Genomic DNA, 55,139 nt, shown 5'->3' on the forward strand with positions numbered 1-55,139 from the left:
ATCCACCGCATCCTCTATACCCCGGTCTACGACCCGGAATACGAGCGCATCGCCGACTGGCTGACCGGCGTGGGCGAGCGCCCTTCCGTCGAAGGGTTGATGGAGGGGCTGACCGAGGCGGCGCTGGACCGGGCCAAGGCCTTCTACGACCAGCATGCCTCAATCCCCGGCGCCCTGGCCGCGGCCGGCCTGCGCGGCTCGGACTTCATCCGCGGCTGGAAGCGGCGCGAGGACGGGCTGGACATCGGGCTGGTCGACGAGGCCTCGATGCTGGACGAGCGCCAGTTCGAAGACCTGCGCGAGATCTTTCCCCTTCTGATCCTGTTCGGCGATCCGGCGCAGCTGGCCCCGGTCGGGCAATCGGGCGAGATGGTCTTTGATCGGCTCGCGGCCTCGCAGCGGCTGATGCTGAGCCGCATCCACCGCCAGGAGGGCGACAGCCCGATCCTGGACCTCGCCCATGCGCTGGCCGATCCCAGGCTGGAGTTCGACGCCTTCGAACGCATGATCCGCGAGGCCGCCGCCCGCGATCCGCGCGTGACCTGGGCCGAGCGGGTCGAATCCGACCTGATGGCGCAAAGCCCGGTCCTGGTCTGGCGCAACATCACCCGCATCAAGCTGATCCAGGCCTTTCGCTCGGCCTATGGCGCGCCGGGCGATGCGCTGCTGCCGGGCGAGCCCCTGATCTGCGACGGGCTGGAACTGCCCTTGAAGCACCGCAAGAAGCGCATCGACCTGGAGGCGCGCGGGCTGATCAAGGGGGCGCAGGTGGTCTATCTGGGACCGGGGCGCAAGCCCGGCTTCTCGCGCCTGCATGTCGTGGGCGCCGAGGAGCCACGGCTTTCCGCCGCCAGCATCGTCAAGATCGAGATCCCGGATGTCGAGGAGCCCTTCATCCCCTTTGCCGCCCGCATGGGCGCGACCTTCCTGCATGGCGCGGCGGTGACGATCCACAAGGCGCAGGGCAGCCAATGGCCCGACGTGCAGGTCTTTGCCCCCGACATCGCCGCCGCCGCCTGGTCGGGCCGCTCGGAAGCCGGCATCGCGCTGTGGAAGCGGCTGGCCTATGTCGCCATCACCCGCGCGCAGGAGCGGCTGCATTGGGTGGTGAAATCGCGCCTCGCCCGGCCCTCGGCGCCGCTGGGCATCGAGCACCTTGAGGCGCCGGCCGCGGTGCTGGAACTGGCCGCCGAGCCCGAGGCCTAGGCGCGCCGCGACAGCTTGCGCGCCGCCGTGTTCGGGCGCAGCTGGATCATGCGCAACTCCAGCGCCTCGGCCAGCGCCTCGCGCGGGATGCCGGTTTCCTGCGACAGCCGCAGCAGGCCGAAATGCACCCGCGCCAGTTCCTGGTAGTAGCGGGTGAAACTGTAGTTGATCGAGGCCCCGGCAAGCGCGCCCAGCACCGGCACGGCCTGCGCCGCCAGCTTCTGCGCCAGCGAGGCGGACAGCCGCGGCGCCACCCGCGCGATCAGCGCCTGCACGGTCTGGCCTGTAATGGTCATCCGCGCGGCCAGCAGCCCCAGGTCGGTGCCGTCGTCATCCGAAAGCGGCCCGGCCGAGGCAAAGACATGCAGCGCCTCGCGCCGGGCCTCGTCCGAGACCGGGTCGAAGCCATGCTCGGCGGCGATGTCCATGATCGCGCGCAAGAGCAGCGTTACCGTCACCGGCAGCTCCAGCGCCGCGCCGCCGATCCCGGCCAGCCCGCCCACCGCGCCCGAGGTGGTCGAGAGCAGGCGGTTGAACAGGTCGCCCCGGTCCCGCAGCACCCCGCGCGACCGCGAGGCGGCGTCGAAGGCGCGGTTCAGCGCCGCCAGCGTAAGCCGGTCCATGCGCCCGCGCACCGGGGCCGGAAGGCGTTCCAGCAACCCCTCGGCCTTGCCGCCGATGGCGGTCAGCAGTTCCATCGCCACGCCGCCCGCCTGGAGATAGCGCCGCGCCAGCCGGTCGATCGCCGCATGCACGGTCGGGTCGTCGATCGGCGGCAGGACGGTTTGGCGGACGGGGATCTGGCTTTGTTCGGTCATCCTGTGGATACCCTGCGATGTCATGGCTGTGCTAGAACTGGGCACTGGCAAAGGAACCCGCAACCCGTGCCGCGGGTTCCTGTGGCGAATCGGCAGCCCGCCGCCGGAAGGACGGGACGCAAGAACGACGCAAGAACAAGGACAAGGAAGACCGCCATGAACATCCGCCGCACGATCCCGGCCCTGACCCTGACCGCCGCGCTGATGCTGGGGCCCGCCGCCCTGGCGCAGGAAAGCGGGACGCAGGAGACGGGAACGCAAGACACGGGCGCGCAAGCGACGGTCGAGCAACCGGCAGAGCAGGCGACCGCCCAGGCCGCGGCGCCCGAGACGGGGCTGACGCTGGCCGATCTGGGCAAGGACCAGGGCCTGACCGCGGCGGTCGAGAAGATGGCCGAGGGCCACCAGATGCCCGAATGGCTGCGCGAGGGCGCGGTGATCTCGCCCAGCCAGAAGGTCGCCTTCGGCGGCCGGGAATACCTGGCCATGACCGCCTGCAAGCAGCACGACTGCGGCGAAAACCAGTTCGCGGTGCTTTACGCGCCCGCCGGCGGCACGGCCTATGGCGTGCTTTCGGTGCGCGATGGCGAGGGGGCGGAGCTGCTGACCTGGCTCGGCATGGCCGGCGGGCCCGAGACCATCGACGGCCGCACCATCCTTTATGCCGCGCTGACCGGCAGCCTGGCCAATCACCCGCAGGATTTCCTCTATGCCGAGTGATCGGGCGGCGCGACCTGGGTGCAGCCCTCGCGGCGCATCTCGCGCTGGCCGGGCGCGGATTCGCCGGTCTCGCGCTCGACCAGGCCGGTGACGCCCGCCCAGGCGCCGGGCACCAGCTCCAGCCCCAGCACGCGGTCGGGGTTGGTGGGCGGCGGCATCTCGACATCTTCGAGCTTCCAGAAGCCAAAGCGTTGATAATAGGGCAGATCGCCGACCAGCATCACCCGCTGCCAGCCCATCTCGGCCGCGCGGGTCAGGCTTTCGCGCATCAGAAGCGCGCCCAGCCCCTCGCCCTGCGTCGTCGGATGCACGGCGACCGGGCCCAGCAGCAGCACCGGCCGCCCGGCCACGCGCACCGGCCAATAGCGGATCGCGCCCATCAGCGCGCCGAAATCGTCGCGCAGCATCAGGCACAGCGGCCCGACCGGCGCCACCCCCTCGCGCAGCCGATAGGAAGACAGCGCCGTGCGCCCCGGCGCAAAGCACAGGTCCAGAAGCGCCTCGACCTCGGGCGCGTCGGCGGGGGTTTCGGGGCAAAGTTCGTACATCCTGCCTCCGGTGCTGGGGTCGGGATTCGGGTGGTCTGGGCGCGGCGCAGGGACCGCGTAACATGCAGGCGCGGCCGCGAAAACCGCCTGCGGGACCGGGGCGGCAAAATTCGCCGGACTGTCGCAAGGGCGGGCGGGGGCGGGCGGGCAAGGCGGCAAGAACGCTTGACGCGCCGCGCGCATGGGGTCACTTCTGGGCCCCGCATCACTGAGCGACCAGCGAGGCACGCCATGTTCTACCGACCCCAGGACGGCCACGGGCTGCCGCACAATCCGCTGAACGCCATCGTCGCGCCGCGGCCGATCGGCTGGATCTCGACCCGCGGGCGGCAGGGCGACAACCTGGCGCCCTATTCCTTCTTCAACCTGACCGCCTATGTGCCGCCGCAGGTCATGTTCGCCTCGACCGCGGCCAAGCCGGACCGGAACGGGACCAAGGACAGCGTGGCCCAGATCGCCGAGTCGCGCGTCTTCTGCGTCAACATCGCCGACGGGCCGCTGAAGGACCAGGTCAACGCCAGTTCCGCCGCCCTGCCCGCCGGGGTGAACGAATTCCAGGCCGCCGGCATCGAGCCCGCCGAATGCGAGAGCATCGACTGCCCGCGCGTGGCCGGCGCCGCCGCGGCGCTGGAATGCCGCGCGACCCGCATCCTGCGGCTGGCGGGCGAGGCGAACTACATGGTGCTGGGCGTCGTCACCGGCATCCACCTGCGCGAGGATTGCCTGAAGGACGGCCGCTTCGACCTGCGCGCCACCGGCTGGCTGTCGCGCATGGGCTACAAGGACTACACCATCACCACCCAGACCTTCGAGATGGAGCGCCCCTGATGGAGAACCGGCCCGAAAAGCGCCGCCGCGACACCCGGACGGTGCGCGACTATATCCGCACCATCGTCGATTTCCCGCATGAGGGCATCCTGTTTCGCGACGTGACCACGCTTTTTGCCGATGCGCGCGGCTTTCGCATGGCGGTGGACCAGCTTCTGGCCGCCTATGCCGGCGAGGCCATCGACAAGGTGGTCGGGCTCGAGGCGCGCGGCTTCATCCTGGGCGGCGCGGTGGCGCATCAGCTTTCCGTGGGCTTCGTGCCGATCCGCAAGAAGGGCAAGCTGCCCGGCGCCGTCATCAGCCAGGCCTATGCGCTGGAATATGGCGAGGCGGTGATGGAGATCCACGACGACGCGCTTCGCCCCGGCGAACGGGTGCTGATCGTGGACGACCTGCTGGCCACCGGCGGCACCGCGGCGGCCGGGATCTCGCTTTGCGAGCGGCTGGGAGCCGAGGTCGTGGGCTGCGCCTTCGTGATCGAGCTGCCCGAGCTGGGCGGGCGGGCGCTGCTGGAGGGGCTGGGCCACGAGGTCCATGCCCTGACCAGCTTCGAGGGCGCCTGATCCCTTGCGAGGCGCCCCTGCCGGGGTTAGGTGAAGCCCATGGACAAGAAACCGCCCCTGATCCTTTACCTGGCCGCGCCGCGCGGCTTTTGCGCCGGCGTCGACCGCGCCATCAAGATCGTCGAGATGGCGCTGCAGAAATGGGGCGCGCCGGTCTATGTCCGCCACGAGATCGTGCATAACAAGTTCGTCGTCGACAGCCTGCGCGACAAGGGCGCGGTCTTCGTCGAGGAGCTGGACGAATGCCCGGACGACCGGCCGGTGATCTTTTCCGCCCATGGCGTGCCCAAGGCGGTGCCGGCCGAGGCGCGGCGGCGCGAGATGGTCTTCGTCGACGCCACCTGCCCCCTGGTCAGCAAGGTCCATGTCGAGGCCGAGCGCCACCACGCCGAGGGCCTGCAGATGGTGATGATCGGCCATGCCGGCCACCCCGAGGTGCTGGGCACCATGGGGCAATTGCCCGAGGGCGAGGTGCTGCTGGTCGAGACGGTCGAGGACGTGGCCGGGATCGAGCCGCGCGATCCTTCGCGGCTGGCCTTCATCACCCAGACCACGCTGTCGGTCGACGACACCGCCGCCATCGTGGCCGCCTTGCAGGCCCGGTTTCCCGGCATCAGGGGGCCGGCCAAGGAGGACATCTGCTATGCGACGACCAACCGGCAGGCCTCGGTCAAGGCCATCGCCGGGCAGATCGACGCGCTTCTGGTGATCGGGGCGCCGAACAGTTCCAACTCGCGCCGGCTGGTCGAGGTGGGCAGCGCCGCCGGCTGCGCCTATTCCCAGCTGGTGATGCGCGCCGACCAGATCGACTGGCGCGCCATCGAAGGCGCGCGGGCGGTGGGCGTGACCGCCGGTGCCTCGGCCCCCGAGGTGCTGGTGGACGAGGTGGTCGCGGCCTTTCGCGAACGCTACGACGTGACGGTCGAGATGGTCGAGACGGCGCGCGAGAATGTCGAGTTCAAGGTGCCGCGGGTCTTGCGCGAGGCCTGAGCCGGGCTTGCCGGGCGGTGCCGTCGCGGGGGGCGCTGCCCCCGGCCCTGCGGGCCTCCCCCGGAGTATTTTGGGAACGAAGAAAGGGTCGGGATGAAGCTCTGGTCGATGCCGTCATCCGGCAACAGTTACAAGGTTCGGCTGGCCCTGGCGCTGCTGGGGCGCGATTGCGAGATCGTGGATGTCGAATATCTGACCGAGGCGCTGGCGGCGGCCAAGGCGACGGGGCGGCTGCCCTTTGGCAAGGCGCCGGTGCTGGAGCTGGACGACGGGCGGCTGTTGCCGGAATCGAACGCGATCCTGTGCTGGCTGGGCGAGGGCACGCGCTTCGTGCCGCAGGACGCCTTCGAGCGCGCCGCCATGCTGGGCTGGATGTTCTGGGAGCAGAACCAGCACGAGGGCGTGATCGCCGTGCGCGCGGCCTTGCAGGTCTATCCGCAGCGCCGCGCTCAGGCGACGCCCGAGCGCATGGCCGAACTGCTGGAGCGCGGCCATGCGCTGCTCCAGGTGATGGAGGACCGGCTGGCCGGGCATGACTGGCTGGTGGGCGATGCCGTCAGCCTCGCCGATATCTGCCTTTACGGCTATACCCATACGGCCGGCAGCCTGGGCGGGTTCGACATGGCGCGGTTCCCCGGCATCGGGCGCTGGCTTGGCCGCATCGCCGCCCTGCCCGGCTACAAGGGACTGGAGGCGTGAGCGCGCTGTTCGCCTGGACCGACGGCGCCTGCAGCGGCAATCCCGGCCCCGGCGGCTGGGGGGTGCTGATGCGGGCCATGGAAGGCGAGACGGTGCTGAAGGAGCGCGAGCTGTCGGGCGGCGAGGCCGAGACCACCAACAACCGCATGGAGTTGATGGCGGCGATCTCGGCCTTGGAGGCGCTGACCCGGCCGAGCGAGATCACCGTGACCACCGACAGCGCCTATGTGAAGAACGGCGTCACGCAATGGATCCACGGCTGGAAGAAGAACGGCTGGCGCACCGCCGACCGCAAGCCGGTGAAGAATGCCGAGCTGTGGCAGCGGCTTGACGCGGCGCAGGCACGCCACAAGGTGCGCTGGGAATGGATCAAGGGCCATGCTGGCCATCCCGAGAACGAGCGCGCCGATGCGCTGGCGCGGGCGGGCATGGCGCCCTTCAAGCCGGCCAGGGCCGCGGGATGAGCGTCGAGGCGCTGGTCCCGCTTCTGGATTATGCCAGCGTGCTGGTCTTTGCCCTGACCGGCGCGCTGGTGGCGAGCCGCGGGCAGCTGGACGTCGTCGGCTTCATCTTCTTCGCCACGCTGACCGGGATCGGCGGCGGCACCCTGCGCGACCTGGTCTTGGGCCGGGCGCCGGTGTTCTGGGTCGGGCGGCCCGAGCTGCTGCTGCTGACCGCCGGCGCGGCGATCGTGGTGTTCTTCACCGCGCATCGGCTGGAGAGCCGCTATCGCGCCATCCTGTGGCTGGATGCCTTTGCCCTGGCCGTGGCGGTGCCGGCCGGGGTCGGCGTGGCGCTGGAGGCGGGGGTGAGCCCCGTCGTCACCGTGCTGATGGGGGTGATGACCGGCACCTTCGGCGGGCTGATGCGCGACGTGGTCGGGAATGAGGTGCCCCTGGTGCTGAAGCAGGGCGAGCTTTACGTCACCGCCGCCTTTGGCGGGGCGGTGGCGGCGCTGCTGTTGCTGGCGTTGGGTGCCGGGCGCGGCTGGGCGCTGATCGGCTGCGCGGCGGTGGTGCTGCTGCTGCGCGCCGGGGGCCTGGGCTTCGGCTGGCGGCTGCCGGTCTACAAGGCGCGGCCACCGCGGATGTGACCGGCCTCAGCGGTCGGACCAGATTGCCATCTCGGTGCCGCCCGGCTCGCGGAACTGGAAGCGGCGGCCGCCGGGAAAGGCGAAGATCGGCCGGGTGATCGCGGCCCCCGCCTCGGTCACGCGGGCCAGCGCAGCTTCGAGGTCGTCGGTGCGCAGGATCACCAGCGGCGGCGCCGGGGAACCGGCGGCGATGCCGCCCGCCAGGCCGGCATCGGCGAGTTCCTGGTAGTCGGGACCGTAGTCGTTGAAACGCCAGCCGAAGGCTTGGCCGAAGAAGGCTTTCGTGGCCGGCAGGTCGGGCGAGCTGAATTCGAGATAGTCGATCTTCATCGGGAAGCCCTTTCGGATGTTCCCGTTTTGTTTACACCTGCGCGCGGCCTAGCGCAAGACCGGGGGGCCGGGACGGCGTTCGCGCAGATCCTCGACCCCCATGCGCAGCCCGGCGCCGATGCGATGCGCAAGCGCCGACCAGGCTTTGGCCGTCTCGGGCGGCAGGGTGCGGCGCAGGGTTTCGTCGAAAAGCATCAGCCAGGGCGCGAAATGCTGCGCCTTCACGTCGCCCGTGCGCATGTGGACCTGCATCGGATTGCCGTCATAGCCGCGCTCGTAAAGGATGGCATTGCGCCAGAAGCGGGCGATCTTGGCCTCATGCTCGGGCCAGTCGGCGACATGGGCGGCGAAGACCGGGCCCAGCACCTCGTGCCGGCGCACCGCGGCGTAGAAGGTGGCGACGACGCGGTCGATCTGTTCGGGTGTGACGTCGAAACGGGGCGGGATCATGCGCCGGATATGGACCCCTGCGGCCCGCGCTGCAAGCCTGTCACGGATCGCGCGTGCCCGAAAGCGGCGGGATCATGGTGCCGGCGACCAGATGCGTCAGCCCGCGCCGCAGCAGCGGCAGGGTCGAAAGCGGCGCCAGGACCAGGTCGCGCAACCAGGGCAGGCTGCGGCTGCCCGACTGATACATCGGCGTGAAGGCCGCGCTCATCGCCTGGTAGATGCGCACATGCCAGCGGCGCATGGCGGCGTAATCCGGCAGGGCTTCCGCCAGCGGGCGGCGCAGCGCATGGGCCAGCGCAAAGGCGTCGAGCAGCGCCATGTTCGCCCCCTGCCCCAGCTGCGGGCTGGCGCGATGGGCGGCATCGCCGATATGGACCAGGCCCGGCGCAAAGGGCCGGCGCAGGGTGCCGTGGCTGTAGCGCGCCGGCGTCATCTGCGCATGGTCGCGGATGGTTTCCAGGAAGGGCGCCATCTGCGGCCAGAGCACGGCGACCTGGGCGCGCCAATCCGCGACCGGGGTCTGCGGCCAACGGTCCAGCTCGGCCAGCGGCATGGACCAGAAGACGGCCGCGCGCGGCGTCGGGTCGCCGGGCAGGCAGCCGATCGGCAGCACGCCGGCCATGCGGCTGGCGGCGCGGTAGCGCTGGCGCAGCTGGTCGCGGGGGAAATCCGTCTCGGGCCAGGGCACCGTGCCCCAGATCGCGCCATAGCCCAGCGGCCGCGCCCGTAGCGGCGACAACCGCGAGCCGGCACCGCTGGCATCGACGACAAGGTCGAAGGGGCCGAAATCGCGCCCATCCGCCAGCGCAAGGCGCCGTCCCGCCCCGTCCGGCGGCGCCGCGGCGATCTCGGCCCCGGTCACCACCGGCAGGCCGAGCGCGGCGACCCGGTCCCAGAGCAGCCCGAACAGCGTGGCGCGATGGATGCCGCGGCCCGGCGCGGCGGCGGGATAGGAGACGTCCAGCACCTTGCGGCCCCGCGCCTCGTGCCCGAGCATCCGGGCGATGGGGCTGGAGAGGCGGCGGGTCTCCTCGCCCGCGCCGATCCGGTCCAGCACGGCCAGCCCGACCGGCTGGACCACCAGGCCCGAGCCCAGCGGGCGCGGCGCGGCAAAGCGCTCGAACAGGGTGACGGCATGGCCCTCGCGGGCCAGAAGCGCGGCAGAGGCCAGGCCGCCGATCCCGGCGCCGGCGATGGCGATCCTGTAGCTCATGGCCGCTTGCTGCCCGAGCCGGGCCGCGGGTGCAAGCCGCGCTTGCAGGGTTCGGGGCGGTTTCCTATAACCCGCGCATGTTCAGCAGGGCGCGGATATTCCGAATTATTCGCCCGGCGGCGTAGGGAGCCCTCGCCGCCGGGTCATGCATGCCTGCCCTGCCACCGAAGGATTCCCGCCAGATGAGCGACACCACGACCGAGACCCAGGCCGCGACCGATTACCGCGACACCGTCTTCCTGCCCCAGACCGATTTCCCGATGCGCGCCGGCCTGCCGCAGCGCGAGCCCGAATGGCTGGCCCGCTGGGAGCGCATCGGCATCTACGACCGGCTGCGCGAGAGGGCGGCGGGGCGCGCGCCCTTCATCCTGCACGACGGCCCGCCCTATGCGAACGGCAACCTGCATATCGGCCACGCGCTGAACAAGACCATCAAGGACATCATCGTGCGCAGCCACCAGATGATGGGCCGCGATGCGCGCTACGTGCCGGGCTGGGACTGCCACGGCCTGCCGATCGAATGGAAGATCGAGGAGAAATACCGCAAGGAAGGCCGCGACAAGGACGCGGTCGACGTGGTCGAGTTCCGCCAGGAATGCCGCCGCTTTGCCGAGCATTGGGTCGATGTCCAGCGCGAGGAGTTCAAGCGGCTGGGCATCACCGGCAAATGGGACGATCCCTACCTGACCATGGACCATCACGCCGAGGCGGTGATCGCGGCCGAGTTCATGAAGCTGCTGATGAACGGCTCGCTCTACCAGGGCTCGAAGCCGGTGATGTGGTCGCCGGTCGAAAAGACCGCGCTGGCCGAGGCCGAGGTCGAGTATCACGACCATACCAGCCACACCATCTGGGTGCGGTTCCCGGTGGAATCGTCGCAGGGTATTTGGGCAACGGAGAAACCCGCCAGCGTGGTGATCTGGACCACCACCCCCTGGACCATTCCGCAGAACCGGGCGGTGGCCTATAATCCGGGCGTCGCCTACGGGCTTTATCGCGTGGGCGCGGTGGCCGAGAATGCGACGGCGAAAAGCGGCGAGTTGCTGGTGCTGGCCGATGCGCTGGCCGAAAGCGTGCGCGCTGCGGCCAAGGTCGAGGAATGGGAGCGGGTCCGCGACGTGACCGCGGCCGACCTGGAGGGGCTGGTGCTGGCCCATCCCCTGCGCGGCGTCGAGGGCGGTGCGGGCGAATGGGACTATGACGTGCCCATGCTGCCGGGCGAGCATGTGACCGAGGATGCCGGCACCGGCTTCGTCCATACCGCCCCCAGCCATGGCGACGACGACTATCAGCTTGGGCTGCGCTTCAAGCTGCCGATGACCTATAACGTCGAGCCGGACGGCTCCTATCGCGCCGACCTGCCGCTGTTCGGCGGCCAGGCGATCATCGGTGCGGACGGCAAGGAAGGCCCGGCCAATGTCAGCGTCATCAAGCAGCTGGCCTGGGCCGGCGCGCTGCTGGCCAAGGGCAAGATCAAGCATTCCTATCCGCACAGCTGGCGGTCCAAGGCGCCGCTGATCTATCGCAACACGCCGCAATGGTTCGCGGCCATCGACCATGCGCTGGCCGACGGCATGGGCGAATATGGCGACACCATCCGCACGCGGGCGCTGACCTCGATCGACAGGCTAGTGAAATGGTGGCCGCAATCGGGCCGCAACCGCATCCATGCCATGGTCGAGAACCGGCCCGACTGGGTGCTGTCGCGCCAGCGCGCCTGGGGCGTGCCGCTGACCTGTTTCGTGAAGAAGGGCGCAAAGCCCGGCGACCCGGAGTTCCTGCTGCGCGACCAGCGGGTGAACGACCGCGTCATCGAAGCCTTCGAACGGGACGGCGCCGATGCCTGGTATCGCCCCGGCTTTGCCGCCGAGGTGCTGGAGGGCGTGGCCGATCCGGCGGATTACGATCAGGTGATGGACGTGCTGGACGTCTGGTTCGACAGCGGCTCGACCCATGCCTTCGTGCTGCGCGACCGCGCCGACGGGGCGCCGGACGGCATCGCCGACGTCTACCTGGAAGGCACCGACCAGCATCGCGGCTGGTTCCAGTCCTCGCTCTTGCAGGCCTGCGCGACCAGGGGCCGGGCGCCCTATCGCAACGTGGTCACGCACGGCTTCACGCTGGACGAGAAGGGCATGAAGATGTCCAAGTCGCTCGGCAATACCATCGTGCCGGCCGAGGTCATCAAGCAATACGGCGCCGACATCCTGCGGCTCTGGGTGGCGCAGACCGACTATACCGCCGACCAGCGCATCGGCCCCGAGATCCTCAAGGGCACCGCCGACAGCTATCGCCGGCTGCGCAACACGCTGCGCTTCGTCCTGGGCAACCTGGCCGGATTCGACGAGGCCGAGCGGGTCGAGGCGGCCGAGATGCCGGAACTGGAGCAATGGGTGCTGCACCGGCTGGCGCAGATCGACCAGCAGCTGCGCAAGGGCTATGACGGCTTCGATTTCCAGGGCGTGTTCCAGACCGTGTTCCAGTTCGCCACCGTGGACCTCTCGGCCTTCTATTTCGACATCCGCAAGGACGCGCTTTATTGCGACGCGCCCGATGCGCTGCGCCGGCGGGCGGCGCGCACGGTGCTGGACCTGCTGTTCCACCGGCTCGTCACCTGGCTGGCGCCGATCCTGCCCTTCACCATGGAGGATGTCTGGCTGAGCCGTTTCCCCTCCGAGGATGACAGCGTGCATCTGCGGGACTTCCCCGTCACCCCGGCGGAGTGGCTGAACGCATCGCTGGCGGCGAAATGGGACACCATCCGCCGCATCCGCCGCACCGTGACCGCCGCGCTGGAGATCAAGCGCACGGACAAGGTGATCGGCGCCAGCCTGGAAGCCGCGCCGGTGGTGCATGTCGAGGAGCCCGAGGATCTGAAGGCGCTGAAATCGGTGGATTTCGCCGATATCTGCATCACCTCGGACCTGAGCCTGACCGCCGATCCGGCGCCGGGCGAGGCGTTCCGGCTGTCGGACGTGCCCGGCATCGGCGTGGTCTTCGAGGCCGCGGAGGGCGAGAAATGCCAGCGCTGCTGGAAGATCCTGCCCGATGTCGGCAGCCACCGCCATCCGGGCACCTGCGCCCGCTGCGATGCGGTGCTGGCCAAGGGGTGACGGTCCCGCCGATGGTTCCCGGCAGCGCCCTGCCGGCCGGGAACCGTCGCTCGCGGCTAGCGCAGCCAGAGGCCGGCCTTCTTCAGGATTTGCCGCGTGCGGCCTTCGTTCAGCGGCATGCGGCGGTCGAACATGGGGCGGATGCGGTCCCGGCCGGTTCCCTCCAGCACGATCTGCCGCGAGGGCGCCCATGCCTCGGCCAGCGGGGCCAGCCGCGGATCGCGCAGCAGCGTCTCGACCGTCTCGACGGCAAGGTCGCTTTCCCTGGCATAAAGCAGCGGCAGGTCGCGATAGTGACAGGTCACGTCGCCGTCGAGCCCGGCGAGGCCGGGGCCCGGCCGCCCGCCGCCAAGCGCGTGGATCACCAGCGGAAGCGCCACCTGGTCCAGCAGCACGTCCAGCTTCTGGCTGGCCAGCGCCTCGCCGGGATCCTCGCGGATCGCCAGCGCCCAGTCCAGGAAGCGGCGGCCGAATTCCTGCGGGTCGGCGCCGAAGAACCAGCCGGCGTTGAAATACAGGTAACGCTCCCAATGCTCGTCGGGCTGGCTGGTGTCCAGCGAGCTTTCGTAATCCAGCCCGAAACGGTCATAGAGCGACTTCCAGATCGCGCCATAGCCCGGACCGTAAAGCGGCGGCTCGGGCCATGTCGCGCTGCGGCGCATCGAGGCCGAGGGGCGCGAGAAGTCGAAGGGCAGCCGGTCCAGCGGCCCGGTCACCAGCGTATCGCTGTCGAAGAAGACGAAGGGCTCGCCGGGCGGCAGCACCGACAGCGCCTCGATCTTGTTGCCGAAGGGATAGCTGGCGCCGAAATGCCGGGCGGTAAAGGGCAGGATCTCGGCCCCGAAATCCAGCAGCGCCAGGCGGATCGGGGCCGGTATCTTGGTCCGCTCGCCGCTCCAGGCGCCCTCGGCGGCGGGCTCTGCGACGATCAGCCGGCCGCGCCAGTCGGGGGCGTGGTGGCGCAGGCTGGCGGCGAACAGCGCCGCCTCCATGCTCAGGCGGATGTCCTGGCCGATCAGCAGGATATTGAAGGGGCCGGCCTGCACCGGCGCGGGGGCCTTGGCCGCGGCTTTGCCCTTGGCCTTTGCCTTTGCCCTGGTTCCGGCCTTGGCCTTGGCTGCCGGCTTTTTGCGCTGTTCTGCGCGTTCGGCATGGCGCGACTGGCGCTGCGCTTCGCGCTCGGCACGGTTGGCGGCCTGCTGAGCGGCCCGCTTGGTCGTCGGGGGCGTGTCCGCCCGGTCCTTGTCTTTGTTCTTGCCCACGTTACACATACCCATCTTGCGAATCTTTACCGCGACGGGTTTAGCAACAGGAGGGGGTTTCGTTCCAGAGGCGAATTCGTCTTTTCCCACTCAACCACCATGCGATGCGGTGGGGAAAGAATAGGGAACGGAAACACCCTTGAATTGCATCAAATGCGGAAATTCGTCGGAAACCTCACCAAAAAGGCAGGTTCCCGCTCAACGGCTTTCATTGCAGGGTGACTTCAGCCGTTGAACGATTTCCACTTTTACAGGTACGGCAAGACCGGGTGAGACGTGGGCACCGTGCTCATCCGGTCGCTCTTTATTCGAATTTGACATTCTACCCGAGACTTGTCGATCATTTCGATAAAACCATGGCGCTTTTCCGCCGATGCTCTTGTGCTGGTTTATTGAATCGCGCGCCCTGCAACCGCACCGGCCAAGGATTTTTCGCGCCCCTCGGCCGGGATCCGGTACCGCCTTGCAGTTGAAATGACGGAATTTGGCTCGCCCATCGTCGGCCGGCAGTCCCTACCCGTTGCCCAAGGCGAGTTTCCGCCATTTCCCGGCCGGACATTTTCCCTTTCCAGATCAGCCCGTTTTCCCGGAATCCGGCGGCGGCACAGCAGGGAGGCGGCGAATCCTGCGGCAGATTTCCGGCCGCATGCGGGAACCTCCTGCACGGAACGGTCGTTCAATTCCCACATGCAAACTCAATCCGCTCGAAAGGAGTGCCGATGAACTGGGATATCATCGAAGGCAAATGGAACCAGCTCAAGGGCAGCGTCAGGGAAAAATGGGGCGACCTGACCGATGACGAACTGACCGAGATGGCGGGCAGGAAGGACAAGCTTGCCGGCAAGCTGCAGGAGAAATACGGCTGGACCAAGGAAAAGGCCGAAGAGCAGATCGACCACTTCTTCCGCGACAAGGTCTGACCCCGCTTTCACCCAGGTCCGACGACCCTCGGGGCCTCCGGTTCGCGCCGGGGGCCCTTTTCTTGCCACGGCCCGGCGGGATCAAGAACAAAATGCGAACAAATCCCCCATTGAACCTCTTGCGCGGGCTTCCTATCTTGTCTGCCAGCAGGGGGCGCAGACTGCCTGTCTTTAGGGGTTGCGCCTCTTGGCGAGAAAGGACTGATTCCATGAACGAATTCGCCCAAACCACCCATCCGGTCCTGCCCTTGCGGGACATCGTGGTGTTTCCGCACATGATCGTGCCGCTGTTCGTCGGGCGCGAAAAATCGGTGCGGGCGCTCGAGGCCGTGATGGAGCAGGACCGCCCGATCCTTCTCGCAGCCCAGAAGGATGCCGCGGTCGACGAGCCCGCCGCCGAGGGGATCTTCCGCACCGGCGTTCTGGCCAATGTGCTGCAGTTGCTGAAACTTCCCGACGGGACCGTCAAGGTTCTGGTCGAAGGGCGCGAGCGCGTCACCATCACCGATTTCGTGCCGAACGACGCCTATTTCGAGGCCCGCTGCGAGATGCTGCCCGAAGAGCCGGGCGACGAGGAAACGCTGGCCGCCCTGACCCGCGCCGTCGCCGAGGAGTTCGAGCGCTACGTGAAAGTGCGCAAGAACATCCCCGAAGAGGTCGTCTCGGCCGTAGCCGAGGCCCGCGATGCGGCGCGCCTGGCCGACCTGGTCAGCGGCCATCTGGGCATCGCGCTGGACAAGAAGCAGGAACTGCTGGAAACGCTGGTGACTGCCGAGCGGCTGGAAAAGGTCTATGGCCTGATGCAGGGCGAGATGTCGGTCCTGCAGGTCGAGAAGAAGATCAAGTCCCGCGTCAAGACGCAGATGGAGAAGACCCAGCGCGAATACTACCTGAATGAGCAGATGAAGGCCATTCAGAAGGAGCTGGGCGACGGCGAGGACGGCTCGAACGAGATCACCGAACTGGAAGAAAAGATCGCCGCGACCAAGTTCAGCAAGGAGGCCCGCGAAAAGGCGGAAGCCGAGCTGAAGAAGCTGAAGTCGATGTCGCCGATGTCGGCCGAGGCCACGGTCAGCCGCAACTATCTCGACTGGCTGCTGGCGCTGCCCTGGGGCGTGAAATCGCGCATCCGCAAGGATCTCGGCAAGGCCGAGGAGGTGCTGGACGCCGATCACTACGGCCTGGAAAAGGTCAAGGAGCGGATCGTCGAATACCTGGCGGTGCAGAACCGCTCGGCCAAGCTCAAGGGGCCGATCCTGTGCCTCGTCGGGCCTCCGGGCGTCGGCAAGACCTCGCTGGGCCGTTCGGTGGCCCGCGCCACGGGGCGCGAGTTCATCCGCATCAGCCTTGGCGGGGTGCGCGACGAATCCGAGATCCGCGGCCACCGCCGGACCTATATCGGCTCGATGCCCGGCAAGATCATCCAGGCGCTGAAGAAGGCCAAGACTACGAACCCGCTGATCCTGCTCGACGAGATCGACAAGATGGGCCAGGATTTCCGCGGTGACCCGGCCAGCGCGATGCTGGAGGTGCTGGACCCCGAACAGAACGCGACTTTCGTGGACCACTATCTCGAGGTGGAATACGACCTGTCGAACGTGATGTTCGTGACCACGGCCAACAGCTACAACATGCCGGGGCCCCTGCTCGACCGGATGGAGATCATCCCTCTGGCCGGCTATACCGAGGACGAGAAGCGCGAGATCGCGCGCCAGCACCTGCTGCCCAAGCAGATCAAGGCGAACGGGCTGCGCAAGGGCGAGTTCTCGGTCAGCGACGAGGCGCTGACCCATGTGATCCGCTACTACACCCGCGAGGCGGGCGTGCGGTCGCTGGAGCGCGAGATCGCCAAGCTGGCCCGCAAGGCGGTGACCGAGATCCTCAAGGGCAAGGTCAAGTCGGTCGAGGTGACGCCCGAAAAGGCCGAGGAATACCTGGGCGTGCGCCGCTATCGCTATGGCCTGGCCGAAAGGGACGACCAGGTCGGCGTGGTGACGGGCCTGGCCTGGACCCAGGTCGGCGGCGACCTGCTGCAGATCGAGGCGCTGAAGCTGCCCGGCAAGGGCCGGATGAAGACGACCGGCAAGCTGGGCGAGGTGATGAAGGAATCGATCGACGCCGCATCCTCCTTCGTCCGCTCGATCAGCCCCGAGCTGGGGGTGAAGCCGCCGAAGTTCGAGAAGGTGGACATCCACGTCCACGTCCCCGAAGGCGCGACGCCCAAGGACGGACCCTCGGCGGGCATCGCCATGGTGACCTCGATCGTGTCGGTGCTGACGCAGATCCCGGTCCGCAAGGACGTGGCCATGACCGGCGAGGTCACGCTGCGCGGCAACGTGCTGGCCATCGGCGGGCTCAAGGAAAAGCTGCTGGCGGCGCTGCGCGGCGGCATCAAGACCGTGCTGATCCCGGCCGATAACGAAAAGGATCTGGCCGAGATCCCGGCCAACGTCAAGGAAGGGCTCAGGATCATCCCGGTCAGCCATGTGCGCGAGGTGTTGCAGCAGGCGCTGGTGCGGATGCCCGAGCCCATCGAATGGGACGAGGCCGCCGAGGAAGCGGCCGAGGCCAGCCGGCTGGCCGCGACCCGTGACCAGGGCAGTGGCGGCGCGGCGGTCGCCCATTGACACAAGCAACCGCGCGGGCCATCCCGCGCGGTTTTTTCTTGACCGAGGCTCCATCAGAAAGGAGTTCGCTCATGGCAAGATCGGAGGGAAAACCGAAAAGGGAAAGCACAGCCGAGCCTGAGCCGGCAAGGGTTCTGCAAAAGCGGCAGCTGCTGGCCCAGGTCGCGCGGCGGACCGGCCTGCGCAACAGCGAGGTCAAGGCCGTCGTCGAGGCCACCCTGGCCGAACTGGACGAGGCGATTGCGGCGGGCATGACGCTGGCGCTGCCGCCCTTGGGCCGGGCGCGGATCAGCCGGCGCAACGACAGATCGGGCGGCGAGGTCATCACCCTGCGCCTGCGCCGCCGCGCCGCCGGCGAGGCATGATTTTTCGTCCAAAGCCTCTTGCAGCCCGCCGCGGCTGCGGCTATCTAGCGCGCATCGGGCGATTAGCTCAGCGGTAGAGCGCTTCGTTCACATCGAAGATGTCAGCGGTTCAAATCCGTTATCGCCCACCATGATTCCAAAGGCGCTAAGGCAGGTTTAACAACCCCTTAGCGCCTTTCTCATACCCCTTCCGACATCTTGCCACCCTTTCCGAAGTTGTCAGCGGTCACCGCGCGGTCACCGGAATTCGGGCCACCGTGTCATGGGGCCGCCCGGCGCGGTGCCTACCATCCTTCACCGGTGCGTTTCCGCCTATATCCTTCACCGGCTGGTATTCATCCTTCAAGGTTTCGCTCCCGATGCATTAGCATGAGCCCTATTGGACGATGGAGATTTCCCGATGACACGTTTCGCTCTGCTTTTCGGCGCCTGCGGTTTGATTGTCCTGGCGACTCCCTCAGTGGCGCAGGGCACCGATTTCAATGTGACCTATCATGTCGAGCGCACCCCCGCCGCGCAACTGAGCATCGAGACCTGCGGCAAGGCCGTCGTAGAGATCGCCACGAAAGCCGGGCTGCACACCGCAACCCAGAGCTATCCGGGCCAACTCGTGACCGTCAGCGGCGGCGCCGAGGGTAGCGGCGCTTTCATCGCGCAGTGTATCGCTGTCGATGACAAAACGGTCAGCGTCGTGCAAGGTATCGATTATCGCCCGCACAAAGGCGCCTTGGGCGAATTCGCCGATCAGGCCTTCGCGGCGGTGAAGGCGGCTGTACAATAGCCGGTCTCCGTGTTGGCTCGCGGTGCAACCGCCTTACAGGATTCGGATGCATTGCGGTTTCTTCTGTTACAGGGAAACGAATAGGTTGAGCCGCAGCACCGCCTCGCGCCCTTCCCTGGCCGATACCAGGGCGGTTACAAACTCCTCGAGGCTGTGCTCTTCGAGCTTTTCCTTGCCGCCCTCGATCTGCCATTCGATCAATTGCGGCATCGCCATGGTCACGGTGCCTCAGACCGCATTGTCTGAGAATGGCGGTGCGAAATTAGTCCACGTTAGCGGCGGCATGGTGCTGCTGCGGGCGGCGTAAAAGTCGTCCACCTTTTCCCTTTCTGCGGCTGCAGGGAGGATGGGAGGATCTACAGCGTGGAACTCTATCTCAAGGTTCGTCAGGCCTGTGCTGCTGGTATGAGCCAGCGTCAGGCGGCGACGACATTCAACATATCGCGCGACACGGTCGCAAAGATGATGACGTTCTCGGTTCCTCCGGGCTACCGGCGGACGGCCGAGGTCAGGCGCCCGAAGCTCGATCCGTTCATCCCGATCATCGAGGGTTGGCTGGAGGCGGACCGGACCATGCCGCGCAAGCAGCGGCATACGGCGAAGCGTGTGTTTGACCGTCTGCGCGAAGAATGCGGTTTCACCGGCGGCTACACGATCATCAAGGATTATATCCGGGAACGTGAGCGGCGGGGCCAGGAGGTGTTCGTGCCGCTGGCGCATCCCCCAGGACACGCGCAGGCCGACTTCGGCGAGGCAATGGTTCGGATCGGAGGTGTCGAACAGAAGGCGCATTTCTTCGTGCTGGACTTGCCGCATAGCGACGCCTGCTACGTCCGTGCCTATCCGGCGGCGGTTGCCGAGGCCTGGGTGGACGGTCATGTCCATGCCTTTGCCTTTTTTGGGGCGGTTCCGCAGTCGATCGTCTACGACAATGACCGCTGCCTGGTGGCGAAGATCCTGCCGGATGGCACCCGCAAGCGGGCGGCGCTGTTCAGCGGGTTTCTGTCGCATTACCTGATCCGGGATCGCTATGGCCGCCCTGGCAAGGGGAACGACAAAGGCAATGTCGAAGGCCTGGTGGGCTATTGCCGCCGCAACTTCATGGTGCCGATGCCTGAGTTCGCCAGTTGGGAAGAATTCAACCTCTGGCTGGAGGAGCGCTGCAAGCGGCGTCAGCACGATGTCCTTCGCGGCGAGAGCGAAACGATCGGCGAGCGACTGCAGCGCGATCTCGCCGCGATGCGCCCGCTCCCGGCGGCGCCCTTTGATGCCTGCGATCAGGCGACCGGCCGCGTGTCGTCGCAATCGCTGGTGCGCTACAAGACCAACGATTACTCGGTGCCCGTCGCCTACGGCCATCAGGATGTCTGGATCCGGGGCTATATCCATGAGGTGGTGATCGGCTGCCGGGGCGAAGTGATCGCCCGCCATCCCCGGTGCTGGGATCGCGACGAGATCGTCTTCGACCCGCTCCATTACCTTCCGCTGATCGAGCAGAAGATCAATGCGTTGGATCAGGCGGCACCATTGCAGGACTGGGACCTGCCAGAGGAGTTCGCCACCCTGCGCCGGCTGATGGAGGCACGGATGAACCGGCACGGCCGACGCGAATATGTCCAGGTCCTGCGGCTTCTGGAAACCTTCGATCTGGCCGATCTGCATGCGGCCGTGAGGCAGGCGCTGCAGATGGGGGCGATCGGCTTCGATGCGGTGAAGCATCTCTTGTTGTGCCGGGTGGAGCGCCGGCCACCCCGGCTGGATCTGGACTGCTATCCCTACCTGCCCAGGGCAACGGTCGAGAAGACCGAGGCCCGCTCCTACATGCGGCTGCTGTCTGTCAATGCGGAGGGCGTGGCATGAGCGACGCCCCGGAAATCCTGCTTGCCCATCACCTCAAGGCGCTGAAACTGCCGACCTTCCTGCGAGAACACCAGAAACTGGCCCGGCAATGTGCGGCGGAAGGCGTGGACCATGTCCGATATCTCGCCCGGCTCGTCGAACTGGAACTGATCGACCGGGAACGGCGGATGGTCGAGCGGCGCATCAAGGCCGCCAGGTTCCCGGCCGTCAAAAGCCTGGACAGCTTCGACTTCACGGCCATCCCGAAGCTCAACAAGATGCAGGTGCTGGAACTGGCCCGGTGCGAATGGATCGAGCGGCGCGAGAACATTATTGCTCTCGGCCCCAGTGGCACGGGCAAGACGCACATCTCGCTCGGCCTTGGTCTGGCCGCCTGCCAGAAGGGCCTGTCCGTCGGCTTCACCACCGCCGCGGCCCTGGTCAGCGAGATGATGGAGGCCCGCGACGAGCGCCGCCTGCTGCGCTTCCAGAAGCAGATGGCAGGATACAAGCTGCTCATCATCGATGAACTCGGCTTCGTGCCGCTGTCGAAGACCGGCGCCGAGCTGCTGTTCGAACTGATCTCGCAACGCTACGAGCGCGGATCGACCCTGATCACCAGCAATCTGCCTTTTGACGAATGGACCGAGACATTCGGCTCCGAACGCCTCACCGGCGCGCTTCTCGACAGGCTGACCCACCACGTCAGCATTCTCGAAATGAATGGCCAGAGCTATCGTCTCGCCCAAAGCCGCGCCCGAAAGGCCGGCTGACCCCTTTCAAAAAATACCAACGGCACAAGCACGGAACTCTGGTCGGGCTACGCCCTCCCGACGTTCCGTGCTTGTGCCGCTAACTGGCAGACTTTTGCGCCGCCGCGTGGCCGGGTTTTACTCCGCCGTTGACACAATCGGTTGAATTTCCCCATAGAGCCGGCTGCTTACGTTGCTCCAGCAGGCGGCAACTACTTCAAAGCAACTGATCGACGTTCGCCAAAGTCGTATTGGTCAGCGGCGGAGACTTAAGCACGTCGCGCGATAGGTCCGGATCCGGGATGCTTGTTTTAATCAACGTATCCAGCCTTTCGAACCACTCGCCATCGTTCGAGGCAAAGAGGTTGTACAGCGCCTCATTGCGAGTCTTACAACGCCACTCTTTGTACTTTGCGCCGCAGTACTTTACTGCGGCCGTCATGATGTGCCAACGAAGCTTAGAATACTTGCCATCGAACCGCTTATTCGAGGTGAGCATCCTCAGGCGATAGTGGCAGAAGCAGGCGGTGTAGTAATCTTCTTCCGGTTTCCTGCACCAAAGACCTCAGACAGTAGCTCTCCAGTCAGGCGATTAGGGTAGCGGCTCGCCAGATCAGGCCGCATCATCACCGTCGCAGCATAACATCGCGCTGTCTCCCTGACATCAAAAATCCTGACTGGAGCCACATTTTCGGGCCCATACTGACCTTTCCGGCGTTCGAAGTAGAGACGATTGGCTTCGCCTGCGCCGCGAGCATTGAAATATCGCTCCAAATCTCGAAGCGTTGCCATGGTTGAGACGAACTGAGCATCTTCCACCTTAGACTGACGGTTCGTCGCTCGGACAATATCATCAATCACGGCAGGGTCATCAGCCTCAATCAACTTCACCATCAGACTCACCGTGTCATCCGTTTGATCGTCAAGCGCGATAAGCACATTCGATGTCTGACCGATGTCTGACAGCCGTTCACGATCTGGAAGTCCCTAATATAGATTTCCTGACCGGAAGGCCGAACGCTCGACGCAACGATGGTTACCCCATTGTTCATAAGGCCAAATCGAGCCTTTTTGTTAGCATCACCAAGAGTTCCTGCAATTTCGGCGTTCACGTCTGCGTCGACGCCGAGGAAATCACGCACGTTTTCTTCGAAAAGTTTTTTCCGAGGTACTCCGTGCTGATCCTTAAGGATTGCTTGGATGAAACTTCGCGCCTTCACCGTGGCAACATATGCGTTGTTGATGCTCTGAGCTGCCGGGAATGGCGCATATCCAACAGTCGTTAGGCTGGCTTCGACGGGGCCATCAGCCGCGAGCCAGTACTCGTGGATCACGTCGCGATGAGCTTTAACTAGCTTTGTGTCATTCGAATAACCCAACGCCCCGATCGCAATTAGGCCAGCATCGAAGGCTGCGTTGATTTCCACTGCATCAGTGTCCGGCGCAGCAGTGAAGAAGTATGTGTGCAGGTCTGGAAGGCCGCCCCTTATACGGCCGATGTTCTTGAACAACAGCTGAAACATACTTTTGAAATCTGCCAAAAATTGGCTGTGCGGCTGTTTGGGGGCTTCGGACAAATAGTCTGTGATTGCCGCAACAAACGAGTCGATCTCCTGCTTCGACCAAGTCACAGATCGCTTGGCTTGTGTCAGGACGACCGTAACGTGAAATTCTCGACGGGACGACTTGAAAATCTCTTCAAGTTCGTCAGCGGAGAAAACTGCCCGGTCATCAAGAAAGAGAAGTGCACCGTCGATCCCCGGGTCAGCGCCATCGTACACCAAGTCCGTCGCTTCAACATTGTCGGCGGAATAGCGGGTGAAGGCGCAGTATGCGGTGAAAGCTTCGAAGTTTTTTGCGTCGTCGAAAGGGGAGGCAAAATTTGCGCAGAAAGTGTCGAAATAAGACTTTGTAACCAGATGCATGATGGATCCCAGCAGTGACGATGCTCGGGAAGCATATACGACCGTGCTGCAGCACAACAATCCAAAATGTACCTCTGGCGTCAGGATGCAACTTTACTGGCGCAACGAATGGTCCGAATGGCGTGCGGCTACGCAGCGTCGAGAGGGGCGACAGGCGGCTTTGGGCCGTCTTTGCCACCTTTGCCTCTCACGGCCACATCTGCGCCGCATGCAAAACCCGCAGGATCACCAGCGCTCCCCCGACCTCAGCATAGACCACAAGATAGTTAGGCCGGACGACCATTTCGCGTGTCCCTGTCACCCTGCCCGGCCGATACGCTCTAAGCCGATCAGGCAGCTTGCCAACCTTTGCCTCGATCTCATCCAGCAGCGCAAGTGCCGCTGTCGGATTGTCATCGGCGATGTACTCGAAGATCGAACGCAGGTCGTCACGGGCGGCTTGCCGCCATTCCACCTCAGGCACGGCGCTTCCGCTCGATCAGTTCGCGCATCTCTGCCATGACATCGGCATGACGGATCGTCGGCCGATCATCCTGAAGTGCTTCGCGCACCTTGGCACGAAACCACGCGTCATAGGCATCTGGATCGGCTGTCAAACCGGCCGGCAACCCGCCCTCCCGCGCGACGCGGGTCAGCAAGATGCGAACCGCATCCGACAGGGTCAGGCCGACGCCAGCCAGCGCCTCAGCAGCTTGGGCCTTGAGTTGGTCGTCCACGCGGACGTGCAGCATCGAAGTTTGTGCGGGCATGGTGGCCTCCTGTGCTTTCAGCATTGTATCTCAAATGAGACCCAGAAGCAAGGCATGGTCACCATCCGGTCACCTCCCCCGGATTCGACCAGATTGCACGATCTTCGACACCTTTGCACATTAGCACCGCCCGGTGGCCCGCTTCCCCCGACGCCTCGAATCCTAGACTTTCATGCAGTCTCGTGTCATCTCGTGCAATGGGGTGACAAAGCAATTTCTGGCTTCACATCGAAGATGTCAGCGGTTCAAATCCGTTATCGCCCACCAGATTCACCCCAGCAATTACAGGAAATCCCTTGTTTTGCTGGGGTTAGTCCGTTCTACTGTCACAAACATTGTTACAAAACGGGTCTGTGATGGCTGGGGCGCAACGATACCTTTTGAACCGAAACGGTCGATTCTTCGCCCGGTTGGTGGTGCCGAAAGACCTGCGGCCAGTCGTCGGCAAGACCGAACTGCGCGCGCCCCTCGGGCCGGATCGCCGAACGGCAATGAAGCTGCTGCCCGGTGCGGTGGCATCCCTTCAACATCAGATCGCGCAAGCCGAGCGGGCGGCTATTCCATCAAACAGCACCGCCACGCCAGCGCGCTACCCCCTCGCCCCAGATCAGATTGCAGCCAGTCACTATGCGCAGCGTCTCGCCTTTGACGACCAGATGCGCAACAGCACGTCCTATGCCGCCGCCTCGACCATCAGCATTGATGACGGCTATGTCGCCCAGCTTCGCGCGGGCGTGGCCGGGCGTCTGACCGATCAGGAACTGGCCGACCTGATGGGCGCGCGGATCGAGCGTTTCCGCGCGGCTGGCAATCTCGACGCCGCGCCCGGTTCCGATGAATGGCGCACCATCGCGCGCGCCCTCTGTAGTGCCGAACTAGAGGCGCTGGCGCGTGTCGTGGAGCGCGACGAGGGCGACTATACCGGCCAGCCGTCAACCCCTCTGCTGCTGAACGTCAAGCAGCCCGAGAACGAACCAGAACCCATAAGCCTGTCTAAATTGTGGGATGACTACATCAAAGCGCGCACCGCTGCGGGCTTCATGAAGGACGGCGGTAAGCGCATGGAGCCCGTCAAGGTCAGCCTGCGGAAGTTCCTCGGGCACAACGACGCGCGCCAAGTCTCAAAGAAAAACCTGCTGGACTGGCGCGACCAGTTGCTTGCGACCCTTTCGGCTAAGACGGTTTCGGATATGTATCTCTCTGCCGTCCGCTCTCTTTTCCAATGGGCGCATGACAACGAGCGCCTGCCCGAGAACCCCGCCGCGACCGTCAAACAGGCCAAGCCCAAGAAGCAGCGCGCCCGCGAGGCAGGATATACCGATGCAGAGGCTATCGCGGTTCTGAAATTGTCGCGGTCGTATGAAGCGAAACCCGATCAATTCGGCTACGTTCGCGAGACAAACGAATCCGTAAACGCCAAGCGATGGGTGCCGATCCTCTGCGCCTTCACGGGCGCGCGCGTGTCCGAGATTACCCAGCTACGGAAAGAGGACTTGCGGCAAGAGGGCGACCGCTGGGTGATCCGCATCACACCTGACGCCGGCACGATGAAAGCGGGTCATTTCCGCGACGTGCCTTTGCATGAGCAAGTAGTCGTGGAGGGGTTTGTTCGGTTCGTGGAACAAGCTGACCACGGCCCATTGTTCCACAACGGCAAAGACCCGGCCAAATTCGCGGCCAAGGCGGTGCGGATGACAAACCAAGTCGGAACTTGGCTGCGCGAAACTGGCCTAGTTCCGGCTGGGGTTCAGCCGAATTACGCATGGCGGCATCGGTTCAAGACGCAGGCGCGAGATATGGGCGCTGATATTCGCGTGGTTGATGCGATCCAAGGTCACGCCGGGCGCACCGCCTCGGACGGCTACGGCGACGTTTCGCTGACTGCCAAGGCCCGCGTGATCGACGCGTTACCCAGCTACACTATTGAACGAAATTCATAACAACATGAGCACTTGTAATAATCGTCCTGCATGTTACATTGTAACATAGGAAGTTTTGCGAGTGCCTGTTGATGAGTATCCCCCAGCGCCTTGCCCGTTTGTTCGGGCAAGGCCGGACTGAATCCAAAGCGTTCACGCTGACCAGCCCCGAGGCTTACGGCCTGTTCGCTGGCCTGCCGGTGCGATCCGGCGTCACTGTCACCAGCACCACCGCTCTGCGCGTCCCCGCCGTTGCCGCTGCTGTCGGGCTTATCTCGGAAGCCTGCGGCAATCTGCCGTTCAAACTGCACGACCGCGACACCCGCGAGGCGCAGAAAGACCACCCCGGCTATGAACTGATCCATGGCGAGGCGAACCCTTGGACCAGCGCCGAGGAACTGCGCGAACACCTGACCCGCGATGCGCTATTGTCTGGCTCTGGCTTTGCGCAGGTGGTGCGCAACGGCATCGGCCAGCCGCTCGAACTGCACCGGATCGACCCCGGCGCGGTATCGGTCGAAACTGACGACTACGGCGAACCGTCTTACCGCATCCGGCTGAAAGGTGGCGGCGATACCGTGCTGCCTTATACCGATGTGCTGCATATCAGCACCTTGGATGGCGTTTCCCCGATCACCCATGCCAAGGAAGCCATTGGCCTTGCGCTGGCAGCGGAACAGCACCTTGCGGAATGGTTCGGGCGCGCTGGCCGTCCCTCGGGCTATCTCTCGACCGAGCAAGACCTAAAACCCGATCCGGCAAAGAAGATCATTGATGGCTGGTCGGCGGTGAAAGCTGGCAGCGCCGCAATTCTCGACAACGGCATGAGATACTACCCTCTCGCCACCAGCAACACGGATGCCGAGTTCTACACGAACCGGATTGAGCAAATCCGCGAGATCGCCCGCGCCTTCCGCATCCCGCCCAGCATGATCTTTGAACTGGAACGCGGCACTTGGTCGAATGTCGAACAGATGGCGCAACAGTTTCTGACCATGACGCTGCGGCCTTGGTTGAAGCGCTGGCAGGCCGCTTATGCGCGCGTCTTGCTGTCGCCCGAGGATCGCCGCGCCCTCTATATCGAGGCCGAGACGAAAGACCTGATGACCGTGGATTTTGCGGCGCAGGCCACCGCTTACAGCCAGTATGTCGCCATGCGCGCCATGACCCCGAACGAGGTCCGGGCCGGGCTGAACCTGCCGCCGATGGCGGGCGGCGACGAACTATCGAACCCCTTCACCACCTCGGGCGGCACCACCGCCACGCCCGAACCTGCCAAGGAAGCCCCCAATGAATGACACCACGCAAAGCCCGCTGGAAATGCTGGCGGCGCTTGAAATCGCCCTGGCACTTGTCAATGCCGGTATCCTGACCGCCGCCGAACTGCGCGCCATGATCGGCCTGCCTGCGAATGATGCCGCATGATCACCGCGACCGCCTTTTTCGGCGACCGGGAACGCCCGTTCACGCTGACCGACGACATGGTGACGGAACTGGAAGCCTCGACCGGCACCGGCATCGGCACCCTGTTCCAGCGTCTGACCGCCCATGCCTTCAAGCTGGCCGATCTGGCCGAGGTGATCCGGCTTGGCCTGATCGGCGCAGGCACCAGCCCCGAGGAAGCCGCCCGGCTGGTGAACAGCTACGCCCGCAATCGTCCGGTGGCCGAGGTGCTGCCGCTGGCGACCGCGATCCTTGCCGCCCGCTGGATCGGCGCGGATGAGGTGCAACATGGCTGATCGGATCGAGGTCAAAGCCCAGCTTACCACCACCGAGGCGGGCGAGATCACCGGGATTGCATGGCCGTTTGGCACGCCTGATCGCGTGGGCGACGTGATCGAGAAAGGCGCTTTTGACCAGCCCGAGGCGCTGCCGATGCTTTTCGCGCACGATCAGGCCCAAGTGATCGGCATCTGGGATTCCATCACCGAGACGCCCGAGGGCTTGAACGTCAAAGGCCGCTTGCTGGTCGATGACGTGGAACGCGCCCGCGAAGTCCGCGCGATGATCCGGGCCGGTGCTGTCACTGGCTTGAGTATCGGTTTCGTCACCAAGGACGCCGCCCGCCACGCCAAAGGACGCACCATCAAGGCGCTTGCCCTGCATGAAATTTCAGTTGTCGCGGTCCCGTGCCACCCGGACGCGCGCATTCAAACCGTCAAAGGTGGCACCCCTGATCCTGTAAACAGTGAGTTTGTTATGGAAAACGCAAATCCGGCCCAAGAGGTCAAAGCACAAACCCCGGCCAATGACGCTGCCCAGATCGACACCAAGGCGCTGAATGGCGTCCTGTCGCGCCTCGACAAGCTGGAAGCCAAGGCGAACCGTCCGGGCGCACCGGCTGTCGTGCAAGGCGATACTGCCGAGAAAAAGGCATTTTCCAGCTACCTGCGCGGCGGCGAGGCCCGCATGGAGGCAACCGAGGTCAAGGCGCTGGCCGTCGCGAACAACGCGAATGGCGGCTATCTGGTGCCGCCCGAGTTCGGTTCGGAAATCCTGAAACTGCTGACCGAGATGTCGCCGCTGCGCCAGTATGCCAGCGTCCAGACCGTCACCGGCACCGACATCACCTTTCCGACCCTGCTGTCGGGCGTGAACGCCTTCTGGACCGAGGAAGGCGCTGACATGACCGCCAGCGAGCCGACCTTTGGTCAGGTCAAGATCGCGAACCATGAGCTTTCCAGCTTCTACGTCGCCAGCAACAAGGTGCTGGAAGACAATGCCTATGATCTGGAATCGGTGATGAACCGCGAACTGGCCGAGGGCTTTGCCAAGGTGGAAGGGCTGGCCTTTGTCAAAGGCACCGGCACCGGCCAGCCGCGCGGCCTGATGACTGCCACCGGCATTGCCGAGGTCAAGACCGGCGTGGCGGCTAACTTCCCGGCCAGCAATCCCATGGATGTTCTGATCACCATGCAGCACGCGATTCCGTCCTTCCACGCCCGTAGCGCGGTCTGGCTGATGAACCGCAACACGCTGGCGACCATCCGTAAGTTCAAGGATGCGCAAGGGCAGTATCTTGTCACCGATCCGAAAGACGGCGGCGTTCTGCGCCTGCTGGGCAATCCCATCGTGGAAATGCCCGACATGGACAATGTGGCGGCTGGCGCTGCGCCGATCATGTTCGGCGATATGTCGGGCTATCGCATCTTTGACCGGGTGGACCTGTCGATTCTGCGCGATCCCTACACGCTGGGCACGAAAGGTCAGGTCCGGTTCATCGCCCGCAAGCGCGTCGGCGCCGACCTGACCCATGCTGACCGCTTTGTGAAGCTGCGCGTGGCCGCATAACGCCATGACCTTGCAGCCCGCCTATGAGACGATCCTGCGCCACGGCGACCATGCCGTGACGCTGCGGGCGTCTTTGCGGGCTGCGGTCGCCTTGGACAACCTGCCGGGCGGCATCCCCGGCGCATGGGATAGCCTCATGCGCCAAACCTATACCCGAATCCGTGCGGTGATCCTCGCCACCGCGACGGATCGGGCAGCGGCGTTTGTCCTCTTGGCAGCCCTGTCCGACAAGCCGCTTGCGTCTTTCCTCTCTCGGGCGCAAGCGGCTTGCCTTGAACTGCTGGTGAACCTCTTGCCAGAACCCGAGGAACCCGCACCGGCCAGCACCACCGCAAAGCCAATGCCGCTGCGGGACTACCTGTCCGAACTGTTCAAGTTCGGCACCACCATTCTGGAATGGCCCCCGTCCGAGGTCTGGCAGGCATCCCCTGCCGAGATTGATGCGATCCTGCGCGCCCGCCTCGACCGGCTAGAAGCCATGGAAGCCGCAGCCAATGGTGACCCGCACAAACCCGCCATGAGCGCCGAACAGCGCCAAGCCAATGAAGCTGCTGGCCTTGATCCCGAGTTCAACCGCCACGCCCTGCGCGCCCTGAAAGCCCGCCACGGTGCCTAAGCCGCCGCGCCTCTGTTCCTGCGGTGCCATCGTGCCCCATGGCGTCCTTTGTGCCTGCCAGCTAGAGCGCCAGCTTGAGCGCAAGCGCCGCTATGACGCCACACGGCCGAACAGTCGCCAGCGCGGCTATACACGGGAATGGGAGAAGGCGCGGGCCGAGTTCCTGCGCCTTCATCCCTGCTGCGCTATGTGCGGTGCTGACGCGACCCTTGTGGATCACATCAAGCCCCACCGGGGCGACAAGGCCCTGTTCTGGAACTGGAACAACTGGCAGGCGCTGTGCACCGGCTGTCATAGTTCGGTGAAGCAGCGAAGTGAGCAAAATATTGCCGACTGCAAGCGCTCAGGCTACACATGATGGAAACAGCAGATGGGTATCGGAAGCAGAATGTCGGAAACGAACAACGGGCGAGGAAATCCTATCGCTAAATATGGGCGCGCACACCTAGTATTTTTAGTCGGGGTCTTTGGCGTTTTTGTTCCTATTTGCGTAAATTTGGCGTTCTTTTGGTTTATGCGAAAAACCGTATTTTATAGTGCGCCCAACTGCAGCACGGTCTCGGACGTTTTTTACTGTTACCTTAATCAAGGCGGCGCTTGGAGTGATGCGACATATTTGCAGACGATAACGGGATTCTACACCTCTGTGATAACAATCTTGATTGCTGCGTTAGCTGTTGTTGCAGCCTTTGGCGCATATACCTTAAAGGCAAGCGCGCGAGCACAGATTGAACAAGAAATTCCGCCTCACATTTCTGACTATTTCGACCGCGATAAGGGGAAAGAACTTTTAGCAAAGCAGGCAGCCACAGTGGTTTCCGATCAGTCGCTGCGATTGCCTTTCCCCTCCGAGGGCGGTCTGTATGATGCATTCATCTCCCTTGAGAACAAGGTTGCATCGCTAGAGCTTCAAATCCAAGAAATGCAGGAGGAGTAAATGAGACGCCCGCGACCTACGGGATTTTCGTCAAAACTTCCCACCATGAATTCGTCCGCGCTGGACACCCCAGAGCGCGTCCTTTCATACTGCCAAGAAATGGGACTAATAACTGAATTTGGCTCCGTTGACATTCAGCGGCTGATACTCAATGATGACAATCTCACACTGAAATTTGAGGATCTTGCTGATAAGGATGCGTATATCATGCATGCTGGCGGAGCTAGTTATATCATCGGCATAAACTCAAAGCACCCCAAGAACAGACAGCGATTTTCGATGGCGCATGAATACGCGCACTATCAGCTGCACAGGAATCAGATCACCGAATTCCCAGAGGGAGAGCGAATACTGCACCGTGATGGTAATTCGATACCGATCGAATGGCAAGCTAATAGGTTTGCGGCTAAAATTCTGATGCCTAAAACGGCAGTCGAAAGCGCGATGATTAAAAGTGATGGACGTATAGTTGAAGCCGCTCTTGCGTTAAAAGTTTCTGTGGCGGCGCTTCAATTTCGTCAAGAAGAACTGTCGCGAGATACAGCATGACGGGGAAGTATTATCTTGTGTTGAAAACTGGAACGTCTGAAATGCGGGCATATCGCAACATTACCGCTAGCGTTCGGTCGGAAATTACACCCATTATTGAGATAACGCGGGGGCGAAAGAATCAGCCAAAGACGAGAGAGCGAACCGGCGAACAATACAACTTCAGCGCCATTCAGGATTTTATTGATAACGAGGTTTCCAAGAGTCGGGACAGCTTTATCGATGTGACTCGTGATGATGATTTGTCTTCGGACTTTACGCGGAATTTGAGTTCTCCAAAATCTGGATACATCTGCTGGGCGGAATACATTCGGGAGCGCCAACGGGCAAACCCAAGTATATGCCCAATTCTACAAATATCGCCAGTTCCCGGTGAGAGTTGGATTGACTACGAGAGATCTCTTTTCATGCAGTTTGACGAACTTGCCAAAACCAGTTCGGCTATTGGGTATCGCGCGGTAAAAAAAACGGATGATGAGTTTGATTTAGACCTTCAGGTGTTGTCAAGGAGGGCGCTGGCTTATACGGAGTCTGGGGGAAGATTTGTTGTCATACTGGACTACGATTATGTTAGGCCAGGAACAGGCGAACTGCACTCCATAGAAGCCGCCGAAGTCTTCCGCATCGTCCATGATATTTGTCCATTTGCTGAATTAGTTCTAGTTTCGACTTCCTTTCCGAAGTCCGTAACGGACGTTGGCGGAGAGAGTTATGGAGACTTTCGCATTGAAGAGGTTTATCTCCACGCTGCCACGGCCAATAGAGTGCACAACTTTGCAGACATTTCCTACGGAGACTACGGCTCTATAAACCCGATTCGAAATGACGCGGTGGCTAGAGGCTGGCGCCCTAGAATAGACTACCCCTATGGGCCGGATCACGTTTTTTATTATCGTGAGAAGCGTTCATCCCACGGGAGTGGAGATGACAAGGTTTACTCGGCCTATGCTACGCATTACAAAAATGTGGCAGCCAAGGTTGTAGCCGACTCCAAATTTAGACATGATTCTCTGTCTTTCCGTGCTGATATTTGGGGTGTTTCTCAGATTATTGAAGCTTCACAACAGCCATTACCAAAGTCCTCACCGTCTTTCTGGATATCCGTGCGAATGAATATCCATATTCATCAGCAGATTGATCGATTACGTCGTGCTTCAACCGACCTCAATTCTCTACTTCTTTGAGGGAGGGGTATCCCCAAACCTTCGCCCCTTGCTGGGAACCGGCGGGGGGAGGCACGCGCAAGACAGGCCGAATATAACTTTTTCTTATGATTGTTATGTGATAACGTAACACTACGTTATGGATACCCTGTTGCGAGTGACCTGTTATGCCGATCCCTGCTGCCCTTGTGCGGGCGCATCTGAACTTTCTGCCCGATGAGGCTGCCGACGACGCAATCCTGACCCATTACGGCAACGTGGCCGAGGCATGGGTTGCGTCTTATACCGGCCTGCCTTTCGACCCTGACAACGTGCTGATGCTGCAAGCGGCGCTTATGCTGATCGCGCATCAGTATGAGGCGCGCGAGGCCGTGACCTTTGCCAGCGCCTATCAGCTTCCTTTCGGCGTCACCGATCTGCTGTCCGGTATCAAGCGGCAGGTTGTCGGCTACATCCCCGAGGTGGAGGGCACCGCCAATGGCTGATCTGGTGCAAGGTTCCAAGGAACTGACCCGGAAGCTGCAAGCGATGCGCGATGCCGTTGCGCCGGTCCTGCGCCCGGCTCTGGTCGCGGCTGGCAATGAGGTTGCCAAGGATGCGCGCAGCTTGGCCGAGGCCAGCCGCCGCACGGGTGATCTGATCGAGTCGATTCACGTCACCGGACCCGGCGAGACGACCCCGCCCCATTCCACCGATGGCGGGCAGCGCACGGCTGGCCCGTTCGAGGTGCTGGTGACGGCTGGCGACAGCGATGCCCGCCACGCGCATCTTGTGGAGGGCGGCACCGCGCCCCGGCTGCACAAGGACGGCACCAGCACCGGCACCATGCCCGCGCAACCGTTCTTCAACCCGGCATGGCGGCTGAACCGCAAGCGCCTCGAACAGCGGATTAACCGGCTGCTGCGCCGAGCCGTGAGGGAGGCCAGCCAATGACGCCCGACATGGAACTGCAACGCGCGGTGCGGCTGGCGCTGATCGCCGCACCCGGCGTTGCCGCGCATATCGCGCCCGAGCGCATCCGCTCTGGCCTTGCCCGGCCCGAGGCCATGCCCTGCGTGATCATGACGCCCGCCGAGGTCCGTATCCTCGGCCATGCGTCTGGTGGTCAGGTGGTGGCCGAGGCCAGCATGAAGCTGCATGTCTGGACTGCCGCCGATCAGGCCGCCGTCGCGCAACAGATCACGGGCGCCGCCATGCTGGCGCTGATGGATGCACCGCGCCCGGCTGGTGCCGAGATTGACCGCTGGGAACGCCCGGTCATGGCGTGGGTGCCCGATCCTGATCCGGCGCTGTCCTGCGCCCATGCGGTGATCAGCCTGCGCGCGGCGCTGCGGTGGAGGCGGTAAGATGCGCGCAGGACGTTTGACGAACCGCATTCAGATCGAACGCAACGCGGTGCTGGTCGATGATTACGGCCATGCCCGCGAGACGTGGCTGCCGCTGCTGACCTGCAAGGCCGAGATCAAGGACGCCACCACCACCGAGTTCCTGACCGGCCCCGGCGAGATGGACAACCGCAAGGCCGTGTTCCTGATCCGCTATCCGCTGGCGGTGGAGATCACCACCGCCGACCGGCTGGTGATGGATGGCAGGCATTACAATATCGTCGGGCTGGCCGAGATCGGGCGCAGGCGCGGCCTTGAACTGCGGGTGATCGCGGCATGAGCAAGCACCTGCGCGGCGTCAAGCCTGCCGTGCATCCCGACCAAGAGCCGCTGACCAAGGCACCCAAGGCCCCGGCCTATTTCTCGCCCTACGCGGTGCAGGAATGGAAGCGCATCCTTCCCATGCTGATCGCGCGCAAGCTGATTTGCAAAGCCGATCTAGGGCTGGTGGAGGATTTGTGCATCGCGCGCGGCTACATCCGCCAGATTGAGACCGAGCGGAAGCAGGCAGGCGGCGTTATCGACAAGGTGACGTTTGGTATCCTGAACCGCGCCATTCTCTCGGCCCGCCAGCTTGCCGCGAACCTTGGCCTTGATCCTGTCAGCCGTGCCCGGCTTGGCGCTGGACCCGACCAGCCCGACCCGAACGCGCGCCCCAATCCCTTGAGTTTCCGCCGATGAGCGCCAGCACCTATCCGCATTGGGTCTTTGACAACTCGCCTATTGATGACCCGTTCGGATATGGCGAGCAGGCGGTTCAATTCCTGCGATCCCTGTCGCATCCGCAAAGCACGTTGCCGGGCTTGGCGTTCCAGCTTGACCCATGGCTTGAGCGCATTGTTCGGCGTATCTATGGCCCCCGCCACCCGGACGGTAAGCGCATCGTCAAGGACGTTTGGTTGCAGGTTCCACGCGGCAACCGCAAGACCTCGACCGCCGCCGCGCTGGCGCTGCTGCACCTGCTGGGGCCGGAAGCCGTGCCGCAAGGGCAGGCATATTTCTGCGCAGCTGACCGCAAACAGGCTGAAATTGGTTTCCTTGAGGCTCTGGGTATTATCCGCGCCGACAAGAACCTGTCTGACGTGGTGAGCGTCAATAATCCCAAGATTGGGACGAAATCCATTCAAAGCCATTTGGATGGCTCTATTTTGGAAACCACCACCTCGGACGGCGATAAATTCCACGGCACCAGCCCGACCTTTGTCATGTGCGATGAGGTGCATATCTGGAAGAACCGCAAGCTCTGGGAAGCGATGTATTCCGGGCGTAGGAAACGCGGTGCGCTGTTTGTCACCTGCACCACGGCGGGGCGTGGGCGGCATGGCTTCGCTTATGAGCGATATTCTATGTTCCGCGATATTGCATTGGGCAAGATCGTGAACCCGTCAAAACTGCCGATCATTTTTGAACCCGAGGAGGGCGACGATTGGCTTGATGAAGCCGTTTGGCACAAGGTCAATCCCGGCATGAGATATGGTTATCCGCTTTTGGATGAAATGCGCGATGATGCAATCACGGCGCAGCATGATCCGATTGAAGGATATGCTTTCCGTCAACTCGCCCTGAATGAATGGCTTGGCAATTCCACGTCACCGCTGTTCAATTTCGACGAATACGATGCGGGCGCTTTTGAGATTGAGTTGGATAAGAGCGGCAAGCCGGTCGATTACGAAACCGACCTTGAGGAGTTTCCCTGCTATCTGGGTGTCGACTACGCTCAATGCGGCGACCTTGCGGCTATCGTCGCGGCGTGGCGGCACGATGGCGGCAAGTATGATGGGCAGATCACGATTAAGCCTTGGTTCTTTGTGCAGGCCGAGGGGCTGGAAGATCGGGAACGGCTGGAACAGGTGCCCTATCGCCAATGGGTGAAGGATGGGCACTTGATTGTGGTGCCCGGCCCGGTGGTGACGCAAGAGGCCGTGGCCGAGGTGATCAAGGAAATTTACGCCCGGCATGACGTGCGACAAGTGCGCTATGACCCATGGCGTTTCCGTGCCACCGCTGCGGAACTGCTATCTGATGGTGTTCCCATGGTGGAGATGCGCCAAGGTTCGGCAACCATGGGACCGGCCAACGGCGAACTTATCCGTGCGGTGAACGGGCGTCTGATCCGGCACGATGGGCACCCGATCCTTCGCAACCATTTTGACGGCGTTGCGGCGGTCACGAACAAGGCTGGCATGATCTGGCTGGACAAGGCCGACCAGAAACGCGGCCATATTGACGGTGCTGTTGCTGCAAGCATGGCCGTTTCCAGCGCGATCACGGATCATAACCAAGGCGGGCTTTATTCCCGCGATGATATTCTTGGCCTGCTGGTGGCCGCTTGATGAGTAGGAATTGAACCATGGCACTTGATGAAACCGGCCTGCTGGTCAAGCTAGAGGCGAACATCGCCAAATGGGAGAAGGACTTTAACCGGGCGATCACCCAGCAACAGCGCGCATCGCAGCGCATGGAAAAGCTGGCCCGGCAGAATGCCAATAAGATCGCCTCGGAATATGAGGGCATCGGCGGCAGGATCGGCAAAGCCTTCAACGGCATCCCGGCATCACTGAAAGGCATTGGCGGCGCTTTCCTTGGTGGCGTGGCCGGTGGCATTGCCGTTGGTGGTCTGGATCAGATCAGCCAAAGCATCGCCAGCACCACGAAAGAGGTTGCCAATCTTCGAAATGAAGCCGAGCGGGCAGGCGTTTCCACGACCGTTTTTCAGGAATGGAAATTTGTGGCCGATCAGAACCGGATTAGCATTGATGCGCTAACCGATGGGATTAAAGAGCTTCATATTCGCGCTGGTGAGTTTTTCCTTGATGGCACGGGCGCGGGTGCTGAGGCGTTCAAGAAGCTAGGATATTCCGCCGAGACGCTGAAAGAGAAACTGAAAGACCCCTCGGCCGCCTTGACCGAGATTCTCGGCAAGCTGAAAAACTTCGACCAAGCCGGCCAATCGTTCCTCTTGGAGGAAATCTTTGGCGGTTCCGGTGGTGAGCAATTCAGCGCGCTGATCGGCCAGAGTGAGGAAGCCCTCAACGCCACCATTGCCCGCGCCCATGAAACCGGCGCGGTGCTGGATGCGGAATTGATCGACAAAGCCGCCGAGATCGACCGCCGGTTTAGTGAACTGACCGCGCGTGTCGAATCCTTCGGCAAGCGCGCGGTGATCGCCATTGCCGACGCTGCGGTGGAACTGACTGACTTCCGCGACCGGCTGGACGGCATCTTTGACAATGAGGCCGAGGGCCGCGCGATCCTCGGCAATGAACTGTATGACACCCTGTCGCGCGACCGGGATGCGGTGGACGCGCAGGCCGAGGCGCTGCGCAATCTTGATGCGCAATATATGCGGCTGGCCGAGGAAGCGACCAGCGCGGGCATGGCGATGCGCGGTGCTATCGGCCAGCTTGACGCTTGGGGCTATGGCGAAGCTGCCGACCAGTTGCGCAGCCTGTCGGCTGAACTGGACGCGGCGCAGCAAGGATTCCGCGACGGCACCATGAGCGGCGACGATTTTGCCGCCAAGCTGGCCGAGATCGACACGGGCGCGCAGGATGCTTTCTCCAGCCTGTCGGACGTGGACCGGGCGCAATTCTCGGGCGTCATGTCGCAACTGTCGCGGCTCGGTGGCGTCATTGCCTCTGTCACGGCGCAGGCATCGGCGCTGGTGGGGGAATTGGCGAAAGCCGCGCAGATCGACCCCGGCACGAAACAGCTTGAGTCGCTGCGCCAGCAACATGCCGCGCAACAGGCATCCATGGATAGCCTCGACGCCATGCGCGAGGCCAACGAACGCTTCAACGCCTCGGAAGCCGCCCGCAACGCGCTGACCAGCGAGGGCGTCAAGCTGGAACGCGAGAAAGAGGCCGTGCGTAAACGTGCTGCCGAGGCGGGCGCGACCCTGACCGATGCCCAGATCACCAGCGCCGCACAAGCCGCGCTGGATGGCGATGCCGCGCGTTCTGCTGCCGATGCTGCGGCGCGATCCTCGGGCGGCTCCAAGGGCGGTTCTGGCGGCTCTGGTGGCGGTGCGGCAAAGCTGGATGAGTTCGCCCGCGAGGCGCAGGCGATCCGCGACCGGACGCGGGAACTGGAATTTGAATCCGCTGCCCTGATCGCAGGCGCTGCGGCGGGCAAGTCCTATGGTGATGCCGTCGCCTTCGCATCCGAGAAGGCCAAGCTGCTGTTTGCCGCACAACAGGCCGGAAAGCAGATCACGCCCGCCCTGACCGCCGAGGTTGACCAGCTTGCGCAGGCGTATGTCACGGCAGGTCAGAACGCTGACCAAGCCGCCGAGAAGCTGCGCCAGATCGAGGACGCCGGCCAGAAGGGAGCCGAGGCGTTGAGCGAGATGTTCACGGGCATCCTGACCGGCATCATGTCGGCGCGCGAGGCATTGGCCGGGTTGCTGCGAAAGATCGCCGAGGCGCAGTTTAACCGCGTGTTCATGAACATGTTCGGACAGGGCGGCATGTTCGCGGGCGTCGGACAGGCTGTTGGCGGATGGCTAGGCTATTCCGATGGTGGTTTTACCGGCCATGGCGGCAAGTATGAACCGGCTGGCGTGGTCCATAAAGGCGAGTTCGTTTTCTCGAAAGAGACCGTCCAGCGCATCGGCGCGGGCAACCTCGAACGGCTGCACCAGAACGCGCGCAGGGGCTATGCTTCGGGCGGGCTGGTCTCTGCTGCCGGAAAGGTCGCCAAGGCCGTCAGTGACTCGCCCAGCGGCTCTGCGCGGGCATCCGTGCCGGTGATCAACGTCACGGGTGGCGCGATCACCGTCAACGCATCCGGGGGAACGCCCGAGGCCAATGCCGATCTGGCGCGGCAGGTTGCCCGCGAGTCCGAGGCCAGCTTGCGCGGCTTGGTGCAGCAAGAACTTGTCCGGCAGATGCGTCCGGGTGGCCTGCTGCGCTGATCTTCGGCCGGCCGTTGTGGTGGTATTTTACCGCTTCGGCCGGTTGTCCCGTTTGTCCCGATTTCTGCCGGGGATGGGATTTTGAGCGACCTGCGGGACAGCCTGCACCCGGCCTGTAACGCTGTCCCGATTTCTGCCGGGGATGGGATTTTGAGCGTGTCCCGTTTGTCCCGATTCCTGCCGTATCTTATGAACTTGTTTGATTATCTACACTTAAACAAGAAAGATAAGAAAGCGGCAGGAATCGGGACAAACGGGACAACCCGTCTCCGGGTGGTAGCGAAGCGCTGACGCCCGAACAGAACCCCACAATCAGAAACACGTCTCCGGGTGGTCGCGGGCTGCGCCCGCTCCGGCTGGTCTATGGTCTGCCTCTGGTCGAGCTGCTGCGGCTGGTCTGCTTCTGGTCCGGCTGGTCTGCCTCTGTCGCCGGCCCCGGCTCCGGTTCACCCGACACCCACGGCAGGACCGACCCTAGGAGCGCCACAGAACGCGCCACAGAGGCGATTCGCGCGTTTTGGTGCTATGCCAGCCAATTTCAAGAGATCGGCCTGCAAGGTGCCTCTCCGCGCCGCTCTAGCTAAATAGCCATTGCGGTTTTCGTGGTTTTGACCTAATGCGGATGGGCAGGAGAAAATTAAGGGTCAACATCCATGTTGCAGATCGAAAGAAACAAGAATGATGAACGAAATTGCTGGCGGCGCTGCCGCCGACCTGACCGCTAATCCGATTGCCGCTGCCGCCGACCCGGACGCGGAATTTCTCGCGAACCTTGACGGCTATATCTCTGGCGAGATCGTGCTGCCCTGTCGCTCCGCTGGTAAGGTTCACCCGAAGCCCGCAGCACCGCAGCCCTATCGCGGCCGCAGCTTCTCGGATGAACACGGAACCTGGGATGAGGCCCGCCCCGGTGCGCAACCCCGCCATGGCGACCAGATCGACGATGAGGGCGTTATCTGGAGGCTCCGGCCGGTGACTGTCGATCCGCGCAAGATGAATCCCAGACAAGCCTATGACCATGCTGTCGAGGTTGCGGCCGCAGCCCGCAACCGCGTCGAGGTTCTGGCGGCGAACCTCGCCGCCGATCACCCGGACCTGATCCGCGCCCGCGAGATCATGCACCAACTGGCCGACAACCGGCTGGCGAAGCTGAAAGCGTTTGAGGCGTGGCAAGAGGCTGGTAATGATCCTGTCCTGACCCCGGTTCAGGCATGGGAGGCCACGCGCCACGACCGCACCAAGCAATGGCGCGCAATCGACGCATATCGCCAGACCGAAGCCGGGCGGCTGGAACGGAACGCCAGTCTTCGCACGACCGACCGGGGTCCGAACGCGAAGCTGAACGCGCTGACCCCTGACGAACTCAAGGAACATCGCCGCCAGAAAGAGGCCGAGAAGAAGCGCCGACAACGCGCGAAAAAAGCTGCTGCTGCTGCTGCTGCTGCCTGACCGTCCCGGCCGATCCGCGCGCGACCATAAAAATGTGCTGATCCCGCGAGAAGAAACGCGGGTCAGCCGTAAGAGCGTGAAGGATGGGCGATCATGAAAGGCAATCGCAATGACTTCACTTGATACCGCGACGGCTGCGCGGAATGATGTAATGAGCCGGTGGCGCGCAATCGACGCATATCGCCGGACTGAGGCAGGCCGGGCCGAACGGAACGCCAGTCGCCGCAAGGTCAGGTCCGAACCGAACGCCGATCTTTCGGGTTTGACCCCTGACGAACGCAAACAGCATAAACGCGCACAGGCGGCCGAGCGTGTTCGGCGGCACCGCGCGAAAAAAGCTACCGCTGCTGCGATTGCCGCTTGACGCCACCCGGCCGAGGCGGTATCAAGATACCGCTTCAACTGATCGGCTTCTTGTTTCTCCGATCAGTCGCGACAGTGGATGGTCCCGAAGCTCCTGCACAAGAACCCTAAGCTCGCGCTTAGGGTTTTTTGCGTTCTGGGGCGTCCCTGTCCGTCCCTTGGCGTCCCGAAGCCCGGCCGGATAAGTAAGCACTTATTTCACAAGCCCATGAAATAAATCACTTTTCTGCTGTCCGACCCCTTCACAGATTCAGCCGGGAATCTTATATTGAGGTCAGACAATTCAGAGGACTACAAAATGAACCATTTCCTGCCCGACACCGATCATGCCGAGCTGGTCGATAACCTGGTCAATGCCTTCACGCGCGCCGCTCATGGCGACGGCGATCTGCGCGGCAAGGTGATCGAAGCACTGGCCGTCGCTGGCGTCCTGCCGGAGGCATGGGTGGAGGCATGGGATAAGGCTGATGCCGAGGTCGAGCTGCTGCACCGGATCACCGGCACCGCCCTGCCCGAGATCACGGTCGAGAACATGCCCGAGATCACGGTCGAGAACATGCCCGAGATCAGCGACACCGCCCTGCCCGGCCGCGCTCTGGATCTGGCGAACCAACAGCGCGTCGCCACCGCGAAGGCGATCAGCGAAAAAATGTGCTGACCCGCGAGACAAATCGCTGGCTGACAGTAAGAGCATAGAGGATTGGCGTGTTCCTTGGGTTGAGCAGACCGAAACGCGCTGCGGTTAGACGGTGAGTGCGCGCCCTTCGGAGGGCAAACCCCGTCACGGTGCGGTGGCATACTCCTTTGCCGCGCGGCACCGGAACCTTTGTATTGTGGATCACGAATGGGAAGGGCGGGGAGCGATCCTCGCCCTTTCTGCTGGGCTGGTGACGCCACGTCACTTAGCCCACTCCATGGGGCGCCACAATGTTACAAAGCGTCTCGTAACTTATTGATTTATAATATATTAGGAACGGTTCAAATCCGTTATCGCCCACCATGATTCCCAGCGACTTAGGCCAGCGCATAGAATGCGCGCCTAGGTCGGCTGGATCCCTCCTCCCCCAGGCAGCTGGACGGCCGCGCATTTTCGCAGCCCCCGCCGGTTGTTGACGGCGGCGGCTCTGTCTAGCATCGCCGCGGACGATCGGGGCAACAGGGGCATGCCATGAAGCTAGGGACAATGTTCGCGGCCTTCGCCATCGCCGCCGGCCTGGGCCAGGCCGCGACGGCGCAAGAGATCGCGTTCTTCCGCATCGGCACCGGCGGCACCGCCGGCACCTATTACCCGATCGGCGGGCTGATCGCGAATGCGATCTCGAGCCCGCCCGGCCCGCGTGCCTGCGAGGAAGGCGGCTCCTGCGGCGTGCCGGGGCTGGTGGCGACGGCGCTGGCCACGAGCGGATCGGTCGGCAATGTGAAGGCCATCGACGGCGGCAGCCTGGAGGCCGGCTTCAGCCAGTCCGACGTGGCCTATTGGGCGCAGACCGGCACCGGGCTGTGGGAAGGCCAGCCGGCGGTCGAAAAGCTGCGACTGATCGCCAACCTTTACCCGGAAAGCATCCACCTGGTCGCCCGCGCCGATGCCGGCATCGCCTCGGTCGCCGATCTCAGGGGCAAGCGGGTATCGCTGGACGAGCCGGGCTCGGGCACGCTGGTCGATGCCAAGATCATCCTCGCGGCCTTCGGCCTGTCGGAAAGCGACATCACGCCGGAATATCTTCGGCTCGACCAGGCGGCCGGCCGCATGCGCGAGGGGACGATAGACGCCTTCTTCTTCGTCGGCGGCTATCCGGCGGGCGCCATCGCCAAGCTGGCCAGCCAGCAGGAGGTGGCGCTGGTGCCGATCGCCGGACCCGAGGTCGACGGGCTGCGCGAAACCTACACCTTCCTTGCCACCGACACGGTGCCGGCCGGCACCTATGAGGGGCAGGATGCCGATGTCGCCACGCTTTCGGTCGGGGCGCAGCTGGTGACAAGCGCCGACCAGCCCGAGGTGCTGATCCACGGCATCACCCAGGCGCTTTACAACCAGACCACGCAAAGGCTGCTCGCCGCCGGCCATCCCAGGGGCAGGCTGATCACGCTGGAGAATGCGACCCAGGGCGCGGGCATCCCCTTCCATCCGGGCGCCGAGCGTTTCTACAGGGAAGCCGGTCAGCTGGAATGAACCGGGTCGCGAACGGCCATGCCCGCGTCCATGGCCGGCGTTTGCCTTGCCAAATTATTTCCATTATACATGAATAATGGAAAAGAATCGCGTTCTCGACACGCTCGCCGCCCTGGCCCATGACATCCGGCTGGATGTGTTCCGCTTGCTGGTCCAGGCCGGTCCCGAGGGTCGGACGGCAGGCGAGATCGCGGATATGCTGAACATCCGCGCCAATACGCTGTCGAACAACCTGACCGTCCTTGCCGCGGCGGGGCTGGTGCATTCGGCGCGCGAGGGCCGCTCGATCCGCTATTTCGCCGGGATCGAGGCGATGCGCGGGCTGCTGGCCTTCCTGATGCAGGATTGCTGCGGCGGCCGGCCCGAGCTGTGCCAGCCGGTTTTGGACCAGATCGCCCGCAACGGCCGGAGGCCCGCCATGACCGACCATCCCTATCACGTCCTTTTCCTCTGCACCGGCAATTCGGCCCGCTCGATCCTGGCCGAGGCCATCCTGAACGCCGAAGGCAAGGGCCGGTTCCGCGCCCATTCCGCCGGCTCGTTTCCCAAAGGCACGGTCCACCCTCTTGCCCTGCAACTGCTCGAGCGGCGGGGGCATGACACGGCCGGGCTGCGCTCGAAAGGCTGGGACGAGTTTGCCGGACCCGAGGCGCCGCAGATGGATTTCGTCTTCACCGTCTGCGACGATGCGGCCGGAGAGATCTGCCCGGTCTGGCCCGGCCAGCCGATGACCGCACATTGGGGCCTGCCCGACCCGGCCGCCGCCACCGGCACTGAGGCCGAGCGGCACCTGGCCTTTGCCGAGACCTATCGCGCGCTGAAGAACCGCATCTCGGCCTTCGTCAGCCTGCCCATCGCCTCGCTCGACCGCCTGTCGCTGCAAGGCCATGTGGACCGGATCGGCCGGGCCCCCGATGCCCCCGCCGAAGGCTGATCTCCGGCCTTTCGCAGCGCGGGCCTGCGGGGCCACGATCGTCGCAATCGGCACCCCGCGCCGCCATAGCCTGGCCCCGGCGGATGCGCGGCGCATTGGTGAACGGCCCCGGCGACCTTCGCGCCCATCGCCAGGGACACCCGTCGGCGCGCTGGCGAACGGCCGGTGACGCTGGCACCGGTGGCCGTCGCCCGAACGCCTTGCCCCAGGGGACCGTGATCGCCTTCCGTCACGGCCCCCGGCAGTCCGCGTCGGGGTTCAGAACCGCCAGCCCCCGGCAAGCCGGATGCTGCGCCCCATCTCGTAAAGATTGGTCACGCCGCCCGACACGCTGTAGGGGGTGGAATGATCCAGGTAGCGCTTGTCGAAGATGTTCTGGATCGCCAGGCTGTATTCCTGCCCTTCCGCCGGCCGCCAGACCACCGACAGGTCATGCACGGCATAGCCCGGCAGTTCCTCGAGCGCGGTGAAGGCGGCGGGCAGGTCGTCCTCGGCCAGGACCAGGATGCTGGTCCAGGCGAATTGCAGGTCATGCGCGGCCATGGCATGGGCGATGTCCAGCACGAGCTTGTCGCCCTGGGGAGCCACGCCGTTCGACCAGTCGCCCGGCCCGACCGGAACGCCGGCGTAATCGACATCGGCGCGGGAATAGCTGAGGTCCAGGCTCCAGCCGCCCCAGTCCCGGCCAAGCCGCGCGGTAAAGCCCCGGCTGTCGATGTCGCCGCCGCGCGTCCGGGCATAGGGCATGCCGCGCTGCCCGCCGTAAAGGATCGAACCCTCGATGCGGGTGTCGAAGAGGATCAGCCCCGCGCGCCATCCATTGGCGTCGAAGGTGGCGCCGATCTCGGTGGTGCGGGCGCGTTCGCCCTCCAGCGTCGGGTCGGTGGCGGCGGCGTTGATCCCGCTTGTCAGCTGCGTTCCCGGCACCGGACGGACACCGCGATGCGCCTCGGACCACGAGGCGAAAAGCGACAGCCCCTGCGCCGTTTCAAAGCGCAGCCCGACATTCGGGCTGAGGTGGTCGCCGTCATAGACGTTCCCCGCCAGATCGGTCAGCGAGGTGCTGTCATAGCGCAGCCCGCCCGAGGCCAGCCAATGCCCGGCAAAGCCGTATTCGGCCTGCAGATACAGGCCATGCGTCTCGCCCGTCTCCGAGACACGCGGGCCCGAACCGGCGCGGCCGCGCGACTGTTCCCTCGTGTAGTCATAGCCATAGGTCAGCACCAGCGCCCCCAGTTCCGAACGGTTGCGGATATCCAGGCCGCTGGTCAGCCACTCGCCCTCGGACGGCGAGGCGGTCAGCCGCTTCAGCGCGCTGCGGTTGTCATAGGCGCGCAATTCCAGGTCGATCAGCGGGTTGCCCGCCGGAGCATAGGAATAGCGCAGGCTGGTGGTTTCGCGGATGAACTCCTGGTCCTGCGGCTCGGCATCCGGCAGGCCGAAATTGGCCTGCGTGGCGCGCATGCCGTTATCCTCGCGCCGGTTGTGGGTCAGGGCGATCTCGTGGTCCGGGGCGGGACGGAAGCGCAGCTTGACCAGGCCCTCGGCGGGTTCGTCGTCGCTATAGGGAACCTCGTTGCCGCCGCCGTCCTTGTAATTGCCGGCCCAGGTCTTGGACCCATAGACCAGATAGGAAAAGCGCTCGTCCGGCCGGCCGTAGAAGCCCAGGGACGGCGAAAGCCGGTCGCCATTGCTCTGCCCGGCGAAACGCAGCATCACCCCCTGCCGCTGCCCCGGCAGAAGCAGATCCTCGGCATCCTTGGTCTCGTAGCGGATGGCGCCGCCCAGGGCGCCCGGACCGGCCAGCGCGCCGCCGGTGCCCGCCTCGACCTCGACCCGCTTCAGCATGAAGGGGTCGATGCCCATGTTGCCGTTGTGGCGAAACAGGTTGCCGCTTTGGCGGGCGCCGTCCACGGTGACGTTGAGGCTGGTTTCCTCGATCCCGCGGACATAGACCCTTTGCGCCGTGCTGCGGTCGGCGCCGCTGACACGGACCTCGGGCTCGGCGGCATAGAGATCGTTGAGCGTCAGCGGCTGGCGCTGCGCGATCCTTTCATCGGTCACGGACTGACCGTCCGCGTCGGTTCCGGCCTTGAGATAGATCGTTTCCAACCGCACCGTGTCCTCCTGGGCCGCGGCAGAGGTCATCGCCAAGGCCGAAGCCGTGGCCAGCCCGGCGGCCAGGCAAGCCCGGCGCCCTTTTCCCGAAATCAACCTTTTCACAATCATCTGTTCCTTCGCCTCCGGCAAACCCGATAAATTTTCTTGGGTATGCAGGCTTGTATCAGCCGGGCGGGGGGCGGTCTGTTTCGCCCCGGCCAAAAGCCGTCGAGAAACGGACAGGGCGCGATCAGGATCCCGGACGGCGGCCGCGCCCGGTCGGGGCGGCGCTGTCGCGCAGGAAGTCCGAGGGGGTCATGCCCGTCACCTTGCGGAACATGGCGGTGAAGGCGCTCTGGCTGGCATAGCCCAGGTCCAGCGACACGGCCAGCACCGACTGCCCCTCGGCCAGGCGCGCCATCGCCTCCATGATCCGCAGCCTTTGCCGCCATTGCCCAAAGGACAGCCCGGTTTCGCGCAGGAACAGCCGCGCGAGCGTGCGCGCGCTCATATGCGCGGCATCGGCCCATTGCTCCAGCGACCGGCCGTCCTCGGGGTGGCGCACCATCCGGTCGAGCAGCGGCCCCAGCCGGTCGTCGCCGCTTAGCGGCAGGTGCATCGCCGCCATGTCGCGGGCGCTGCGGATCTGGTCGGCGATCACCTGATACACCCGCGCATCCGCCCCGACAGGCAAGGCCTCCGCCCCGCGGCCAAGCGCATAGGCGATCAACTCGGCCAGCAGCGGCGAGACGGTCATCACCTTGGCCCGGCCCGGCATGTCGCGGCAGATCCCGGCATCGACATAGGCGTTATGCACCTCGGTCGCGGCAATCCCCTCGACATAATGCAGCACGCCGGAGGGGATCCAGATCGCCTGTCGGGGCGAGGCGGTCCAGATCTCGCCCTCGGTCCAGATCCGGCAGCGGCCGCTGCGCGGGAACAGGAACTGGCCGCGGGCATGGGCATGGGGCTTGCAGGCCTGGCCCTCGTGCAGGCGGGTGATGCGCAGCAGCAGCGGTGCGCTCCAGCTGTCGATCTGGCGCAGGCGCCCGAGTTCGGGGCCGGCAAAAGCGGTCGTCCGGTCCTGGGCAAAGCCTGGCATGGTCGCGGGATACCTCCTGATCCGCCATGCCTAGAATACCTGAGTGTTAAGGTAAATCATTTCGGGCAGCGATGACTTGTCGCGCCCCGGCAGCCCCCCGCCTAGTTCGATCCCAGGTGGCGCAGCCCGTGGGTCACGTCGGCGCGCACGGCAAGCCGCAGCCCCGGCTCGTCCCCCGCCCGCAGCGAGGCCAGGATCATGCGGTGATGGCGCGGCGGCTCGTTGCGCTTCATCCGCCCGTAAAGCGCCCGCATGGTCGGGCCCAGCTGCAGCCAGACCGTCTCGACGATGGCCAGCATCGCCGGGGCCTGGGCGCGCAGGTAAAGCAGGCGATGAAACTCCAGGTTGGTGCGGATATAGCCCACGGCGTCGTGCCGCTCGGCCGCCTCGCCGATGGCGGCGTTGATGACGGCCATGCGCTCGATCAGGGCCTGATGGGCGCGCGGCAGGGCGCGGGCGGCCAGTTCCGGCTCGATCAGCCCGCGCAAGGCGGCAAGCTCCTCGATCCGCTCGACCGACAGTTCCGGCGTGGCGATACGCCCCGAAGAGGACAGCGACAGCGCCCCCTCGGCCCCCAGCCGCCGCACCGCCTCGCGCGCGGGCGTCATCGAGACGCGATGCTCGGCCGCGATGCCGCGCAGGGTCAGGGGCAGGCCCGGCGGCAGCTCGCCCAGCATGATGCGCTGGCGCAGGTTGCGATAAAGCCGCTCATGGGCCGAACTTTCCGAGGAACGCGAAGCTGTCATGCGCCATCTGTGATCACAAATGCGGGCGCCGTCAAGCCGCCTCGATCAGGAACGAAAGCGCCAGGCCAGCAGTTCATGCCCGTGCCGGCGCAGCCAGTCGCGATGGCGGGCGTAATCGGGCATCAGCCGGCCGGTTGCGGCCCAGAAGGCGGCCGAATGGTCCATGTGCAGCAGATGCGCCACCTCATGCGCGGCGACATAGTCCAGCACCTCGGGCGGCGCCATGGCCAGCCGCCAGGAAAACATCAGCCGCCCGTCATGGGTGCAACTGCCCCAGCGCGATCGCGTGTCGCGCAGCGCCAGCGCGCGAAACCCGCGCCCCAGCGCCGCGGCATGACGGTCGCAGGCCCGGCTCAGCCGCGCCTGCGCCAGGTGCTTCAGCCAGGCCTCGACCAGCAGGCCGGCGGGACGGCCCTGCGGGACCAGCAGCAGCGCCTCGGTCAGTTCCACCCGCCGCCCGTCATGGGGCACGATCCGGCGCGGGCGCCCCTGGACGGGCAGCAGGGCGCCCGGTTCGACCACGCAGAGCGGCGGCATCCCGGCGCGGGTCTGCCGCAGCCATTCGGCCCGTGATTCGGCAAAGGCGCGGCCGTCCGACAGGCTGGTGCGGCTGGGCAGGGTCAGCACCACCTCGCCCCCCGCGCGCGCCACGCGCAGGGTCATGCGCCGCGCCCTGGACGAGCGCCGCAGCGTCACCGGAATGTCGCCTCCGACCAGAATCCTGTCCATCCGTTCCCCCATCTTGCGAAGGGCCGCGCCTCTGCCCATCTTTCCCCCGCACCGCCGGCCGGCCGCAAGGGGGAAAAGGCTTTGACACCCTGCCCCGGCTGTGGCAGGGGACAGCGGATTTAGCTGAACGCGGCAGAAAGAGAACAACCATGCCCAAAGAGGAATGGGGCACGAAACGCCTTTGCCCCCATTGCGCGACGCGCTTTTACGACCTGATGAACGACCCGATTACCTGCCCGGCCTGCGGTGCGGAATTTACCGTGGAAAGCCTGACCAACGGTCGCTCGCGCTCGCTGATCTCGGAAAAGACCGCTGCGCGCGACGCGGACCAGGCCGACCTGGCCGAGGACGAGGATCTGGACGACGACGCCGACACCGGCGATCTGGACGACGATCTGCTGGACGATGACGACGACGATGGCGACATGTCGCTGGACGACATCGCCGACGTGCCGGACAGCGACGACGAATAGATCCGCGTCCTGACCAACCAGAAGGCCCCGGAGCGCGACCGCGCCGCCGGGGCCTTTCCCATCGGGCCATGGCAGGGTCCGACGGGTATCGTCGATCTTGGCCCGGCCTTCGCCGGCCGGTGCGGCCATAATGAGGGCACGCGCCCGCCCAGGGGCTGGCGTAGGCTTAGCGGCAGGGATCAGCCGTTGCCTTCGCCACCATCGCCGCCGGAATCACCGCCATCGGAGCCGCCATCCGAACCACCGTCGGAGCCGCCGTCCGCGCCGCCATCCGCGCCTCCGTCAGAGCCCCCGGTGCCGCCATCCGATCCGTCCGAACCGCCGTCGGAGCCGCTGTCGGAGCCGCTGTCGGAGCCGCTGTCGGAGCCGTCCGAACCATCGCCATTCTCTCCGGTTCCGTCGCCAGTCCCGTCGCCAGTCCCGTCACCCGTATCGCCGCCCGTATCACCCCCTGCATCCTCGCCGGGTTCATCACCGGCGCCGGGCCCATCCTGGGTTTCCGAGACGGTCGGCCCGCCCTTGCCGCTTTCGTCCGGTTCGGCGCGAAGTTCCACGCCGTCCACAGAGATCAGGCTGCCATTGGCGATGCTGTAGACCAGTTCGGTGGGCTGGCCGTTGCGCTGCGCATTGATCGTCAGGATCGGGCCCTCGCGCAGGATATGCACGTCGCTGAAGCCCTGCGCGATCAGCGTCCGCGCGATCTCCTGGTCATTGTCGAGCTGCTCCAGCAACGGGTAATCCGGCTCGAGAACCGCGCCCACCGGCGCGCTCGGCTCGACCGCCGCGCCCGGCGCGATGGCGGTGTTGCCCGAGGGCGTCTCGATGACGGTGGTATTGCCATCGATCACCTCGCCGCTTTGCGCAAGTGCGGTGGAGCCCATGATGGCGCCAAGCGCCAATGCCTTGCCGCCGACCAGGGCGGTCGTCAAACTGCGTTTCAGCATGACTCTTACCTCCTTCATGCTCATCGGGTCTAAACCCCGGCGAGCGGTAAAGGGTTTCGTCGCGCCGGATCGCATCCGCGTCATCCCGCGCAGCTGCGTATCGTTGTCGCACCCCCTTGAAACCATTTTCGAGAATCGCCGACCGGGGCGAAAATACCCTCGACGGCGCGGCGCCCGGAGCGGTTGGCAGCGCCGTCACCCCTGCCGATCCGCCAATCCGGCGGCGGGCGGGAAATCCGTCCATATCGTGGAAATATCCGGCGCCTGGCGCCAATTCTCCGCAGGATTCGGGCAATAACTGCCCAAAAAGTCAGCTTCTCATGCAGCACCCCGTGGGGCATCACTGGGCCTGTTCGCGTTCCGATTGTTGTCTCTGGCGGATTGCAATCAGTTATCGATTGCCTGGGAGGTTTGTGGTGAAAAGTATTCTGTTTGGAATGAAGGCCGACTGGTCGGCAGCTTTGGAGCGCAGCGCGCAGGCCATCGGCATCCAAAGCCATATGGCGGATCTTCGCCATGCCGATCTGTCCAGCTATGACGCCGTGGTCCCGCTGACCCTGTGGGACCGCGATTTCCTGGATCAAAGGCGTGCCGGGGGCGAGATGTTCAACGCCCTGTTCCCCAGCGCCACGGCACAGGAAAACTGCCATGACAAGCTTGCCTTCAACCGGCTGATGGCCAGCTCCAGCCTGGGTGATTACGTCCCGGCCATGTTCGCCGATCCCGGCAACCTTCCGATTGGCGAGCCCATCATCGTCAAGCGCCGCAAGGATGAATGGGGCAAGCTGTCGCGTATTTGCTGCCTGACCCCGGATTCGCCGCTGGTCTACGATCCCGAGCAGGAATTCCTGCAGGAATATATTCCCGGCACGACCGAATTATCCGCATATCTGCTGATGCGCGACGGCCGGATCGCTTTTTCCCGCACGGCCATATTCGACATGCCGGACATGCCGCATGTGAAGGGGATCAATACCGGGCACAAGAGCCTGGTATGGCAGGAAGGTTCGCGCCATCGGGATCTGTTTACGGAAATCCTGGACAGGGTGGGATTTGCGAATGGCGCCTGCTGCATCGACTATCGCGAGGTGGACGGCAAGCCCAAGATCTTCGAGATCAATCCTCGGCTCGGCGGGTCCATCACCGGAAATGCGGGCAGCTATTTGCAGCATTACCTGATTGCAGCTTGCGGCAAGCGCCTGCTGCCTGCACCCGCCCCCGAACGGCTGCAAGAGGCGGCGTGACCGGCGGCCCGCTTCTGCATATCCTGCCCTCGGCCGTTTGTTTCGGCCGGGGGATCGCCGTCAGATCGCGAAGATGTCGTCCGCCACCTGGGCCACGGTCAGGTTCTGGCCGTTGACCACGATGCGGTCGCCGTCGCCGAAGTCGATCACCACGCCATTCGCGGTCTTTTGCATGTGGTCGCGGATGAAGGCGGCGGGGTTCGCATCCAGCCTGGCATCGTCGATCAGCAGCCGGTCGATGCCGCGCTGATAGCCGTTGATCGTATCGACGCCATGACCATCCTGGAAGATGAAGACATCGGCCCCGGCCCCGCCGGCCAGAACGTCGTTGCCAATGCCGCCATGCAGCGTGTCATTGCCATCGCCGCCGATCAAGCGGTCGTTGCCCCCTTCCCCTCTCAGCCAATCATTACCTGCACCGCCGTCCAGCATGTCGTGGCCGACCCCGCCCAGCAGGCGATCCTGCCCCACTCCGCCCCAGATGGAATCGTCGCCGATCTCGCCGCGCAACTGGTCATTGCCCTCGGCTCCAGCCAGGGAATCGTTGCCGGGGCCGCCTTGCAGCGTATCGTTGCCGTAACCGCCATGCAGGGAATCGAAGCCTTCGCCGCCGATGATCCGGTCGTGGCCTCCGTTGCCGCTCAGCGTGTCGTTCCCCGCCTTGCCGTCCATCCAATCGTGGCCGTCCCCGGCCGAGGCAAGATCGTTGCGGGCCGTCAGGCGATAATCGTCGTTGCGCGGCGTGCTTTGCGTCGGGCCGGGGGTGACGAAGACCTCGCCGTTGAAGCTTGCCAGCCAGTCGGCGCGGGACTGCATCGACAGGTCCGCGCCGGGATTGGCGACGCGGGTGAAGGTGCCGGTGTCGACGCGCACCTGCCCGTCCGTATCGGCAAAGTTCTGCGTCGCCATCAGAACCTTGTAGTCGCGGCCGTTCACCGTCAGATAGCCGACCTCCAGCCCGATGCCGATAAAGGCCGCATCGCTCATGATGTTCTGATAGTGGCCGGAGCTGTTCATCAGGTTCTGGTGCAGCTGGCGGATCTCGTCGCGCAGGTCGGCCTCGCCCTGGATGGAGACATAGGCGATGTTCTCGGCCGTCATCCAGTTGCCCGCCAGGTCGAAGCCCGCCGCCTCCATCCGCTCGCGCGAGGAAGAGCCGCCGCGGCCGGTATGCGAGAACACATCCGTCTCCAGCATCCAGCGGCTATGGCCCTCGGCCGAATCGTTGAGCCGTTTTTCGATGGACAGCGCGGGAAGCCCTTCGGCCTGACGGGCCTGGTTGACCAGGCTGACGAAGTAGCGCTCGTTTGCAGATGCAAAGGACATGGTCGTTATCCGCCTCGCGAGAATTCATCTCATAAAATGCAGCTTCAGGGAGCATATCAGAGCCTGGGTGGAATCAGAACCACCGCCAGGGCAGGACGGCGGATATCAGCCAGCCGCCCCGCCGCCAGGGCCGGGCGCGCAGGCATCGCCCGGACCTGCGCCGCCCGAACGCCGCAACCGGCGGACCCGTTTGATCTGGACCGAGGCCGGGGCTAAGCTCGCCACGCGCACCGTCACCTGGACATGAGAAATGATGACCGATCCTTCCAAGCCCGTCGTCGCGGTGACCGGCGCCAGCCGCGGCATCGGCCATGCCATCGTGCGCCACTTCCACCGCCAGGGCTGGAAGGTCATCACCCTGGCGCGGACGCCGTTCTCCTCGCAATGCCCCTGGGCCGAAGGCATCATCCATCACATCGAGGTCGACCTGTCCGATCCCGGCTCGATCACCGACGCCGCCGACAGGCTGAAACGAATGCTGGACGGGCACGGGCTGTCGGCCCTGGTCAACAACGCCGGGATTTCCCCGAAGTGCGGGGACGGCGGGCGCATGGGGGCCTTGGTCACGCCGCTGGCAACGCTCCTGAGCGTGCAGCAGGTCAACCTGGTCGCCCCGCTGCAGCTTTGCCAGGAGCTTCTGGAGCCGCTGAAGGCAAGGCAGGGCGCGGTGGTCAACATCACCTCGATCGCGGGCAGCCGGGTGCATCCTTTCGCCGGCGCGGCCTATGCCGTTTCCAAGGCCGCGCTCTCGGCCCTGACCCGCGAGCTGGCCTATGACCTTGCCGAATACGGGGTGCGGGTGAACGCCGTCGCCCCCGGCGAGATCGAGACCTCGATCCTGTCGCCGGGCACCGACCGGATCATCGAGGCGCAGGTGCCGATGAAGCGCCTCGGACGCCCGGAAGAGGTGGCGGAGGTGGTCTATTTCCTCGCCAGCGGGCAGGCGTCGTATGTCACCGGCAGCGAGATCCACATCAACGGCGGCCAGCATGTCTGACACGGTCGCGGGGGGCTGCCGGGCAGGCGGAAACCCCTGGGCTCCGGCCGTTACACCCCGGCCCGCGCCTCGGGCAAGACCCTGATCCGGCGGCGCTTGGCGTCGGTTTCCGGCGGCAGGCCGCGATGAAAGGCAAGCGCGGGCAGTTCGGCCCCCAGTCGCCGCGCCAGCCCGGCCAAGCTGGTTCGCAGCGCCGGCTCGGCACCCGGCGCGGCTGCGTCCAGCCACAGGTGCAGCATCCTGCCCTGCTGGACGACCCGATAGTCGCGCAAGGGCTGCGGCAGGCAGGCGATGGCGGTTCGAATCGCCTCGGACGCGACCATGCGCGGCCCCATGGCCGAGGGCCACCACAAGACATCGTCTTCGCGGCCTTCGATCCGGGCGATGCGCTGGCTGGCGCAGCCGCAGGGGCAAGGCTCGGGATCGGGGATCAGCACGTCGTCCAGGCGATAGTTCAGGATCGGCAGGCTTTCGCGCGTGAAGTCGTGGATGACCGGGCAGAAGGCGCCGCTTGCCGCGTCGATCACGTCGCGGTCGATGCGCAGCCAGCGTTCGTTCAGGTGCAGGTGGCCCAGCCGGCAGGTCATCGCCAGGACGCCCTCGGTCGCCTGGTAGACCTGGTGGACGCGGGTGCCGAAGGCGCGTTCGATCAGCGCCGCATCCTCGGGGGACAGCGTCTCGGCGACCGAGATCACCCGCCGCGGCGACAGGGCCAGCCCGCCCGCCGCCTGCCGCTCGGCCAGCATCGCCAGGATGCGCGCGGGCGCGATCAGGACGCTGGGGTCCAGATCGGCCAGCCGGGCCAGGTGATCCTCGAAGGGCGACAGCAGGTCGAAGAAGGCAAAGCGGACCAGCGGATTCGACAGGCTGCGATAAAGCGCATTGTCGGCGCGCATGAAGAACGCCACGCGCTGGCGCCGCCACAGTTCCGGCCAGTAGCGCCCCAGCATGATCGCGGCCCAGAGCCGCCTTTCCCGCGGCGTCGCCAGGAACAGCCCGCGCTGGCCCGAGGTGCCCGTCGAAAGCCCGACCGAGACCTTTCCGATCAGCGGGCGAAAATCGCGGCTGGCCTCGGCCCGGATGGCCACCTGCATCGCCGCGTCATGATCGATGCCGCAGGTGTTGATGGCCGAGAAATTCGCCATCAGCCGCGCCTTGTCCATGCGCGGCAACGCCTTTAGCGGCAGGTCGGCCATGCCGCGATAGAAGGGCGAGCGCGGCATGACCCGCGCGCGGAAGCGGTGAATGGCGGCGGCGTGATGCGCCTCGATCTCGGCGCGGCAGGAAAAGCCGCGGCCATGGCGGCTGTGCAGGAATGCGGTCAGGCTCATCTGGCGGTCTCGGGGCAATGCGAGGGGTCGATGGTGATGTCGGGGCGGCGCAGCATCAGCGCGCGCAGCCGGGCGAAGGTCCGGCGATAGGCGGCGGCATCGCCCAGGCGCGCCAGCACCGGGCCGGGCGGCAGCCGGTTTGCGCGCAGCTGCGCCCGGCCATAGGCGGCATCGGCGACCAGGAAGCGCGCGGTCTCGGGCAGCCAAATCCCCGTCTGTCCGGTGCCGTGGCCCGGCAGCGGCACGGCGATCAGCCGGCCGTCGCCCAGCAGGTCATGGCCTTGCGGAAATTCGGGCAGGCCGGTCGGGACCGCCACGCATGCCTCGACCGGCTGCGGATCGCGCGCCAGGATCGCGTCGCGCAAAAGCGGCGGACAGGCGGCGCGGATGCTGGCCAGATCGCCGAGCGCCCGCAATTCGGCAATCGCCGCGGCCGAGGCCGTGACCGGAATGCCGGCCGGCAGGTCGATCAGCCCGGCGCTGTGATCGGCATGCATATGGGTCAGGAACACCAGATCCGGCAGGCGCGGCAGCCGGCGCAGCAGCTGTTCCTGCGCCGGCTGCCGGACGGGGGTCAGCCAGCGATAGAGCCGGGCCGGAAAGCCCCGCGTCGCCGCGAAGAAGGCCGGCCCATAGCCGGTATCGACCAGCACGCAGGCGCTTTC

59 protein-coding genes and 1 tRNA gene (2 of these 60 running past the window's edge) are annotated in these 55,139 nt (G+C 64.7%); 40 read left to right on the plus strand and 20 right to left on the minus strand.

The window, feature by feature from the left end:
* Positions 1 to 1,206: the 3' portion of an ATP-dependent DNA helicase gene (locus E3U25_RS15545; protein WP_036759760.1), read on the plus strand. The gene continues 330 nt to the left of window position 1, outside the view; 1,206 of the gene's 1,536 nt are visible here — the last part of the coding sequence; its start codon lies beyond the left edge, outside the window; its stop codon occupies positions 1,204 to 1,206.
* Here the strand turns inward: E3U25_RS15545 and E3U25_RS15550 are convergent.
* Positions 1,203 to 2,024, minus strand: a complete 822-nt coding sequence (locus tag E3U25_RS15550) for an EcsC family protein (RefSeq protein WP_114536686.1) — start codon at positions 2,022 to 2,024, stop codon at positions 1,203 to 1,205. The genes E3U25_RS15545 and E3U25_RS15550 overlap by 4 nt on opposite strands.
* Before the next feature lie 156 nt (positions 2,025 to 2,180).
* On the opposite strand from E3U25_RS15550, the gene E3U25_RS15555 reads away from it, so the two are divergent.
* On the plus strand, positions 2,181 to 2,744 hold the full coding sequence (locus E3U25_RS15555; protein WP_116222249.1) for an Ivy family c-type lysozyme inhibitor: 564 nt from the start codon (positions 2,181 to 2,183) through the stop codon (positions 2,742 to 2,744).
* On the opposite strand, the gene E3U25_RS15560 is transcribed toward E3U25_RS15555, so the two are convergent.
* A complete protein-coding gene (locus E3U25_RS15560; protein WP_036759764.1) occupies positions 2,732 to 3,292 on the minus strand; it encodes a GNAT family N-acetyltransferase in 561 nt (186 codons plus the stop codon). The genes E3U25_RS15555 and E3U25_RS15560 overlap by 13 nt on opposite strands.
* A gap of 231 nt (positions 3,293 to 3,523) precedes the next feature.
* Between E3U25_RS15560 and E3U25_RS15565 the strand changes: the two genes are divergently transcribed.
* The 6 genes from E3U25_RS15565 to E3U25_RS15590 all read left to right on the plus strand — a co-directional run bounded on the left by E3U25_RS15565 (position 3,524) and on the right by E3U25_RS15590 (position 7,465).
* Entirely contained in the window at positions 3,524 to 4,120 is a 597-nt protein-coding gene (locus E3U25_RS15565; protein WP_036758073.1) for a flavin reductase family protein, read from the plus strand.
* Complete coding sequence (locus E3U25_RS15570) at positions 4,120 to 4,683, plus strand: adenine phosphoribosyltransferase (protein WP_036758075.1); 564 nt, start codon at positions 4,120 to 4,122, stop codon at positions 4,681 to 4,683. The genes E3U25_RS15565 and E3U25_RS15570 overlap by 1 nt, the downstream gene beginning before the upstream one ends.
* A gap of 39 nt (positions 4,684 to 4,722) precedes the next feature.
* Positions 4,723 to 5,673 (plus strand): 4-hydroxy-3-methylbut-2-enyl diphosphate reductase, encoded by a 951-nt coding sequence (ispH, locus tag E3U25_RS15575; RefSeq protein WP_036758077.1) that lies wholly within the window; start codon positions 4,723 to 4,725, stop codon positions 5,671 to 5,673.
* Positions 5,674 to 5,766: 93 nt separating this feature from the next.
* Entirely contained in the window at positions 5,767 to 6,372 is a 606-nt protein-coding gene (locus E3U25_RS15580; protein ID WP_036758079.1) for a glutathione S-transferase family protein, read from the plus strand.
* The gene (gene rnhA / locus E3U25_RS15585) at positions 6,369 to 6,836 is read left to right on the plus strand and encodes a ribonuclease HI (protein WP_072462013.1); all 468 of its coding nucleotides are present in this window, start codon (positions 6,369 to 6,371) and stop codon (positions 6,834 to 6,836) included. Before E3U25_RS15580 ends, rnhA begins: the two co-directional genes overlap by 4 nt.
* Entirely contained in the window at positions 6,833 to 7,465 is a 633-nt protein-coding gene (locus E3U25_RS15590; RefSeq protein WP_114536690.1) for a trimeric intracellular cation channel family protein, read from the plus strand. Before rnhA ends, E3U25_RS15590 begins: the two co-directional genes overlap by 4 nt.
* A 6-nt stretch (positions 7,466 to 7,471) precedes the next feature.
* On the opposite strand, the gene E3U25_RS15595 is transcribed toward E3U25_RS15590, so the two are convergent.
* The 3 genes from E3U25_RS15595 to E3U25_RS15605 are packed head-to-tail and all read right to left on the minus strand — an operon-like array spanning position 7,472 to position 9,458.
* Complete coding sequence (locus E3U25_RS15595) at positions 7,472 to 7,795, minus strand: VOC family protein (RefSeq protein WP_116222248.1); 324 nt, start codon at positions 7,793 to 7,795, stop codon at positions 7,472 to 7,474.
* A gap of 48 nt (positions 7,796 to 7,843) precedes the next feature.
* Positions 7,844 to 8,245 (minus strand): group III truncated hemoglobin, encoded by a 402-nt coding sequence (locus E3U25_RS15600; RefSeq protein WP_114536691.1) that lies wholly within the window; start codon positions 8,243 to 8,245, stop codon positions 7,844 to 7,846.
* A gap of 40 nt (positions 8,246 to 8,285) precedes the next feature.
* Complete coding sequence (locus E3U25_RS15605; protein ID WP_116222247.1) at positions 8,286 to 9,458, minus strand: FAD-dependent oxidoreductase; 1,173 nt, start codon at positions 9,456 to 9,458, stop codon at positions 8,286 to 8,288.
* Positions 9,459 to 9,640: 182 nt separating this feature from the next.
* Between E3U25_RS15605 and ileS the strand changes: the two genes are divergently transcribed.
* The gene (gene ileS / locus E3U25_RS15610) at positions 9,641 to 12,571 is read left to right on the plus strand and encodes an isoleucine--tRNA ligase (protein ID WP_116222246.1); all 2,931 of its coding nucleotides are present in this window, start codon (positions 9,641 to 9,643) and stop codon (positions 12,569 to 12,571) included.
* A 56-nt stretch (positions 12,572 to 12,627) separates the two neighbouring features.
* Here ileS and E3U25_RS15615 read toward each other — a convergent pair whose 3' ends face one another.
* Positions 12,628 to 13,842, minus strand: coding sequence for a hypothetical protein (locus tag E3U25_RS15615; RefSeq protein WP_116222245.1), 1,215 nt, complete (start codon positions 13,840 to 13,842; stop codon positions 12,628 to 12,630).
* Between the two features lie 710 nt (positions 13,843 to 14,552).
* On the opposite strand from E3U25_RS15615, the gene E3U25_RS15620 reads away from it, so the two are divergent.
* The 5 genes from E3U25_RS15620 (at position 14,553) to E3U25_RS15640 (ending at position 18,526) form a co-directional block, all read left to right on the plus strand.
* Entirely contained in the window at positions 14,553 to 14,753 is a 201-nt protein-coding gene (locus E3U25_RS15620) for a CsbD family protein (protein WP_116222244.1), read from the plus strand.
* 209 nt (positions 14,754 to 14,962) lie between these two features.
* Positions 14,963 to 17,380, plus strand: a complete 2,418-nt coding sequence (gene lon / locus E3U25_RS15625; RefSeq protein ID WP_036758095.1) for an endopeptidase La — start codon at positions 14,963 to 14,965, stop codon at positions 17,378 to 17,380.
* 71 nt (positions 17,381 to 17,451) lie between these two features.
* Entirely contained in the window at positions 17,452 to 17,745 is a 294-nt protein-coding gene (locus E3U25_RS15630; RefSeq protein ID WP_072462018.1) for an HU family DNA-binding protein, read from the plus strand.
* 56 nt (positions 17,746 to 17,801) lie between these two features.
* A tRNA-Val gene (locus E3U25_RS15635) sits at positions 17,802 to 17,876 on the plus strand.
* 269 nt (positions 17,877 to 18,145) lie between these two features.
* Entirely contained in the window at positions 18,146 to 18,526 is a 381-nt protein-coding gene (locus tag E3U25_RS15640; RefSeq protein ID WP_140847951.1) for a DUF6180 family protein, read from the plus strand.
* A gap of 66 nt (positions 18,527 to 18,592) precedes the next feature.
* Here E3U25_RS15640 and E3U25_RS15645 read toward each other — a convergent pair whose 3' ends face one another.
* The gene (locus E3U25_RS15645) at positions 18,593 to 18,748 is read right to left on the minus strand and encodes a hypothetical protein (RefSeq protein WP_208861611.1); all 156 of its coding nucleotides are present in this window, start codon (positions 18,746 to 18,748) and stop codon (positions 18,593 to 18,595) included.
* 141 nt (positions 18,749 to 18,889) lie between these two features.
* Here E3U25_RS15645 and istA point away from each other — a divergent pair, with 141 nt between their 5' ends.
* Both istA and istB read left to right on the plus strand, forming a co-directional pair.
* Entirely contained in the window at positions 18,890 to 20,386 is a 1,497-nt protein-coding gene (istA, locus tag E3U25_RS15650; RefSeq protein ID WP_116220988.1) for an IS21-like element ISPve1 family transposase, read from the plus strand.
* Positions 20,383 to 21,138, plus strand: a complete 756-nt coding sequence (gene istB, locus E3U25_RS15655) for an IS21-like element ISPve1 family helper ATPase IstB (RefSeq protein ID WP_116220987.1) — start codon at positions 20,383 to 20,385, stop codon at positions 21,136 to 21,138. The genes istA and istB overlap by 4 nt, the downstream gene beginning before the upstream one ends.
* A gap of 196 nt (positions 21,139 to 21,334) precedes the next feature.
* On the opposite strand, the gene E3U25_RS15660 is transcribed toward istB, so the two are convergent.
* The 5 genes from E3U25_RS15660 to E3U25_RS15680 all read right to left on the minus strand — a co-directional run bounded on the left by E3U25_RS15660 (position 21,335) and on the right by E3U25_RS15680 (position 23,791).
* Complete coding sequence (locus E3U25_RS15660) at positions 21,335 to 21,559, minus strand: hypothetical protein (protein WP_208861610.1); 225 nt, start codon at positions 21,557 to 21,559, stop codon at positions 21,335 to 21,337.
* Positions 21,560 to 21,618: 59 nt separating this feature from the next.
* Complete coding sequence (locus E3U25_RS15665; protein WP_255469730.1) at positions 21,619 to 22,011, minus strand: AIPR family protein; 393 nt, start codon at positions 22,009 to 22,011, stop codon at positions 21,619 to 21,621.
* 5 nt (positions 22,012 to 22,016) lie between these two features.
* Positions 22,017 to 23,042 carry an AIPR family protein gene (locus E3U25_RS15670; RefSeq protein WP_208861608.1) on the minus strand — a complete coding sequence of 342 codons (1,026 nt, stop codon included), beginning with the start codon at positions 23,040 to 23,042 and terminating at the stop codon, positions 22,017 to 22,019.
* A gap of 187 nt (positions 23,043 to 23,229) precedes the next feature.
* Positions 23,230 to 23,505 (minus strand): type II toxin-antitoxin system RelE/ParE family toxin, encoded by a 276-nt coding sequence (locus tag E3U25_RS15675; protein ID WP_116222242.1) that lies wholly within the window; start codon positions 23,503 to 23,505, stop codon positions 23,230 to 23,232.
* On the minus strand, positions 23,498 to 23,791 hold the full coding sequence (locus E3U25_RS15680; protein WP_116222455.1) for a type II toxin-antitoxin system RelB/DinJ family antitoxin: 294 nt from the start codon (positions 23,789 to 23,791) through the stop codon (positions 23,498 to 23,500). The genes E3U25_RS15675 and E3U25_RS15680 overlap by 8 nt, the downstream gene beginning before the upstream one ends.
* A gap of 356 nt (positions 23,792 to 24,147) precedes the next feature.
* Here E3U25_RS15680 and E3U25_RS15685 point away from each other — a divergent pair, with 356 nt between their 5' ends.
* The 21 genes from E3U25_RS15685 (at position 24,148) to E3U25_RS15785 (ending at position 43,482) form a co-directional block, all read left to right on the plus strand.
* Entirely contained in the window at positions 24,148 to 25,731 is a 1,584-nt protein-coding gene (locus tag E3U25_RS15685; RefSeq protein ID WP_244295203.1) for a tyrosine-type recombinase/integrase, read from the plus strand.
* 71 nt (positions 25,732 to 25,802) lie between these two features.
* Positions 25,803 to 27,008, plus strand: a complete 1,206-nt coding sequence (locus tag E3U25_RS15690) for a phage portal protein (protein WP_116222241.1) — start codon at positions 25,803 to 25,805, stop codon at positions 27,006 to 27,008.
* Positions 27,001 to 27,135, plus strand: coding sequence for a hypothetical protein (locus tag E3U25_RS15695; protein ID WP_263406326.1), 135 nt, complete (start codon positions 27,001 to 27,003; stop codon positions 27,133 to 27,135). The genes E3U25_RS15690 and E3U25_RS15695 overlap by 8 nt, the downstream gene beginning before the upstream one ends.
* The gene (locus E3U25_RS15700) at positions 27,132 to 27,449 is read left to right on the plus strand and encodes a gene transfer agent family protein (protein ID WP_116222240.1); all 318 of its coding nucleotides are present in this window, start codon (positions 27,132 to 27,134) and stop codon (positions 27,447 to 27,449) included. The genes E3U25_RS15695 and E3U25_RS15700 overlap by 4 nt, the downstream gene beginning before the upstream one ends.
* Positions 27,442 to 29,001 carry a phage major capsid protein gene (locus E3U25_RS15705; protein ID WP_116222239.1) on the plus strand — a complete coding sequence of 520 codons (1,560 nt, stop codon included), beginning with the start codon at positions 27,442 to 27,444 and terminating at the stop codon, positions 28,999 to 29,001. The genes E3U25_RS15700 and E3U25_RS15705 overlap by 8 nt, the downstream gene beginning before the upstream one ends.
* A 4-nt stretch (positions 29,002 to 29,005) precedes the next feature.
* A complete protein-coding gene (locus tag E3U25_RS15710) occupies positions 29,006 to 29,617 on the plus strand; it encodes a phage tail assembly chaperone (RefSeq protein ID WP_116222238.1) in 612 nt (203 codons plus the stop codon).
* Positions 29,618 to 29,804: 187 nt separating this feature from the next.
* The gene (locus E3U25_RS15715) at positions 29,805 to 29,975 is read left to right on the plus strand and encodes an HNH endonuclease signature motif containing protein (protein ID WP_244295246.1); all 171 of its coding nucleotides are present in this window, start codon (positions 29,805 to 29,807) and stop codon (positions 29,973 to 29,975) included.
* A 12-nt stretch (positions 29,976 to 29,987) separates the two neighbouring features.
* Complete coding sequence (locus tag E3U25_RS15720; RefSeq protein WP_147304518.1) at positions 29,988 to 30,554, plus strand: hypothetical protein; 567 nt, start codon at positions 29,988 to 29,990, stop codon at positions 30,552 to 30,554.
* The gene (locus E3U25_RS15725; protein WP_116222236.1) at positions 30,555 to 31,103 is read left to right on the plus strand and encodes an ImmA/IrrE family metallo-endopeptidase; all 549 of its coding nucleotides are present in this window, start codon (positions 30,555 to 30,557) and stop codon (positions 31,101 to 31,103) included.
* The gene (locus E3U25_RS15730; RefSeq protein ID WP_116222235.1) at positions 31,100 to 32,287 is read left to right on the plus strand and encodes a beta family protein; all 1,188 of its coding nucleotides are present in this window, start codon (positions 31,100 to 31,102) and stop codon (positions 32,285 to 32,287) included. Before E3U25_RS15725 ends, E3U25_RS15730 begins: the two co-directional genes overlap by 4 nt.
* A 167-nt stretch (positions 32,288 to 32,454) precedes the next feature.
* Positions 32,455 to 32,751, plus strand: coding sequence for a head-tail connector protein (locus E3U25_RS15735; RefSeq protein ID WP_208861607.1), 297 nt, complete (start codon positions 32,455 to 32,457; stop codon positions 32,749 to 32,751).
* Entirely contained in the window at positions 32,744 to 33,199 is a 456-nt protein-coding gene (locus E3U25_RS15740) for an HK97 gp10 family phage protein (RefSeq protein ID WP_116222233.1), read from the plus strand. Before E3U25_RS15735 ends, E3U25_RS15740 begins: the two co-directional genes overlap by 8 nt.
* Before the next feature lie 8 nt (positions 33,200 to 33,207).
* Positions 33,208 to 33,612, plus strand: coding sequence for a tail completion protein gp17 (gp17, locus tag E3U25_RS15745; protein ID WP_208861606.1), 405 nt, complete (start codon positions 33,208 to 33,210; stop codon positions 33,610 to 33,612).
* 1 nt (position 33,613) lies between these two features.
* Positions 33,614 to 33,931, plus strand: a complete 318-nt coding sequence (locus tag E3U25_RS15750) for a phage head closure protein (RefSeq protein WP_116222231.1) — start codon at positions 33,614 to 33,616, stop codon at positions 33,929 to 33,931.
* Positions 33,928 to 34,332: a P27 family phage terminase small subunit gene (locus E3U25_RS15755; protein ID WP_116222230.1), complete on the plus strand. Its 405-nt coding sequence runs from the start codon at positions 33,928 to 33,930 to the stop codon at positions 34,330 to 34,332. Before E3U25_RS15750 ends, E3U25_RS15755 begins: the two co-directional genes overlap by 4 nt.
* Complete coding sequence (locus tag E3U25_RS15760; protein WP_116222229.1) at positions 34,329 to 35,984, plus strand: terminase large subunit; 1,656 nt, start codon at positions 34,329 to 34,331, stop codon at positions 35,982 to 35,984. Before E3U25_RS15755 ends, E3U25_RS15760 begins: the two co-directional genes overlap by 4 nt.
* A 17-nt stretch (positions 35,985 to 36,001) precedes the next feature.
* Positions 36,002 to 38,566 carry a phage tail tape measure protein gene (locus E3U25_RS15765; protein WP_116222228.1) on the plus strand — a complete coding sequence of 855 codons (2,565 nt, stop codon included), beginning with the start codon at positions 36,002 to 36,004 and terminating at the stop codon, positions 38,564 to 38,566.
* Between the two features lie 678 nt (positions 38,567 to 39,244).
* On the plus strand, positions 39,245 to 40,015 hold the full coding sequence (locus E3U25_RS15770; protein WP_116222227.1) for a hypothetical protein: 771 nt from the start codon (positions 39,245 to 39,247) through the stop codon (positions 40,013 to 40,015).
* 661 nt (positions 40,016 to 40,676) lie between these two features.
* Positions 40,677 to 41,036, plus strand: a complete 360-nt coding sequence (locus tag E3U25_RS15775) for a hypothetical protein (protein ID WP_116222226.1) — start codon at positions 40,677 to 40,679, stop codon at positions 41,034 to 41,036.
* A 510-nt stretch (positions 41,037 to 41,546) separates the two neighbouring features.
* On the plus strand, positions 41,547 to 42,548 hold the full coding sequence (locus E3U25_RS15780) for a TAXI family TRAP transporter solute-binding subunit (RefSeq protein WP_116222225.1): 1,002 nt from the start codon (positions 41,547 to 41,549) through the stop codon (positions 42,546 to 42,548).
* A 76-nt stretch (positions 42,549 to 42,624) separates the two neighbouring features.
* A complete protein-coding gene (locus E3U25_RS15785) occupies positions 42,625 to 43,482 on the plus strand; it encodes an arsenate reductase/protein-tyrosine-phosphatase family protein (RefSeq protein ID WP_116222224.1) in 858 nt (285 codons plus the stop codon).
* 258 nt (positions 43,483 to 43,740) lie between these two features.
* On the opposite strand, the gene E3U25_RS15790 is transcribed toward E3U25_RS15785, so the two are convergent.
* The 4 genes from E3U25_RS15790 to E3U25_RS15805 all read right to left on the minus strand — a co-directional run bounded on the left by E3U25_RS15790 (position 43,741) and on the right by E3U25_RS15805 (position 48,159).
* The gene (locus E3U25_RS15790; RefSeq protein WP_166435542.1) at positions 43,741 to 45,705 is read right to left on the minus strand and encodes a TonB-dependent receptor domain-containing protein; all 1,965 of its coding nucleotides are present in this window, start codon (positions 45,703 to 45,705) and stop codon (positions 43,741 to 43,743) included.
* 127 nt (positions 45,706 to 45,832) lie between these two features.
* The gene (locus tag E3U25_RS15795) at positions 45,833 to 46,684 is read right to left on the minus strand and encodes a helix-turn-helix domain-containing protein (protein WP_116222222.1); all 852 of its coding nucleotides are present in this window, start codon (positions 46,682 to 46,684) and stop codon (positions 45,833 to 45,835) included.
* Positions 46,685 to 46,785: 101 nt separating this feature from the next.
* Positions 46,786 to 47,430 carry a GntR family transcriptional regulator gene (locus E3U25_RS15800; protein ID WP_036758106.1) on the minus strand — a complete coding sequence of 215 codons (645 nt, stop codon included), beginning with the start codon at positions 47,428 to 47,430 and terminating at the stop codon, positions 46,786 to 46,788.
* Positions 47,431 to 47,475: 45 nt separating this feature from the next.
* Positions 47,476 to 48,159: a M48 family metallopeptidase gene (locus tag E3U25_RS15805; protein ID WP_116222453.1), complete on the minus strand. Its 684-nt coding sequence runs from the start codon at positions 48,157 to 48,159 to the stop codon at positions 47,476 to 47,478.
* Positions 48,160 to 48,308: 149 nt separating this feature from the next.
* Here E3U25_RS15805 and E3U25_RS15810 point away from each other — a divergent pair, with 149 nt between their 5' ends.
* A complete protein-coding gene (locus tag E3U25_RS15810; RefSeq protein WP_116222221.1) occupies positions 48,309 to 48,632 on the plus strand; it encodes an FYDLN acid domain-containing protein in 324 nt (107 codons plus the stop codon).
* A 179-nt stretch (positions 48,633 to 48,811) separates the two neighbouring features.
* Here the strand turns inward: E3U25_RS15810 and E3U25_RS15815 are convergent, their stop codons facing one another.
* Positions 48,812 to 49,600 carry a hypothetical protein gene (locus tag E3U25_RS15815; protein ID WP_147304517.1) on the minus strand — a complete coding sequence of 263 codons (789 nt, stop codon included), beginning with the start codon at positions 49,598 to 49,600 and terminating at the stop codon, positions 48,812 to 48,814.
* 92 nt (positions 49,601 to 49,692) lie between these two features.
* On the opposite strand from E3U25_RS15815, the gene E3U25_RS15820 reads away from it, so the two are divergent.
* Complete coding sequence (locus E3U25_RS15820) at positions 49,693 to 50,820, plus strand: ATP-grasp domain-containing protein (RefSeq protein ID WP_140847820.1); 1,128 nt, start codon at positions 49,693 to 49,695, stop codon at positions 50,818 to 50,820.
* Positions 50,821 to 50,880: 60 nt separating this feature from the next.
* Here the strand turns inward: E3U25_RS15820 and E3U25_RS15825 are convergent, their stop codons facing one another.
* Entirely contained in the window at positions 50,881 to 52,146 is a 1,266-nt protein-coding gene (locus tag E3U25_RS15825) for a CAP domain-containing protein (protein ID WP_116222218.1), read from the minus strand.
* 250 nt (positions 52,147 to 52,396) lie between these two features.
* Here E3U25_RS15825 and E3U25_RS15830 point away from each other — a divergent pair, with 250 nt between their 5' ends.
* A complete protein-coding gene (locus E3U25_RS15830; protein ID WP_208861604.1) occupies positions 52,397 to 53,143 on the plus strand; it encodes an SDR family NAD(P)-dependent oxidoreductase in 747 nt (248 codons plus the stop codon).
* 50 nt (positions 53,144 to 53,193) lie between these two features.
* On the opposite strand, the gene E3U25_RS15835 is transcribed toward E3U25_RS15830, so the two are convergent.
* Together E3U25_RS15835 and E3U25_RS15840 are read right to left on the minus strand one after the other, a co-directional pair.
* Complete coding sequence (locus tag E3U25_RS15835) at positions 53,194 to 54,474, minus strand: F390 synthetase-related protein (protein WP_116222217.1); 1,281 nt, start codon at positions 54,472 to 54,474, stop codon at positions 53,194 to 53,196.
* Positions 54,471 to 55,139 carry the 3' portion of an MBL fold metallo-hydrolase gene (locus tag E3U25_RS15840; protein WP_116222216.1) on the minus strand. 114 nt of this gene lie beyond the right edge of the window, so the window shows 669 of its 783 coding nt (coding positions 115-783); its start codon lies beyond the right edge, outside the window — the gene reads right to left on this strand; the stop codon is at positions 54,471 to 54,473. Before E3U25_RS15840 ends, E3U25_RS15835 begins: the two co-directional genes overlap by 4 nt.

This window comes from Paracoccus versutus (genome assembly GCF_029909795.1).
Lineage (GTDB): Bacteria > Pseudomonadota > Alphaproteobacteria > Rhodobacterales > Rhodobacteraceae > Paracoccus > Paracoccus versutus.

Coding starts and splice junctions, on each gene's coding strand:
- E3U25_RS15550 (WP_114536686.1), bottom strand. CDS start 2,024: ATGACCGAACAAAGCCAGATCCCCGTCCGCCAAACCGTCCTGCCGCCG.
- E3U25_RS15555 (WP_116222249.1), top strand. CDS start 2,181: ATGAACATCCGCCGCACGATCCCGGCCCTGACCCTGACCGCCGCGCTG.
- E3U25_RS15560 (WP_036759764.1), bottom strand. CDS start 3,292: ATGTACGAACTTTGCCCCGAAACCCCCGCCGACGCGCCCGAGGTCGAG.
- E3U25_RS15565 (WP_036758073.1), top strand. CDS start 3,524: ATGTTCTACCGACCCCAGGACGGCCACGGGCTGCCGCACAATCCGCTG.
- E3U25_RS15570 (WP_036758075.1), top strand. CDS start 4,120: ATGGAGAACCGGCCCGAAAAGCGCCGCCGCGACACCCGGACGGTGCGC.
- ispH (WP_036758077.1), top strand. CDS start 4,723: ATGGACAAGAAACCGCCCCTGATCCTTTACCTGGCCGCGCCGCGCGGC.
- E3U25_RS15580 (WP_036758079.1), top strand. CDS start 5,767: ATGAAGCTCTGGTCGATGCCGTCATCCGGCAACAGTTACAAGGTTCGG.
- E3U25_RS15590 (WP_114536690.1), top strand. CDS start 6,833: ATGAGCGTCGAGGCGCTGGTCCCGCTTCTGGATTATGCCAGCGTGCTG.
- E3U25_RS15595 (WP_116222248.1), bottom strand. CDS start 7,795: ATGAAGATCGACTATCTCGAATTCAGCTCGCCCGACCTGCCGGCCACG.
- E3U25_RS15600 (WP_114536691.1), bottom strand. CDS start 8,245: ATGATCCCGCCCCGTTTCGACGTCACACCCGAACAGATCGACCGCGTC.
- E3U25_RS15605 (WP_116222247.1), bottom strand. CDS start 9,458: ATGAGCTACAGGATCGCCATCGCCGGCGCCGGGATCGGCGGCCTGGCC.
- ileS (WP_116222246.1), top strand. CDS start 9,641: ATGAGCGACACCACGACCGAGACCCAGGCCGCGACCGATTACCGCGAC.
- E3U25_RS15615 (WP_116222245.1), bottom strand. CDS start 13,842: ATGTGTAACGTGGGCAAGAACAAAGACAAGGACCGGGCGGACACGCCC.
- E3U25_RS15620 (WP_116222244.1), top strand. CDS start 14,553: ATGAACTGGGATATCATCGAAGGCAAATGGAACCAGCTCAAGGGCAGC.
- lon (WP_036758095.1), top strand. CDS start 14,963: ATGAACGAATTCGCCCAAACCACCCATCCGGTCCTGCCCTTGCGGGAC.
- E3U25_RS15630 (WP_072462018.1), top strand. CDS start 17,452: ATGGCAAGATCGGAGGGAAAACCGAAAAGGGAAAGCACAGCCGAGCCT.
- E3U25_RS15640 (WP_140847951.1), top strand. CDS start 18,146: ATGACACGTTTCGCTCTGCTTTTCGGCGCCTGCGGTTTGATTGTCCTG.
- istB (WP_116220987.1), top strand. CDS start 20,383: ATGAGCGACGCCCCGGAAATCCTGCTTGCCCATCACCTCAAGGCGCTG.
- E3U25_RS15660 (WP_208861610.1), bottom strand. CDS start 21,559: ATGACGGCCGCAGTAAAGTACTGCGGCGCAAAGTACAAAGAGTGGCGT.
- E3U25_RS15665 (WP_255469730.1), bottom strand. CDS start 22,011: ATGGTGAAGTTGATTGAGGCTGATGACCCTGCCGTGATTGATGATATT.
- E3U25_RS15670 (WP_208861608.1), bottom strand. CDS start 23,042: ATGCATCTGGTTACAAAGTCTTATTTCGACACTTTCTGCGCAAATTTT.
- E3U25_RS15680 (WP_116222455.1), bottom strand. CDS start 23,791: ATGCCCGCACAAACTTCGATGCTGCACGTCCGCGTGGACGACCAACTC.
- E3U25_RS15685 (WP_244295203.1), top strand. CDS start 24,148: ATGGCTGGGGCGCAACGATACCTTTTGAACCGAAACGGTCGATTCTTC.
- E3U25_RS15690 (WP_116222241.1), top strand. CDS start 25,803: ATGAGTATCCCCCAGCGCCTTGCCCGTTTGTTCGGGCAAGGCCGGACT.
- E3U25_RS15695 (WP_263406326.1), top strand. CDS start 27,001: ATGAATGACACCACGCAAAGCCCGCTGGAAATGCTGGCGGCGCTTGAA.
- E3U25_RS15700 (WP_116222240.1), top strand. CDS start 27,132: ATGATCACCGCGACCGCCTTTTTCGGCGACCGGGAACGCCCGTTCACG.
- E3U25_RS15705 (WP_116222239.1), top strand. CDS start 27,442: ATGGCTGATCGGATCGAGGTCAAAGCCCAGCTTACCACCACCGAGGCG.
- E3U25_RS15710 (WP_116222238.1), top strand. CDS start 29,006: ATGACCTTGCAGCCCGCCTATGAGACGATCCTGCGCCACGGCGACCAT.
- E3U25_RS15715 (WP_244295246.1), top strand. CDS start 29,805: ATGTGCGGTGCTGACGCGACCCTTGTGGATCACATCAAGCCCCACCGG.
- E3U25_RS15720 (WP_147304518.1), top strand. CDS start 29,988: ATGGGTATCGGAAGCAGAATGTCGGAAACGAACAACGGGCGAGGAAAT.
- E3U25_RS15725 (WP_116222236.1), top strand. CDS start 30,555: ATGAGACGCCCGCGACCTACGGGATTTTCGTCAAAACTTCCCACCATG.
- E3U25_RS15730 (WP_116222235.1), top strand. CDS start 31,100: ATGACGGGGAAGTATTATCTTGTGTTGAAAACTGGAACGTCTGAAATG.
- E3U25_RS15740 (WP_116222233.1), top strand. CDS start 32,744: ATGGCTGATCTGGTGCAAGGTTCCAAGGAACTGACCCGGAAGCTGCAA.
- gp17 (WP_208861606.1), top strand. CDS start 33,208: ATGGAACTGCAACGCGCGGTGCGGCTGGCGCTGATCGCCGCACCCGGC.
- E3U25_RS15750 (WP_116222231.1), top strand. CDS start 33,614: ATGCGCGCAGGACGTTTGACGAACCGCATTCAGATCGAACGCAACGCG.
- E3U25_RS15755 (WP_116222230.1), top strand. CDS start 33,928: ATGAGCAAGCACCTGCGCGGCGTCAAGCCTGCCGTGCATCCCGACCAA.
- E3U25_RS15760 (WP_116222229.1), top strand. CDS start 34,329: ATGAGCGCCAGCACCTATCCGCATTGGGTCTTTGACAACTCGCCTATT.
- E3U25_RS15765 (WP_116222228.1), top strand. CDS start 36,002: ATGGCACTTGATGAAACCGGCCTGCTGGTCAAGCTAGAGGCGAACATC.
- E3U25_RS15770 (WP_116222227.1), top strand. CDS start 39,245: ATGATGAACGAAATTGCTGGCGGCGCTGCCGCCGACCTGACCGCTAAT.
- E3U25_RS15775 (WP_116222226.1), top strand. CDS start 40,677: ATGAACCATTTCCTGCCCGACACCGATCATGCCGAGCTGGTCGATAAC.
- E3U25_RS15780 (WP_116222225.1), top strand. CDS start 41,547: ATGAAGCTAGGGACAATGTTCGCGGCCTTCGCCATCGCCGCCGGCCTG.
- E3U25_RS15785 (WP_116222224.1), top strand. CDS start 42,625: ATGGAAAAGAATCGCGTTCTCGACACGCTCGCCGCCCTGGCCCATGAC.
- E3U25_RS15795 (WP_116222222.1), bottom strand. CDS start 46,684: ATGCCAGGCTTTGCCCAGGACCGGACGACCGCTTTTGCCGGCCCCGAA.
- E3U25_RS15800 (WP_036758106.1), bottom strand. CDS start 47,430: ATGACAGCTTCGCGTTCCTCGGAAAGTTCGGCCCATGAGCGGCTTTAT.
- E3U25_RS15805 (WP_116222453.1), bottom strand. CDS start 48,159: ATGGACAGGATTCTGGTCGGAGGCGACATTCCGGTGACGCTGCGGCGC.
- E3U25_RS15810 (WP_116222221.1), top strand. CDS start 48,309: ATGCCCAAAGAGGAATGGGGCACGAAACGCCTTTGCCCCCATTGCGCG.
- E3U25_RS15815 (WP_147304517.1), bottom strand. CDS start 49,600: ATGAGCATGAAGGAGGTAAGAGTCATGCTGAAACGCAGTTTGACGACC.
- E3U25_RS15825 (WP_116222218.1), bottom strand. CDS start 52,146: ATGTCCTTTGCATCTGCAAACGAGCGCTACTTCGTCAGCCTGGTCAAC.
- E3U25_RS15830 (WP_208861604.1), top strand. CDS start 52,397: ATGATGACCGATCCTTCCAAGCCCGTCGTCGCGGTGACCGGCGCCAGC.
- E3U25_RS15835 (WP_116222217.1), bottom strand. CDS start 54,474: ATGAGCCTGACCGCATTCCTGCACAGCCGCCATGGCCGCGGCTTTTCC.